Source organism: Segatella copri (genome assembly GCF_949820605.1).
In the GTDB taxonomy this organism is placed as follows: Bacteria; Bacteroidota; Bacteroidia; order Bacteroidales; family Bacteroidaceae; genus Prevotella.
The window spans coordinates 692,058-749,728 of the sequence record NZ_CATKVU010000006.1 but is presented as its reverse complement, the minus strand read 5'-3'; the positions used below and the strand labels follow the sequence as shown (position 1 = coordinate 749,728).

The window sequence follows — 57,671 nt, the reverse complement described above, 5'->3', positions numbered from 1 at the left end:
CTAAAAGAAAATCAGGGCATTCCCCGCAGCATTCTCCTGATGATGGCTATCGTCGCAGGACTCACCGTGGCCAACTGCTACTACAATCAGCCGCTTCTCGAACTCATCCGCCACGACCTGGATATTACCGAGCAGAAGGCTAACCTCATCACCGTCATTACCCAGATAGGTTATGCGCTGGGCTTATTCTTCCTCATCCCCTTGGGCGACATGCTTTCGCGCAAGAAACTCATCCTTGTCAATATGACCATTGCTGCATTGATGGCTATCGTGATGGCTGCAGCGCAAAACGTATGGATGCTCTGGGGAGCTTCACTGCTGATTGGCGCCTGTTCGGTGATTCCGCAGTTCTTCATTCCGATAGCCGGACAGTTTTCGGAACCCAAGAACAAGAGCAGGAATATGGGCATTGTACTCTCCGGACTGCTGACGGGCATTCTTGCCTCACGAGTAATCAGCGGTTACATCGGCGAATGGCTGGGATGGCGGGAGATGTTTATCATAGCTGCTTTCGTGATGGTGGTTTGCATGGGAATCATGCTGCTGATGATGCCTGAAATGAAGCGCAACTATGTTGGAACCTACAGAGGGCTGATGACCACGATAGCAGAAATTTTTGTTTTCCATCCTTCTATCCGCATCTATTCCATCCGTGCAGCCTTCGGGTTCGGCAGTATGATGGCAATATGGTCTTGTCTGGCGTTCCATCTGGCGCAGCCACCTTTCAGCGCAGGAAGTGATATGGTAGGAATGCTCGGACTTTGCGGAATCATGGGAGCCGTTGCTGCCAGTGGTGTGGGAAAACTGATTCCTAGGTTTGGCATTCGAAAATTCAATCTGTTCGGAGCAGGAATGCAGATCATCGCCTGGGCAATAGCCTTGCTTTTCGGCGACACTTACGCCGGACTCATCGCAGCCATCATCCTGGTTGACATCGGTCTGCAATGTCAGCAGCTCAGCAATCAGAGTGGTTGTCTGCAGGAGATTCCGCAGGCTTCCAACCGCGCCAACACCATCTTCATGACCAGCTATTTCATCGGTGGTTCGCTAGGCACTTTCTGTGCCGGTTACGTCTGGACGCAAGCCGACTGGCTAGGCGTCTGCATCGTAGGAATCGCCTTCGCCATGATTTCTCTGCTTATCACGCTAAACTGCAAGAAATAAACATATAAAAAAGAAAAGAGATTATATTCCCGACTTACAGGAACATAATCTCTTTTCTTATTTTGATAAAGACTGAAGCCGGCATTTCTGCCGAAGCTTCAACTACATCTTTTCATCACCATACATTTCCGTCCACCAGGAAGCATCATCCTGCAACCACTTGGCAAACCAGGCAAAGATGGTGTTCTGCCATTTCAGTCGCTTCTCGTAGTCGATGATGTGATGATCCTGACCATCTACCAATACCATCGCCGTAGGACGGCCAAGGAGTTTCAGAGCCGTATAGAGCTGGATACTCTCGCCAACAGGCACATTATTATCTGCCGTACCGTGAACAAACAGCAGCGGAGTATGAATCTTGTCGGCATTATAGAGCGGACTCTGATCTACAAAGAGATGCTTGTTGGTCCAAGGAAATTCGTTCGCCATAGAAACTTCGCTGTAGCTGTAGCCCCAATAGCCCTCACCCCAATAGCTGGTATGGTCGCTGATGCCTGCATGAGAGATGGCGGCTGCAAAGAGGTCGGTCTTGGTCTGAAGATACTGAGTCATGAATCCGCCGTAGCTTGCACCGATGCAGCCAATCTTCTTGCGGTTTACGAAAGCATGCTCATCGCAGAAAGCCTGGGTGCTGGAGATGATGTCTTCAGCCACTCCCTCGCCTGCCGTATCTACATGGCGGGCAGAGAATTTCTGACCGAATCCGGTGGCTCCACTAGGATTCACAACCAGCACTACATAGCCCATTGCCGCATAAACATGATGAGGATAACGGCTCTGGAACATGCGGCTCGTAGGACTGCATCCGCCATAATAATTCACTATCATCGGATACTTCTTGGCAGCATCAAAATGAGGTGGCAGATAGTAACGGCAGCAGAGTGTATCGCCACGAGAGTTCACATAGTTCCATGCCTTGCAGTCGCCCAGCTCGATGTCCTTCAGCAGTCGGGCACTGAGATCATCCACCAGCAGAGCCTTCTGTGCCTTAGTATTCATCTTGTAGAGTCGGTCGGCATTGGATGCACTCTGACCGGAGAAAGCCATTTCTGCTGCAGAAGATGCAAGCGAGAAACTCTTGATGTACTCTTCAGGAGTCTTGAGAAGCGTAAACTTGCCCGATTTCGGATTGAGCTGGAAGAGGTACACGCAGTCTTTATCTTCGGCTGTAAAATAGATGTTTCCATCTGCCTTACTCCAATTCACACTCTGCACGTTCGGATTGAAATCCTTGGTCAGCGGACGAACCTTCTTATCCGACAAGGTCATCAGATATAGCTGGGTATCGATCATGCTAGGTGTCTGTCCTTCTTCCACATTCTTTCCAATGCCGTTGAAAGCTTCCGGCGAAGCGCTCACGAGAATGCTCTTGCCATCTGGCGAGAACTGGGCGCTGTTCAGAAATTCGCCCTTTTCTATCAGGGTTTCTACCTTTGGCGTTGTGGCTCCAGAAGCATTCATACTGCCCAAATCCAGGCGGTAGAATGATGTCAGGGTTGTAGGACGCTTGGTGAGTCGCTCCTCTCCCTTTCCTATCAGCAGATAACGCGAATCGGCAGAAATATCCATCAGATAGATGTTGTGGTAACCGAAGGTAAGCGGCTGGAGAATGCCCGATGCAAGGTCGTATTTAGCCAAATTGCTGCGTTCGCGCCAACCAGGCTGTCTGTCTTCCGGTTCTTTTACATCATATACTTGCGGATCCTTTTTTCTGCCTTCAGTAGTGAGCGTATAGATAAGCGTTTTTTCATCGGGTGTAAACTGGAACCAGCCTTCAGGAAGATTGCTTGCCAGCACTTCGCGCTCCATCGTCAGCGGATTGATGGTGATGAGCTGCAATGTGCCATCCTGCTTTTCTTCTCCAGCAATACTGCTGTCGCTCGCCTTCTGGGTGAAATACAGTTTATTGCTTGAAGGCATCCATTTTACACTCTCCTCAAATGTAGCCATCACTCTGTTAGTCTGAGAGTTGCGCAATTCACTAATGCTATGGTTATTACCTTTTCTATCTACCCAGGTTTTCCGAACAACGATAAACTTTCCGTTTGGTGAGATAGAAACACTCGGATAGTTGGGCGCACAAATCACATCATAGATGTTATAGGCGCGCTTGGCTGTCGCATCGCCTACAGAAAGCGGAGCGCCGTTGGCTGCGGTTACGGTCAACTTAAGAGATTTCTTATCAGAAGATGCATTCTTCCGGGTAAGATATTTGATGACAACCGTATGCTGCGAAGGAGTCAGGATGGTTTCAGCCTTATCGCCGTTCACCTCTACCTGTCCGCCGTCTACAAACAGGCGGTATTGCTCCAATCCTTCTACCGCGATGGTTGCTTTGGTACGCTGGGTGTTAGAAACGCAGAAAGAAGCCAGATGGAGCGCATCCTGCTTGTCGGCAAGGAGTTGGGCTGCACTCACCTCCTTACCCTTGTTTAATAAGGTGAAAGACAGCGGCGAATCGAGCAGCTGCTTAAGGTCGAACACTTCGCCTTTGATGTTCACACTGTCAGCCATCCAAGGCTGTGCTACGGCATAGGGGCCTGCATATTTCAGCGTTTTCACCTCTATGGTTTCGGCACTGGCAGAGATTGAAGCCATCAGGGCAGCTGCCAGCAATCCGCTTTTTGTTGTTTTCAGAATCAGTTTATTCATAAATATCCTTATTTTGAGTTTGGTGCGAAATTACAAATAAAATTCGATATAAACGAATGTTTCTATTACAATTTGCTTTTTTTGCTGCATTTTTTCCATACAAATGTTATCTTTAAGTTAATCGGATGAGACAGTAGGTTATTGTTGGGTTAAACCCCTCTCCCATTCATTGCTGTTTCAAGAAAACACCTTATCTTTGCATCGCCAATCTACAATAGAAAGGCGCATGAACTTAAAAAGAATAAGAAAAAGATAGCATTAACATAAGAAAAAGAAAGGAAAAGAACATGAAACAGAAATCATTGATATTGATGAGCACCCTGCTCGTCTGCTCACTCGAAAGTTTCGCACAGAGCGATGTCGAGAAAAACGACTCGATATGGAAGGACTTCGACCTGGCAAGCGTTACCGTGGTTGCCTCGAAACCGCTGGTAAAAATGGAGACCGACAAGATGACCTACAACGTGCAGCAGGATGCTGACGCCAAGGCCTCTACCGTTCTCGACATGCTGCGCAAGGTGCCGATGGTTACGGTGGATGGACAGGACAATATCACCGTGAACGGTTCATCCAGTTTCAAAGTGTATGTGGATGGAAAGCCGAATCCGATGTTCTCTGCCAACCCTTCGCAGATTTTCAAGGCAATGCCGGCAACTATGGTAAAAAACATAGAAGTAATCACCAACCCGGGAGCCAAATATGATGCTGAAGGTACGGGCGGTGTGCTCAACATCGTACTTAACAAGCAAGCTGTGAATGGAGCCGGAGGCAACGACTTCAGCAATGGCTATAATGGCAATATCAGTGCAGCTGCCGGCAACCAGGCACAGCGCATCTCCGCCTTCATCAGCGGTCAGCAGGGCAAGCTCACCTATAGTGCCAACGGAATGTACAATCATCAGCGCATGAATGGAACCACCATCTCCTTCGACCGAATCCAGAAGGATGGAAGCACGATGAACTACTATCAGAATTCGGATATGAAGCAACCGTTCTCCATGGGCAACATCAGTCTGAGCTACGAACTTGATTCACTGAGCAACATCAGCGCTACTGCAGGACTGACCACCTTCAACCAGAAGATTACAGGTCATCCACTCACAAAGATGACAGGCGGAATCTACGGCAAAGGATTCGAATACGGCAATGAGATGAAACAGAATCTGGGCAATACCTCCTTCAACGGAAGCATCGATTATCAGCGATTTTTCAACAAGGAGCGCACGAACTACCTCATTCTCAGCTATCTATTCAGTACCAACCCATCTCATACAGACAACTATACGTTCTACGACGACATCAGCCATGTGACGGCTCTCCAGCTCAACGATCTGCTCTCCAAAAGTAAGACCCGAGGCACTGAACATACTTTCCAGGCAGATTTTTCCCATTCGCTCAGCGCCACCCAGCGCCTGAATTTCGGAGCCAAATACATAGCCCGCATCAACAGAAGCGATTCACGCTACTACGATGTGGCGGCAGATAAAACTGAGACGCTGAACCCTGCCAACAGTATGGAGTATAAGAACACCCAGAACATTCTTGCAGCCTATGCTGAATGGAAGGGAAACTTCGGAAAGATAGGAACCATGCTGGGAACCCGATACGAACAGACCTGGGAGAAAGTGAAGTTTGAACAGGGTAAGGGTGATGATTTTGATAAAGATTACGGCAATCTCGTACCGAGCGCCAGCATCTCTTACGCCATCGCTCCAGGCATGAATCTCGGTGTGAACTACAGCATGCGCATCACCCGTCCGGGAATTACCTACCTTAACCCTTATGTTGACCGCAGTAATCCTACCGCCATTAGCTATGGTAATACAGACCTCGACGTAGTGAAGTCGCATCAGGTGAACATGGTATTTAATTATTACAATCCACGCTTCATTCTGAGTACAACTCTGGGCTATGAACTCTGCAACAACAAGATAGAGCAGTATTCGTTCATCGATGCAGACAACCTGCTCAACACCACCTACGGCAATGTTTCGAAAACCCACAACGCCAGTTTGAATATCTTTGCCAACTGGCTGGTGTTCAAGAAGACGAGATTGATGCTGAACGAGAGTCTGAGCTACAATGATTTGCGAAGTGAAGTATTGGGATGGAAGAATCATGGCTGGAACAGCAGTACGATGATCAATCTGCAACAGACACTTCCTTGGGAGTTGCAATGGACAGTAGGAAGTATCATTCAGAGCAAACAGCACAACCTGCAAGGCTATCAGAGCGGAATGTCATTCTTCTACTCCACCCTCTCCAAATCCATCGTCAAGGATAAGCTGGACTTGAGTCTGATGTTCCTCACACCAACCGATGACAAGCTCAACATCAAGCAGAAAACCGTGGGTTCAGACTATGTACAGAATATGACGGTAAAGGTGCCTCTGCGCCAGTTCAGCCTCACACTCACCTGGAAATTCGGCAACACCAAGAAGCAATTCCAAAAGGTGAAATCCAACATCAAGAATGATTTCCAGGAAGAAAAGCAGGGCATTCAGACAGGTGGAATGAACAGCCAGCAGGAAGACAAATAACAGGACATAATCAATAGGAATCTCTCTCCAACGGGTTGCAGTGCAAAAATATCGCATCTGCAACTCGTTTTTTTATGCGATTTATTGTCTATTTGATTTCTTTTTTGTACTTTTGCACGCAAAAACATCACATAAAATAACAGAATAATGAAGAAACAGACTCAAGCTATTCATTTGGAATATGAGCGCCGCGATGCATACGACTCGCTGAGCGTGCCAGTATATAACACCCTTGCCTACGAATTCGACAATGCTGCCGTCATGGCTGAAGCATTCACCGACAAGATCAAGGCTCCAGATTATTCGCGCGTAGAGAACCCTACGGTGACCAACCTGGAGCGCCGTGTGGCAGCCCTTACCGATGCTGCTCATGCCACCGCCTTCAACTCAGGAATGGCGGCCATCAGCAACACCCTCATGGCGCTGGCAGCACAAGGCAAAAATATTGTTACATCCAAGCATCTCTTCGGCAATACTTATGCCCTGCTTGTAGCCACTCTGCGCCGTTTTGGTGTAAAGGTGCGTTTGCGCGATTTGACCAACATCGAAGCCGTGCGCGAAGCCATTGATGATGACACCTGCTGCGTATTTCTCGAAATCCTGACCAACCCACAGCTGGAGGTTGCCGATCTGAAAGCCATCTCGGAAGTGGCACATGAAAAAAATGTACCTTTGGTGGTGGATTCTACCGTGATTCCTTTCACACAGTTCTCGGCTAAGAGTCTGGGAGTAGATATTGAGGTGGTTTCCAGCTCTAAATATGTAAGCGGCGGTGCTACTTCGCTCGGCGGTCTGGTTATCGACTACGGAACTCCTTACAACGGCGATTTCGCCAAGCGTCTCTATGGAGAAATGCTCTTCAATTTCGGAGCCTATATGACTCCACAGGTGGCTTATATGCAAACCATCGGACTTGAAACGCTCGATGCTCGCTATCGTGTGCAGAGCAGCAATGCCTTGGAGCTTGCCAAGAAGCTGCGCTCTCTGCCTCAGATAAAATATGTAAACTATGTTGGTCTGGAGGATAATCCTTATCACGAGTTGGCGCAGCGCCAGTTTGGAAAAACTGCGGGAGCCATGATCTGCATCGACCTGGAGAGCAAGGAAGCCTGCTTCAGTTTTCTGAACAATCTGAAGCTCATCCATCGCGCCACCAACCTCTTCGACAACCGTTCGCTCGCCATCCATCCGGCAAGCACCATCTTCGGAGCATTCTCTGAGAGCATGCGCAAGTCGATGGACGTGAAAGACACCACTATCCGATTGAGCATCGGCTTGGAAGATATGGATGATCTCTTCGAAGACATCAAGCAGGCGGTTGATAGTTTATAATTGACAGTTTATAGTTAATAGGCTCAAAGTAAAATGTACAATTTCGATAAAGTCATAGACCGTTCGGGCAGCGACGACCTGAAGCATGGCGCCCTGTTGCCTCGTTGGGGGCGAGATGATTTGCTGCCACTCTGGGTAGCAGATATGGATTTCGAGACCCCATCTTTCATTACAGATGCCCTCAAGGCACGTCTGGAGCACTCTCTTTTCGGCTACACGATGGAGCCGGAAGATTACCTTCCTAGCATCATCGATTGGGTTCGCGACCACCACCAGTGGGATGTGAAGCGAGAGTGGATAAGATTCATTCCAGGTATTGTTAAAGGCATCGGACTCGTGGTGAATGTCTTCACCCAGCCTGACGAAAAAGTCATCATCCAGCCACCCGTTTATCACCCATTCCGCCTCACCCCAGAGGGTAATGGCAGAGAGGTGGTCTTCAATCCGCTGAAGATGAGGGAAGACGGATATTACGAGATGGACTTCGAAAATCTCGAGAAGGTTTGCGATGAGAAATGCAAGATTCTCATTCTCTGCAATCCTCATAATCCGGGCGGTATTACCTGGAGCAAGGAAACCCTGCAGCAGCTTGCCGACTTCTGCTATGAGCACCATCTGCTCGTTATCAGCGATGAGATTCACGCGGATATGGCGCTCTTCGGACACAAGCACATCCCGTTTGCTTCGGTTTCAGACAAGGCACGCAATATCAGCATCACCTTCCAGGCTCCTTCCAAAACCTTTAATATTGCAGGAATCGTGAGCAGCTACGCCATTATTCCAAACGAAGATATTCGGAATAAGTTTTATAAATGGTTAAGCGCAAACGAGTTGGATGAACCAACCCTCTTTGCTCCTATCGCCACTATCGCAGCCTTCCGAAAGGGAGAAGAATGGCGCAAAACGATGCTTGCTTATATTGAGGACAATATCCGGTTCGTAGAAGATTACTGCCGTGAACATATTCCGGGCATTCGCCCTTTGCGTCCACAGGCTTCCTTCCTCGTATGGCTCAACTGCCGTGATCTGCATCTTTCTCACGATGCACTTCTCGACCTATTCATCGACAAGGCGCATCTGGCATTGAATGATGGAGAGATGTTCGGTCCTGGCGGAGAAGGATTCATGCGATTGAATGTAGCCGCACCAAGAAGTGTTATCAAACAGGCTTTACAGCAGCTGGAAGAGGCTGTGAGCCAACTCTCTAGATAATTTTAAAAAAAATAGCCGTAACTACTGCAAATATAGTTACGGCTATTATTATAATATGGTGGAAGAAAACCTTTATTCCCCCTCCATCAAATCATGAACCAGTTTGATTTCGTAATAATCAATACCAGCTCCCAAAGCTTCCTTTATTTCGCTAAAATGCTCCAATTCAGGATGAGCCTTCATGAAATCACGGATTTTCTTTTCATGAGCACTTGAAATCAACGCCCGCAGTCCAATCTTTCCTTCTTTCACATAAGGAGTAAGATGACCAATAATGGTACCTTTGGTATAACCCCGCTTAGCAGCAATCTGATCTACCGTCATTCCCTGCATATAGAAATCATAACTTACCTCCTTCGATGCGACTTTCGGCACCTTCGGTTCATTCGGTTTCTTCTGTCTCCTTGACTTTCTGCCCGAACCGCTATCTGATGAGGCATCTGCATCCAACAGCAAGAACTGCGCCTTCTTTTTCAGATAATCTGTTACCGTGAATTCTGCACTACATTCGTACTTCAAAAGCCGTTCTTTTAATTTTACATCCTCTGAGAAAACAGAGAAGCGGTCTTCAAACTGTTTCCTAGCCACCTTGTTGTCTGTATCAAGATTCGACTTTCTGATTAAATCACTCAGAATGCCGATTTTGTCAAGAAAATACATAGCTCCCTTATGAATACGGTCTTGCAGCTCAGCCTGTCTTACATCAGGATTTCGGGCAAGCATACCCGTATACTGCACACGGAATTTATCCGATACGGCTATCAGACTCTTCAGCACCACCTGCAGCTTCTGATACTCGCTTACCACGCGCGGATATTTACCATTAAAAAACTCTACCAGGCAGCGCATCAGATGCTCATAGCTGGCTCTGATGGAATAAAAATCGAAGAGCTCGCTGATGCAATAAATGATGTATTGCAGCTCCAGACTGCTAATTTGCTCCTGACTAGGCGCAGCAAGCTGGCTGGTGAATGCATCCACCGTCTGACTGCTGATAATGGCTCCGCGAGAAAGCGGCTGACTGAGCACCATGCCCTCCAAAGCCTTGCAGCGGCTCAGCGCCACATAGGTCTGACCATGGGTAAAAGAATGAGAAGCATCGATGATGGCATGTTCGAAAGTAAGTCCCTGACTCTTGTGGATAGTTATCGCCCACGCCAGACGCAGAGGATACTGCATGAATTTTCCTTCCACCGTCTCCTCTATCTCCTTGGTTTTCTCGTTCAGCGTATATTTCGCATTGGTCCACTCCATTTTCTCCAGGTCAAACTCCTCGCCCGAATCCTTACTGCGAACGGTAATCTTGCTGCCGTCTTCATCGGTCCTAACCCCTATCACCTCACCTATCATACCATTATAAAAACGGTGCTGCGGGTCGTTCTTGATGAACATCACCTGTGCTCCCGGCTTCAATGTGAGTTTGAAATCGGCCGGATAAGATGTTTCTGGGAAATCGCCCTCTATATCTGCTGTAAAAGAAAATGACTGCGCAGGCAAGGCAGCAAGCTGCTGTTCGTTGATATACTGGGCAGGTGCATTATGGGTGGTAAGCCTGATATAATTGCCCTCCTTTGGTGGTACAAAATTTGGAATATAGCGCTGGTTCAGAGCCTGCAGCGTAGCTTCAGAAGCATTGTTCTCTCTAATCTGGTTGAGCAGCGAGATAAACTGTTCATCCTGCTGCCTGTACACCTTTTTAAGTTCGATGGTGAGATAACCCACCTGCTTCAGAGCATTGCTGCTGAAGAAGAAAGGAGTATCATAATGCTGCCCCAGCAGATGCTCTTCCTGTGGCGTAACCACGGGTGCCAGCTGCTGCAAATCGCCTATCATCAGGAGCTGCACACCACCGAAAGGCAAATCATGGCGCTTGCGATACTGGCGAAGCACAGAATCTACAGCATCGAGCAGATCGCTGCGCACCATACTGATTTCGTCGATAACGAGCAGGTCGATACTGCGGATGATATTGCGCTTGAGCTTGCTGAACTGATAGCGTTTCTGTTCGCCGCTGCCAAAGGTCGTGCCCGGCACGTATGGCGAGAAGGGAAGCTGGAAGAACGAATGGATGGTCATTCCTCCGGCGTTGATGGCTGCAATGCCCGTAGGAGCAAGCACAATCATTCGTTTGGGCGACAGTTCTTTCAATCGCTTGAGGAAGGTCGTCTTACCTGTGCCCGCCTTTCCGGTAAGGAAGAGGTTGGCATTTGTCTTTTCTATGATATTCCATGCCAGGATGGATTCTTCGTTCATTTCCATACAGATTCTTTTTTGTACCAGATTTTATATCAGAACTAGATTTCTTCCGTGATTTCGCTCATCTCCTTACGCTTCTTCTCAGCGCGTGGACAGTCTTCGGCAATATGACCTACAGGGATGACGACCACCGCCTCATAGCCCTCACGCGGAAAGAACTGCTGCATCTTCGCCGTATCGTAATTGCAAACCCAGCAGGTGCCCAGTCCCTTTTCGGTGGCAGCCAGACAGAGATGCTCTGCCGCTATCGCCACATCAATATCGCCATGCGGTTTCTCATCATATCTGCGCATCCAGTTCTCATTCACGTTTTTCATACCTATAATATATATAGGAGCCGTCTTGAACCATTCGCGGTCGTAGCAATCCTGCAGTTTCTTCTTCGCCTCTTCTGAGCGCACAATGAGCCAGCGCCAAGGCTGCCTGTTCACTGCCGATGGTGCCAGGCGCACACACTCCATGATATAATCCAGATCCTCCTGGCTCACCGCCTCCGGAGTAAACTTGCGAGCCGAAAAACGCTCCTGGCTCAATGCCAACATGTTATTCTTATCATTCATATCGTTCAGTTTTATAATGTTTCAATACTAGCTTATGACCACAAAGGTAAGAATAAATCCCGAAACGACAAAAAAACTTGGATGAAAAACTATCGTTTCGGATTATTTTTTGTATTTTTGCACATCATACCAGGATTTCTGGTGATAACAAGAGGTGTTAATGATAAGATATGATAGGACTGGCAGACTGCAACAACTTCTACTGTTCGTGCGAGCGAGTGTTTCGCCCCGACCTGATAGGAAAGCCCGTGATTGTATTGAGCAACAACGACGGGTGCGTCATCGCACGCTCTGAAGAAGCCAAGGCATTGGGCTATAAGATGGGCGACCCCTTCTATCAGGTGAAGGAAAAACTGGAGGCTGAAGGAGTGGCTATCTTCTCGAGCAACTATACGCTCTACGGTTCGCTCTCCAACCGCGTGATGTCGATGCTATCCCATTATTCCCCACGCATCGACCAATACTCTATCGATGAGAGTTTCTTCGAGGCAGACGAATCAATGGCGAAAGTTTTCTTTCGGGAGCATGCGGAAAACCATCCTACTTTGTTCAATAAAATGACAATAGACGAGCTGTCAGAAAAGCCCGACAGCCTGCTCCATCGCTATGGCTCCAAAATATCGGCAGATGTACTTCGGGCTATTGGAATCCCGATATCCGTAGGCATTGCAGAAACGAAGACATTGTCGAAAATCGGCTCTAAATTCGCCAAGAATTACAAGGGCTTCCAAGGCTGCTGCCTCATCGACACGGATGAACGGAGACACAAGGCGCTGTCTCTCTTCCCCATAGAAGATATATGGGGAATAGGCAGACAGATAGCCAGAAAGCTCGATTATATGGGCATCAGGACCGCCGCACAGTTTGCCGACAAGAAAGAAAGTTGGGTCCGCAGCCATTTCAATATCACCACCCTAAGAACATGGAAAGAACTGAATGGCGAAAGCTGCATCAGCATCGAGGAATTGCCGCAGAAGAAGAGCATCTGCACCAGCAGGAGTTTTGCCAACGAGGGCATTACCGACAAAAATGTGATAGAAGAAGCCGTGGCTAATTTCGCTGTACGTTGTACAGAAAAATTAAGGAGACAAGGTAGCGTATGTCAGGGCATCACAGTGTTCGCATGGACTTCCCGTTTTAACGAGCATGTGCCTGAATACACCATCCACGATTCCCTTACCCTGCCCATCGCCACTAATGCGCAGGAAGAAATAGTAGGTGCTGCCCTCAGCATTCTCCGGGCTAAATACCCGAAACCGATGGCAGACAGCAGGCCCGATTGCCCCGACATGTCGTTTCACTTCAAGAAAGCTGGCGTTATCCTGTGGCAAATCTCACCCGACCATCCTCGCCAGCAAGACCTCTTCGATCCCATCGACCGAAGCAAGCAAAAAAAGCTGATGGAGGCTATCGACGCCATCAACCGGAAGAATGGTTATGGCACCATACGCCAGGCCATACAAGGCACAGACTGCCGATTCGACCTGAAACGCGAGTACATGTCGAAGCAGTTTACCACGAACATCCATGATATTCTGAAAGTAAAAACTCAATGAGAGGCAGAATAAGCCCATTCTAAAAATGAGCTCCATAAATTAAGAAATACAAGATGAATAAGAATAACGATAACAAGATAAAACTGACATTTCACCCTGCGGAATTCGGAGCCAAGATGCCTATTCCGCTGGCAGAGCAAAGCGTAAAAGCCGGCTTCCCTTCGCCGGTACAAGACTATATGGAGGGAGAGATAGACCTCAACGATATTCTGGTTCGCCATCGTGAGGCCACCTTCTACGTGCGCATATCTGGCGACAGCATGCAGGATGCAGGCATTCTGGACGGTGATCTCGCTGTAGTTGACCGGCAGATAGAACCCTCAAACGGCAATTTCGTCATCGCCTTCGTAGATGGCGAATTCACCATCAAACAATTCAAGATGGATGAGAGCGGCACCTTCGGCTGGCTCATTCCATGGAACAAGAACTTCTCTCCTATCCGGGTAGATGAAACCAACCGATTCATGATTTGGGGCGTGGTTACCTATGTGATTCATCAAATTGCAGAATAATTCATCTTTTTCTACTCATCTTCCTTTGCCACCTCATAAAAAAGTTGTACCTTTGCAGTCGAATTTTCAGCGAGAACCAGGCATTACGCCTTATAGGGCACAGAATTTTCAGCAAATATATGTAATTAATATGTAAAAACAGCAGTAGTTATGAGCATTAATATCAAGAGAAATCAGTTGAAGAGAGTAGTGATTGTAGGTGGCGGACTCGGTGGCCTTCGCTTGGCTGAAGACCTGAGCAAGGCAAACCTGCAGGTGGTGTTGATTGATAAGAACAATTTCCATCAGTTCCCTCCACTTATCTATCAGATTGCCTCAGCAGGTATCGATCCAAGTTCCATCTCCTTCCCTTTCCGCCAGATTTTCCGCAAGCGCAAGAACTTCTACTTCCGCATGGCAGAGGCGAGAGCCGTATTCCCAGACAAGAAGATTCTGCAGACTTCCATCGGTAAGATAGAGTACGATTACCTGGTGTTCGCAGCAGGAACTACTACCAATTTCTATGGCAATGCCAACATCGAGAAGTGGGCGATTCCGATGAAGACCGTTTCTGAGGCAATGGGATTGCGCAACGCCGTGCTGAGTAACCTGGAGCGTGCGCTGACCTGTGCTACGGAAGCAGAGCGACAGGAACTTCTGAACGTGGTGATTGTAGGCGGTGGTGCCACAGGTGTGGAGATAGCCGGAGCCCTCTCTGAAATGAAGCGCTACGTGATTCCTTACGATTATCCGGATATGGACTCCTCTCTGATGCACATCTATCTCCTGGAAGCGGGCGACAGACTGCTCGCCGGAATGTCAAAGGATTCTTCCAAGAAAGCATACGATTTCCTCACAAGCATGGGTGTGGATGTACAGTTTGGCAAGATGGTAACCGACTATAAAGACCATAAGGTACTGATGAAGGATGGTCAGGAGATTCCTACCCGCACCTTCCTCTGGGTATCCGGTGTAAAGGCACAGCCTATCACGGGTATTGATGGCGACCATCTGGGTCGTGGTTTCCGAATCGTGGTAGATGAGTTCAACCGCATCCCTGGCATGGACGGTCTCTTCGCCATCGGCGACCAGTGTATCCAGACCACAGACCCAGCTTATCCTGGCGGTCATCCACAGTTGGCTCAGGTAGCCATTCAGCAGGCAGCACTCCTGGCTAAGAATATCCAGAAGATTGCGAAGGCAGATGAGGAGAATGAGAAGCATCCTGGTTCTTCAGCCCAAAACATCGACCAGCAGCTCAAGCCATTCCGCTACAAGAACCTGGGTTCTATGGCTACCATCGGAAGACACAAGGCTGTAGTAGAACTTGGCAAGTTCCACAGCCAGGGCTTCTTTGCCTGGGTATTGTGGCTGGTGGTTCACCTCCGCTCCATCCTCGGCGTAAAGAACAAGGTAATGGTATTGCTCAACTGGCTCTGGAAGTACGTGAGCTACAACGATTCTATCCGAATGATTACCTACGCCACCAAGCCAAAAGAGGTGCGCGACCGATTGAAGCGTGAGCAGACCACTCACCTCGGCACCGACTTGCTGGAGAATGAAGAAGAGGAAGAGGAAGCTTAAGATAAGGAGATAGATTAAGTTTAAAAGCTTAAGATAAAGAAATAGAAAGAGGAGGGTGTGTCATAAGTCTGTGACGCACCCTTTTTTTTGTGTGTTTCTATATATTCTAGTTGAATCGTAGTCTTTCTTCACAAAGGGAATCTTATTATATTGTATAGAAACTTTACTTTTCTTGTTTTATCGATAACAAAACAGCCCCAAAGCTCACAAAAGGGCATAATTGTCCCAGACGGTAAAACTGTCCAAATTGAGTTTTATCGTTTTATCCCCAAATATTTCTTCAAATTGAATCCTATACCGAACAACCCTATGTCCATGTAAACTTTATCCTTTCCGAAATGCCTGAATCGCTTATAATGCATATCTGCCTTCATCTGCCCAAATACAGCTTCCGGCTCTATCGGTCGCTGGCTTCTGTGTTTCAAGCCCTCTTCAGACGTTAGTAGCAGGAAGGCTTCCTTTTTATATGCATTCAGTTTATGGTTGACATATATGGTTCTGTTGCCTTTGGATTTCTTGCAGAGACTTCCAAGCGGACATCCATCACATCGTTGTGCTCTATATAATGTAATGACAGACACATAGCCGGAGTCACTTTTCGTTTGCCGTTGTCCACAAGGTTCCATGTGTTGTCCCATGGGGCAGACATAATAGTCATCATCCCTGTTGTAGTAGAAGTTCGCTTGGTTGAAGGCATCCTCCTTGAAAGGCTTATGCTGTTCCTTGTGAAACCAGTTGTACTTTACATAACCCATCATCTCTTCCATCTCTAGGTACTCGTAGTTCTCCTCCGAGCCATACCCTGAGTCTGCGGTGACGCTCTTGGATTGCTTTCCATATCTTTTCTTGTACTTATCCAAAAAAGACTTGAAGGTCAGGGTGTCTGTTGGATTGGGATAAAGGGCGAAATTCGTCCAATATTGATTCTCTGTCGCAATTTGAAGGTTATAGGCAGGCTTTGTCTGCCCATTGTTCATGGCATCTTCCTTGAGGCGCATGAAGGTCGCATCGGGATCAGTCTTGGAGTAACTGTTTCTCTCGCCCAGTATATCCAGTGATTTTTCATACTCGCACAGTTTGTCCGAGGCTTTGAACAAGTGATCTATCTGAGTATTTAGCTTTTGCTTCTCTCTTCCTGTAAGCTTTGCCTTAGGAAGGTTCTTCACTTGCCTCTCACACAAACGTGCACTTCTCTCTACATCCTTGGCGGAAGTGGCTGGCTCGCTGTCTTCTTCCCTAATGTCACTCCCGCCATTCAGGCGAATTTGTTCTTTTATCTGAGCCAATGCAGCAGATGTCTTTTCCAAGAGCTTAGCCCTGTTCTTTTCCACGGTCTTCTTCCATACAAACGTGTACTTGTTTGCTTTCGACTCTATCTTAGTGCCATCAACATATTGTTCCTCCAGACTAATCACGCCCTTTTCAGCCAATATGGAGACGACTGCATCAAAATAGAAGTCGATGCACTTTATCATATGATTGGTTCTAAAGCGGTTGATGGTCGCGAAAGACAGTCGCTTGCCTCCACAAATCCACATATAGCGAACATCGTATTTAAGTGCGTCCGCTATGCCACGACAGGAATAAACGCCATTGATATAGGCAAAAACAACTAAACTTAGAAGCATCTTCGGACTGTAAGGAGGAGCACCAATCCCATCATAGGTATCCATGAGAGGGTTGATGTCCATACTGCGAACAATACGATCCACCATACGAACTTTGCTGTCTTTTGGCACATAATCATCGAAAGAGTTAGGAAAAAAGCTCAATTCGTGCCGAGTTTCAGATTTTATTTGTATCTTTGCCATACTTAAAGAAGTTTTCTGCAAAGATACAAATCTTTTGCGGAAAGGCAAAGCCCGAGCTTGTGAAAGTTTGGGCTTTGTTGTAAATAAAAATGTTTTTTAAAGATTTCGTATCTGTGAAAAGGCAAAAAATAAAAAGGGGTGCGTCACAGACTTATGACACACCCTCCTCTTTTATATTATTTATTGTATAATCCTAGAAGTATCGTAGCCTATTCCAAAAAGGGAATCATATAATATCGTCTGCAAATTTTACTTTTTCCGATCTTCTCTATTATAAACAGGCAGGAAGTTCACAAAAGGGCATAGTTATCCCTGACGATAAAAAAAACAAAATTGAGTTTTATCGTTTTATACCCAAATATTTCTTCAAATTGAATCCCATTCCGAACAATCCTAAATCCATGTAAACCTTGTCCATTCCAAAATGCCTGAATCGCTTATAATGCATATCTGCCTTCATCTGCCCAAATACAGCTTCCGACTCTATCGGTCGCTGTCTTCTGTGTGTTTCAAGCCCTCTTCAGACGTTAGTAGCAGGAAGGCTTCCTTTTTATATGCATTCAGTTTATGGTTGACATATATGGTTCTGTTGCCTTTGGATTTCTTGCAGAGACTTCCAAGCGGACATCCATCACATCGTTGTGCTCTATATAATGTAATGACAGACACATAGCCGGAGTCACTTTTCGTTTGCCGTTGTCCACAAGGTTCCATGTGTTGTCCCATGGGGCAGACATAATAGTCATCATCCCTGTTGTAGTAGAAGTTCGCTTGGTTGAAGGCATCCTCCTTGAAAGGCTTATGCTGTTCCTTGTGAAACCAGTTGTACTTTACATAACCCATCATTTCTTCCATCTCCAGGTACTCGTAGTTCTCCTCCGAGCCATACCCTGAGTCTGCGGTGACGCTCTTGGATTGCTTTCCATATCTTTTCTTGTACTTATCCAAAAAAGGCTTGAAGGTCAGGGTGTCTGTTGGATTGGGATAAAGGGCGAAATTCGTCCAATATTGATTCTCTGTCGCTATTTGAAGGTTATAGGCAGGCTTTGTCTGCCCATTGTTCATGGCATCTTCCTTGAGGCGCATGAAGGTCGCATCGGGATCAGTCTTGGAGTAACTGTTTCTCTCGCCCAGTATATCCAGTGATTTTTCATACTCGCACAGTTTGTCCGAGGCTTTGAACAAGTGATCTATCTGAGTATTTAGCTTTTGCTTCTCTCTTCCTGTAAGTTTTGCCTTAGGAAGGTTCTTCGCTTGCCTCTCACACAAACGTGCACTTCTCTCTACATCCTTGGCGGAAGTGGCTGGCTCGCTGTCTTCTTCCTTAATGTCACTCCCGCCATTCAGGCGAATTTGTTCTTTTATCTGAGCCAATGCAGCAGATGTCTTTTCCAAGAGCTTAGCCTTGTTCTTTTCCACGGTCTTCTTCCATACAAACGTGTACTTGTTTGCTTTCGACTCTATCTTAGTGCCATCAACATATTGTTCCTCCAGACTAATCACGCCCTTTTCAACCAATATGGAGACGACTGCATCAAAATAAAAGTCGATGCATTTAATCATATGATGGGATCTAAAGCGGTTGATTGTTGCGAAAGATAATTTAATCATCGAAAGAGTTAGGAAAAAAGCTCAATTCGTGCCGAGTTTCAGATTTTATTTGTATCTTTGCCATACTTAAAGAAGTTTTCTGCAAAGATACAAATCTTTTGCGGAAAGGCAAAGCCCGAGCTTGTGAAAGTTTGGGCTTTGTTGTAAATAAAAATGTTTTTAAAAGATTTCGTATCTGTGAAAAGGCAAAAAATAAAAAGGGGTGCGTCACAGACTTATGACACACCCTCTTCTTTTATACTGTCTTCCAAAACAGTTTCTTTTATGCAGGTTCCAGAAGCCGATACCTCTATTAAGTAGATTCTCTTATCACGGTTTCACCTCTCAATGCAATTTCCTCTATCCTTCTATAACCATCGGCAATATGCTCCAGCAGCAGTCGGCAACTTTCCTGCGCCATTTTCTCAATAGGCTGCTCCACTACCGTCAACTGAGGATGAACCAAGGTAGCCAAGGCTGTACCCGACATGCAGCAAAGCGCCACATCCTCCGGAATGCGCAAGCCACGCTTCTGGATAGCACTCTTGGCTCCCAACACAGCAGTCTCCGTAAAGCCAAAGATCGCATCAAAAGGTACATCCTTCTCCAGGAAACGCTCCATCACCCAACTACCCTCTTCAGCCGACAAGGCTGGCGACAAGACATCCTGCGCCTGATACTCTATATGAAACTTTTCCAGCGCATCCCGATAGCCCCTCAATCGTTCATAGCTGTTTCGGATATAAGCAGGTCCCGGGATATGAATAATATGCTTATACCCCTTGCGCAACAAAGTCTCCACCATGAAAAACGACATGATGTAATCGTCCATGTGCACCTGTGAAGCCTTTACCTTCTCCACCGTTCTATCGAAAAACACAATGGGAATGCCCCTTTTTATCACCTTATTATATAGGTCCACATTATGCTCCTTATCGCATGCACTCATCAGGATGCCATCCACACGCAGCTGCTCCATCATCAGGATGTTCTCTCTCTCCTGCTCAGGATTCTCGTTAGAGATGGCAATCATCACCTTATACCCCTGCTTGCGCAAGATGGCTTGAGCATCATTGATAAAGGTCATATAGAACGTTGTTACGATTTCGGGGATGATGATGCCGATGTTATGAGTACTCTGCTGGCGAAAGTTCACAGCCAGTTCGTTGCGATGATAGCCCATCCGCTCGGCAGTTGCCAATATCTTCTGCAAGGTTTCCGCCTTCACATTACCCGTATCTCCCGAAAGAGCACGCGAAACGGTAGACTTGGAAATCCCCAACTCCCTTGCAATATCCATGATGGTTACATATTTTGCCATATCCCTTTTTCTTTCTTGTTAAATGCGCCTGCAAAGATACTTATTTTCTATGAAAGCAACAACAAAAAACTGAGAAATCTTTTTGGGAACGGTTGCGAAAAATGGGAACGGTTGCGGGAACGGTTGCGAAAAAACAGCCGTTTTTTTTCTTGTTTTTCCAGCAAAATCGTTCTATCTTTGCAGCGTGAAAAGGAAAAACGATTTCTCAAATCGCTCTATTCCTACACAAAACAAAGAATAAACAACATTAAGTATCACAATCAAACCTAAGAAAAAGGATATGGAACAAGATTCTAAATTTCAAGCGAACAGTTCGCTAGAGAACAATTCACAGGGAAAGGTTCCCTTCATCAGTAAGCTCGCCTACGGCATGGGCGATGTGGGCTGCAACTTCAGTTGGATGTTCGTGGGCAATTTCCTCATGATTTTCTACACCGATGTGTTTGGAATCAGCATGAGTGCCGTAGCAACCCTGATGCTTGTGTCCCGATTCTGGGACGCCATCAACGACCCCATCATCGGCACACTTACCGATAAGACCCACACCCGATGGGGACGATTCCGCCCATGGCTGCTCTTCGGAGCTCCTATCACGGCACTGGTACTGATACTCACCTTCTGGGCTCATCCGGAATGGAGCCAGACCGCCAAGATTATCTATATGGCAGTAACCTACTGCATCCTGGTGCTGGGATATACCTGCGTGAACCTGCCTTACGGCACACTCTGCGGAGCCATGACGCAAGACATCGATGAGAGAGCCAAGCTCAACACCAGCCGTTCGGTGAGTGCCATGATGGCCATCGGAGTAATCAACATCGTAACCGTTCCGCTCATCAGCTGGTTTGGCGCAGGCGATACCAAATATGGTTATCTGGCTGTGGCTGTACTCTACGGCATCATCTTCGCTGCCTGCCATCTGTTCTGCTTCCATAAGACCAAGGAAGTGGTAGAAGTTCCTGTGGGACAGAAGCTCCCATTAAAGGTGCAGCTTCGCTCCGTGATGAAGAACAAGCCCTATCTGCTCGCCCTCTTAGGACAGTTACTCTTCGGTTTCATCCATTACGGACGCAACGCCGACATGCTCTACTATTTCACTTATGTAGAAGGTTCGGCAACGCTCTTCTCCTACTATTCCATGGCCATCATCGTGCCAAGCATCATAGGTGCCGCCTGCTTCCCTCTGGTATTCAGAAAAACGGGCAACAAGGGTTTCACGGCAGCCATCTTCGCTTTCCTCACCGGTATTACGATGATAGGTCTGTACTTCTTCAGCCCTAACGGCAGCGCCATCATGTTCTATCTGTTCTCAGCTTTGTCGTGGTTCTTCTTCTCAGGCTTCAATACAGCCATCTATGCCATCATCCCCGACTGTGTGGAGTATGGCGAGTGGAAGACGGGCATCAGAAACGACGGATTCCAATACGCCTTCATTTCGCTGGGCAACAAGATAGGAATGGCACTCGGCACATCGCTTCTCGCCATTGCCCTGGGCAGCGCAGGATATGTAAGCAACGCTGTGCAGAATCCAGAAGTATTGAGCATCATGCACCACGCCTTCAGCACCATTCCGGGAGTTTTGTGGATCATCACCGCAGGATGCCTCTGCTTCTACAAGCTCAACAAGAAGCAATACAAGCAGATCATGACCGATCTGGAGAATAAGAAGAAATAAAAAAGAGCCCACTTAAAAAGTGGGTTCAGCAAAGAATACAAAGATAAAACGGGATCTTTCATCCCACCAACATAACAATAACAATTTCAAAACATTATAATTATGAGACAGGCAATATTGGTAGAACCAAAGCATATCGAATTCAAGGAAGTAGCAGAACCAAAGGCAGCAGACTTAACTGCTCATCAGGTTCTCGTCAACATCAAGCGCATCGGCATCTGCGGTAGCGAGATTCACTCTTACCACGGTCTTCACCCAGCCACCTTCTACCCAGTGGTTCAGGGACATGAGTACTCTGGAGTGGTTATGGCTGTAGGCAGCGAAGTTACCGTCTGCAAGCCTGGCGACCACATCACCGCTCGCCCACAGTTGGTTTGCGGCAAGTGCAACCCTTGCAAGCGCGGACAGTATAACGTTTGTGAGCACCTGCGTGTTCAGGCTTTCCAGGCAGATGGTGCAGCACAGGATTTCTTTGTAGTAGATGACGACCGCGTGGCTAAGTTGCCAGAAGGCATGAGCCTCGACTATGGTGCCATGATTGAGCCTTCAGCCGTTGGTGCCCATGCCAGCAACCGCACCGACGTAAAGGGTAAGAATGTAGTAGTGAGCGGTGCAGGAACCATCGGCAACCTCATAGCCCAGTTCTGCATTGCCCGTGGCGCCAAGAATGTACTCATTACCGATGTAAGCGACCTTCGCCTGGCTAAGGCTCGCGAATGCGGCATCAAGCACACCCTCAACATCACCAAGAAGACTTTGAAGGAGGCAGCCCAGGAACTCTTCGGTGAGGAAGGCTATCAGGTAGGTTTCGAGGTAGCAGGTGTAGAAGTTTCCATCCGTTCACTGATGGAGACCATCGAGAAAGGTAGCGACATCGTGGTTGTGGCAGTCTTTGCCAAGGACCCAGCCCTCAGCATGTTCTATCTGGGCGAACACGAGTTGAGACTCATCGGTTCAATGATGTATCGCCACGAAGATTATCTCACAGCCATCGATTACGTAAGCAAGGGCATCGTCAACCTCAAGCCACTCGTAAGCAACCGTTTTGCCTTCGAAGAATACGATGATGCCTACAAGTTTATCGACACTCATCGCGAAACCAGCATGAAGGTTCTCATCGATTTCGAACAGAAACCTGGAGAGAAGAAGTAAAGAGATAGAAGAGAAGAAATATACTGCAAACGATTGCAGAAATTGGAAACGATTGCGGGAACGTTTGCAGAAAGTTTAGATGATTTTTCTTTGCGAAGGTAGCTGAAAAATGCTACCTTTGCAACAGAAATCAAATAACATCTCTAACATTCTTACAGTAAAAATGACAATGGAAAAGAAACAATCAGTGATAGGTATCGGCGAGGCACTCTTCGATGTGCTTCTAGAAGGGAAAAAGCTAGGTGGTGCTCCAGCCAACTTTGCTTACCACGTTTCGCAGTTCGGACTCGAGAGCTGTGCAGTTAGTGCAATGGGCGATGATGAGCTGGGCAAGGAGCTGGAGAAGGAACTCAACGATCACCATCTCAACTATCAGATAGACAAGGTAGCCTACCCTACAGGCACCGTTCAGGTTTCACTCGATGCCAACGGCATTCCTTGCTACGACATCAAGGAGGGAGCAGCCTGGGACAACATCCCCTACACGCCAGCTCTGGAGAAGTTGGCAAAGAATTGCACCGCAGCCTGCTTCGGCTCGCTGGCCCAGCGCAACGAGGTTTCACGCAACACCATCTACCGCTTCCTCGATAACATGCCAAAGGAAGAAGGAATCCTCAAAATCTTCGACATCAATCTCCGTCAGGAATTCTATACCAAGGAGATTATCACCGATAGCATCAAGCGATGCAACATCCTCAAGATCAACGATGAAGAACTGATTACCGTAAGCCGCATCTTCGGTTATCCGGGTATCGACCTGGAGAACAAATGCTGGCTTCTCTTGGGCAAGTACAATCTGAAGATGCTCATTCTTACCTGCGGTGTAAACGGCAGTTATGTGTTCACCCCTGGCGAAGTTTCGTTTATCGAGACACCGAAAGTGGAAGTGGCAGACACTGTGGGTGCCGGTGATTCATTCACAGGCGCATTCGTGGCAAGCATCTTGAAGGGTAAGAGCGTAAAGGAAGCTCATGAATTGGCAGTAAAGGTTTCGGCATTCGTCTGTACACAGAACGGAGCCATGCCAGTCTTGCCTAAGGAATTTACAAGATAAGCCCTTATTTGCCCAAATTATATGCAAATTATAATTATCTGTAATATATGGTTTAAGTAATTAGTTAACGTTTATAAGGTTCATAGTTAATTAGGTTTATAAGTTTATTTTGTAGTAAAACCATGAAAAGAATTGTAGTTATTGTTTTGATGATGGCAGCGTGTCTGGGAAATGCCCAGGCACAGCTCCATCTGAAAGCCAACGTGCAGAACAATCATCTGTGGCGTGGCATGGAAGTTTCCGACGGCATCGTCCTCCTCACAGACCTGAGCTATACGATGGCCAATGACCACGTTACCGTGGGACTTTGGTGTGGCTGCAACTCGGAAGGCTCCTACAAGGAGTTTAACCATTATCTGAATCTGAAGGCTGGCGGATGGGGATTCGCCCTGTGGGACACCTACAACTTCTCCCCTGGTGCCACCTATAATAATAAGGAATACTGGAACTACTCTGCCCATACCACGGGCCGATTCCTCGATGCTACATTAAGCTACCGGTTTCAGAACGAGAAGTTTCCACTGCTCCTGAGCTGGTCAACGGTAGTCTTCGGACGCGACCGCAACAGCGACAATACCGAGCAGAAATATTCCACCTTCGCCTATGCGGAATATCCTATCTATCAGAAGGATGGCTGGAAGGTATATGCAGGAGTTGGTGGAGCCTTCGCCCTGAACAGAGCTGGCGAGGATGCCCACTTCTTTGGAACCACGGCAGGCATCGTTCACGTATCGCTGCAAGCCTCCCACAATCTCAAACTCGGCAACTACACCATTCCGGTTTATGCCAAGGGCATGTGGAATCCTCAGAGCAACGAGAGCTATTTCCAGATTGGAGCAGAAATCATCCGCTTCTAAATCTTCAAAAAAACACAGAAAGTTTTATCATAACAATCATCTAAACACAGATTCATTATGAAAATCAAAGATTTTACAACAGGTGTGCAGCACATTGGTATTTCTACCAACGACATCAACAAGACCATTGAGTTTTATCATGCCTTGGGCTTCGAGACAGCCCTCCGCACAGTAAACGGCACCGAGGAAGTAGCCTTCCTCCAGCTCCACAATCTCATCATCGAGACCTATCAGAACCATCAGGCAAAGATGGAATATGGAGCCATCGACCACATCGCCATCGATGTAAAGAACATAGAGGATCTCTTCCTGGTAGTGAAGGAAGCAGGAACCTTCAAGATGCTGGATCAGCAGGTAAATGGTCTTCCATTCTGGGAGAACGGCGTAAAGTTCTTCACCATCGAGGGGCCAAACAAGGAGAAAATCGAGTTCTGCGAAAAACTATAATCAGCAGCATATTCTTTTAGATAAAAAACAGATGACTATAGCAATATAAGAGAGAGAGAAGAATGACAAAAGTCCAGCTTGGAGCCTTTTTATAAGAGAGGTATCCGAGTTGGACTTTCTATTTTTTCGTTTTCCTAGAGGAATATGATGTGTTTTTCCCTGATACTCCAGGGATATTAATGATGCTCAGGCACAATGGCGAGATACACCAGATCATGATCTGTGAGATTCTCCATATAATGAGCATGATTCATAGGACAATAATGCACCTGTCCCTGTCGAACCTCTTCTACGATATCATCATAATGGAAAGTAGCAGTGCCGCTTACCACATAGATAATCTCGCAGTTGCCCTCGTGAGTATGAAGACCAGTTGATGCACCCGGACGCAAGGTAGAATACATAATCTTCACCTTGTCATCCACATAGTTACGGGTGTCGAGTTTACCCTGTCCACCCTTGAAGCCCTCCAAATGAGCCTCAGCAATCTTTTCGAAATCTATTACCATCTTTATAATGTTTATTGTTTAATGTCTAATATTTACTTGGCTTTTATAGATGAAGCCATGCAGCTTACTTTGCTTTCGCAAAATACTTCCAGAGCGGAGCCGCCATCAGGCTTTGCCAGATTTCTCCCTTCTCCAGCATTTCCATCACTTCATCTCTTGAGAAGAGGCGAACCTCGATATCCTCAGCCTGGTCAAGATGCTGAACATCCATACGCTCCACATCCGTAGCCAAATAGCAATGGGTAAGATTGGTATGCGTGCTCGGATTAGCCGAAATCGTCATCCACTTCTGCCAGTTTCCGCCACCGAACCCAGTCTCTTCCATCAGCTCTCGCTTGGCAGCCGCCATCGGGTCCTCACCCTTCTCTATCACTCCTGCACAGAGTTCATTCACCGTCTTACCTATCGCATAGCGATACTGGCGCACAAATACGAACTCTCCCTCCTTCGTGATGGCGATGGTGTTCACCCAATCGGGATATTCCAGCACGTAATATTCATCGATGATGGCCCCCGTAGGCAATTCCACCTTATCCACTCGTGCCGTGAGCCATGGCTTCTCTATCAGATACTTCTGCGAGAGCGTCTTCCATTTCATATCTTTATCAGCCATTTTCTTACTTCATTTAAAAAACTGGATTTTCTTTATCTTGATTGATGGTGCAAAAGTACGAAAAAAGATTGAAAAACAAATAACTTACTTGTTATTTCTTTCGAAAACTTTATCCTTTGATGTAACCTGGGTAGGAGTTCCCACCTTGCCGCCAATGCTGCATTCACCCATGTTTACCCCCATTACATTCTCGAAGCTGATGCCAGTCTTGGCATTCTTCACCTCAATATTATCGAAAGAAACATTAGTAACAGGCTTAGCCTCTGTACCCTGCAAAACCAAGGCTGCAGCGCTCACGTTGTTACACTTCAAACCATCCACAAAGATATTCTTCACGGTAGAGAAATGATGATTGGCCAACCCCTCGCCAGCATAACGGCTGGTTACATAGAAGAGATCTTCCACATCGCCAAAACTGCAGTTCTTTACGAAAACATTCTCCACAAAACCGCCACGGTCGGGATTGGTCTTGATAAAGATGCCACGCTTGCAATAACCAGCATAATCGCAGTTCTCTACGATGACGTTTCTTACTCCCGAAGACATTTCGCTACCGATAACTACAGCATGCAAGCCCTTGAAATGGCAGTTTCGGATGATGATGTTCTCTGATGGCATCTTGGCATTCCAGCCATCATTATCACGACCACTCTTGATGGCAACGTTGTCATCGCCATTATCAAAAGCCACCTCCTCTATCAGGATGTTTCTGGAATACTCCGGGTCAATACCATCGTTATTGACAAGTTTGGCATCATATCGCAAATTACGACAGATGATATTCTCACTCTTTAAGAGATGGATGCACCAGAATGGAGAATTGGTGATCTTCACGCCTTCCAGGGTAATTCCCTGGCAGTTGTAGAGCTGAACGAGCTGAGGACGAAGCCAGTAGCCATCTCCAAACTTGCGCTCACTTACAGGCACTTCCTCGTGATTCATCTTGCGGCTCAACTGCTGCGCTTTCTTCTGATTAGGCTTCCACTTGGCAAAGGTAGTCATGGCGTTGCCGTCGATGGTTCCCTCGCCAATGATAGAAACATTCTTACAGCCATAGGCATAGATGAGAGGAGAATAGTTGTAGAGGAAAGTTCCCTCCCAACTGGTATTAACGATAGGATAGTACTTCTCTTCTGGCGCAAACTTCAGGGTAGCTCCCTTCTGCAGTTCCAGACAGATATTGCTTGCCAGTACGATAGGGCCCTTAATATAATAGGTACCCGCAGGCACCACGATTTTTGCACCCTTCATCGCCGAAGCCTTCTTGATGGCCTTGGCAAAGGCTGTGCGACAATCGGTCTTACCATCGTTCTTGGCTCCGAAATTCTTAATCTGTAATGATTTCTCAGCAATCCTTGCACCGGAAATAAGGTTCAAGATACTGTCACGAAGAGTGACTCTTCGCTGCTCAATCGCAGTAGCAACCAAAGTATTCCCTCCTGCTACCTGAGCATTTCCTTGAAGGCTGTTGAATGCACAAAGGCAAGTCATAGCCATTAAAATAGTTTTTGTATTCATTATAGTTTGTTTTTATGATTTCGATTGCAAAATTAATAAAAAAACGCCAGATAACATAGAAAAAGACCTGAAAAATATCTTGTTTAAGTCAGGCTAACCTATTCTTAGCCCCTAATTTTAGAAGGTTTGACCCATTCTTAGCCCCTAATTTTAGAAGATTTAACCCATTCTAAGTCCCTAATTTTAGAAAAAACAGTATCTTTGCAAGGCATAAAATTCATTCACATAAAGGGATTTAATCAAATAAAAAGGCATCATGGCAGAACATCTTATTATAAAAGGAGAAACGAAGGAGGAACTTTACGCCACGCTCCTCCCTCAGCTCAAGTCGCTCGTAGAGGGCGAAAGCGACATCATCGCCAATATGGCGAATATTTCAGCATGCATCATGGACACCTTCCACTTCTGGTGGGTGGGCTTCTACCGGGTCATCGACGGAACCCTTGTGCTGGGTCCTTTCCAGGGACAGCTGGCCTGCACCCGCATCAAAAGGGGCAAGGGAGTTTGCGGCACAGCTTGGGACAAGGCGGAAACCATCGTGGTAGAAGATGTTGAGAAATTTCCGGGGCATATTGCCTGCAGCAGCGCCTCCCGTTCGGAGATTGTAGTGCCTGTTATCAGGAATGGTGAGGTAATCGCCGTACTGGATATTGACAGCGAACACCTCAGCACCTTCAATGATATTGATAAGAATTGGCTGGAGAAGGTAGCAGAACTGTTCACCTGATTCCTTAATATTCATTTCCCTCTTGCTTGATCACACTCGGACCATCGATGAGTTCAGGCTGAGGGGCATTTCTGTTCACATCACCATATGCTCTGCCCAAATCGCTCATCGTAATACTGATGTTGCGGTTCACGGGTCTGTCCTTATCTGAAAGGCTGTGAGAGAAGAGCCACTGATAGGTTTTCTTCAGATAAAACACGCGAGCAGGAGTACCGTGATTGGCACCCTTCCACCAGTCGTATATCAATCGGGTATCCTTGCCATCCTTCACAAGTTTATCTACCACAACCTTCGATTGCTTGACTGGTACTGCCCTATCTGCTGTGCCATGGATAATCCAGAAAGGCAAATTGCCCAATCCACTCACATCCTTATACGAACAGCCGCCACACAGCGCCATGCCGGCAGCTATCCTGTCGGGATAAGTAGCACAGACATCCATGGTGCCATAACCGCCCAAGCTCATACCCAAGACATAAACCCTAGTAGAATCGCATGGGTAATTCTTTTTCACCCAGTCGAGCATATCCATGATTTTCTTCGGATTCCAAGCTCCTCCCGGATTCTGCGGAACAATGGTCAGCGCATCGATATCGCGCCCCTTGACGATGGCATCAAGCGGTCCGTATCTTCTCACCTTATCCAGATTCTTGCCGCAAAGACTGGCACCATGCAGAAAGATGACGACAGGAGTCTGTTCTTGCGAATAGAAATAATCTACCGGCGTATAAACCCAGAAGTTGTAACCTCCCGGAATCTCATCTTTCACAGCTCGCAAAAAGTCGTAAGCCGACATTCTGCATACGGAAAGACAGAATAATATAAACAAAAATATCTTTTTCATTTTCTTCCTTTTTTACCTGTTTAGTATCACGCTCCCTGTTTCATACCATGAACGTTCATCACACAAAAGTAAGTAAATATCAGCATATTACCAAATATCCTCCCTATATTTTTCTTTTTTTATCCAAAAGAAAGATTCGTTTAAACTTCCAGGTAGAAAGGCAAACAACGATAACTTGTGTTAAAAATCATAAAAACCACATCGGTTCGCATTATTTTTATTATCTTTGCATTTAACAAGACATATAATAAATAAATATAGAATTATGAATGTAGGAGATAAAATACCAGAGATTCTTGGCATTGACCAGGACGGGCGTGAGATAAAGGCAAGCGACTACCGTGGTCGCAAGATTGTGCTCTACAGTTATCCGAAGGCTAACACCAGCGGATGTACTGCTGAGGCCTGCTCACTGCAGGCACATAAGGAGGAGCTGGCTGCAGCCGGTTATGAGATTATCGGCGTGAGCAAGGACAAGCAGGCTTTGCAGAAGAAGTTTGCCGAAACCAAGGGTTTGCAGTTCCCTCTTATCGCAGATACCGAAACCACCCTACTGCAGGAACTCGGCTGCTGGGGCGAGAAGGTAACCTGCGGCAGAAAGACCATCGGAATACTCCGCACCACCTATCTTGTAAACGAAGAAGGTGTCATTGAGAAGATCTTCACTCCAAAGGAGATCAAGACCAAGATTCATGCAGAGCAGATTTTGGATTATATCCATCAATAAAAAACAATCATGACAGAATCAGATAAAATGATGACAAACAAGGAATTGATACTCGCCCAACTGATGAGGGCGATGATAAAATATGATGGTGGCGATGCGCCACGCATCCAGCATTTCGTGAAGGTACACGACTTTGCCCGTATGATAGCGATAGCAGAGGGAATGAACCAGGAAGATCTCTTCGTGCTCGAAGCAGCAGCCATTCTTCACGATGTAGGCATTCACGTTTCAGAAGCCAGATACGGCAACTGCAATGGCAAGCATCAGGAAGAACTGGGTCCTGACGAGGCAAGAAAAGTACTGTCAGAAGTAGATGGATTCACAGCCGCACAGATAGAAAGAATCTGCTGGCTCATTGCCCATCATCATACTTATAAAGATGTTACCAGCCTTGACCACCGCATTCTGCTCGAAGCTGATTTCCTGGTTAATTCCTTCGAAGACCACCTTGCTCCCGAAGGCATCATCACCTTCCGCGACCATGTATTCCGCTCGGAATCAGCTATCGGTATGCTGAATGATATGTGGGGGCTGTAACGAAAGTTACTTTCTTGGAAAGAGCATCATAGAGGGAAGGTGAAAGTACAACAAACTGCTGTTATGTGTTTTAATTAAAATAATACCTTTATTCTATTTCACTTCTGTCAGTTTGCCCGTCTGTGAGTCAATGATATAGCCATGAAGATTGACGTCTTTTGGTACGAGAGGGTGTGTACGGATCGTATTGATGGTATTCCTTACAGAATCCTCTGTGTCGTGGAATCCCTCCAGCCAATGGTCGAGGTCGATGCCGCAAAGTCCGATGGTATCGATGACATTCTGATGGATGCCACGTTTGAGCATCAATTTCTTCATCTGCTGTCCGTTCATGTGGCATGCACCGCAGTTGGAGTGGGCAATGACCATGATTTCCTCTACACCCAATTCGTAGATGGCTACAAGGAGACTACGCATAGCTGAGTCGAAAGGACTGATAATCAGTCCACCGGCGTTCTTGATGAGCTTGGCATCTCCGTTCTTCAGGCCCAAAGCTGCTGGCAGAAGCTCAGTGAGGCGGGTGTCCATACAGGAAAGAATGGCAAGTTTCTTGTCTGGATATTTACTCGTAATATACTTTTCGTAAGCCTTACTGGCTACGAAGTTTTCATTATACTTGATGATTTCTTCTATAATCATAGTCGTGTAAATTGAAATGTGAAACTAAATTTTCCTATTTCTCAGGGGTTGGCTTGAGGTAAGCCATGAATTTCTCTGGCTGATAGTTGAGAACCAGCTCATCCGGGAACTCTGCTTTTTCTACCAGTGGCATAATGTTGCTGTAGTCGGCAATCATCGCAGAGAAGTGGGCATCACTTCCGAAGATGACTGGAGTTTCATACTTCTTGGCAAGTTCCAGCAGTTCCAGATTATTGGGAGCAGCCACAGTCTTGTGGCGGATGGGAGCCATGGAATGGTTGTTGATTTCAAGCAAGGTATGCGTCTCCCTGGAAACTTTCATGAGTTCCTCGAAATCCAGTTCTGCCGTACCATCGCCGGGATGAGAGATAATCTGCACGAAGGGATTGCGCATGGCATTGATGACACCCTGCGTATTCTCCTCCTTACTTCCTCCCTGCCAGCAAAGGCTATGGATGCCTGCTATTCGGATATCCAGCATACGCCAGTAATCCTCGTCGAGATCGATATCTCCCATCGTATTGAGGATGTTGAGTTCTGCTCCAAGCATCAGTTTGATTCCATAGAGCTGGCGTGGAACACAATGAAGGTTTCTGAAATAGATAGGATCACAGGTACCCGGGATATTGGGACCGTGCTCTGTGATTCCCAAGATATCCAACCCTTTCTCCTTTGCTGTCAAGGTCATTTCCTGCAAACTACTGAAGGCATGACCTGATGCTATTGTATGTGTATGAACGTCTAATAATGTTTTCATGGTGCAAAGGTAATGATATTTACTAAGAATGTAAGAGAAACAACTATTAATTAATCAAAATTTGTTTTTACGGATATTTAAATTAATAATAAATCACCATTTTATGTTGGTTTTATTCAGCTTCAAGCTCCAATAACTTTCTCTTTGCGTCCAATCCTCCGGCAAAACCTGTAAGGGAATGATTGCTTCCGATAACTCGATGGCAGGGAACGAAAATGCTGATGCCATTAGCTCCGATGGCACTTGCCACGGCTCTGATGCCGTTAGGTTTGCCTATACTTATAGCTATTTCCTTATAGCTTCTTGTCTCTCCATAGGGTATTTCGAGCAATGCATGCCATACTTTTTTCTGAAAATCAGTTCCTACAGGATGCAACGGAATATCAAATATCTTGCGGTTACCGACAAAATATTCATCCAATTGCTTTTTGGTCTGATCCAGGATTGGGGATGTTCCTATCTTGAAATCAGCCTTCATATACCGCAAAAGCCGATGCTTATTGCGCTCTGCACATGGCATTTCATTCCAATCACAAAGGCACAGCTCGTCACCCATCGATGCCAAGATGATTTCTCCGCAAGGCGAATTGTAATATTGAATGTTTACTTGCTTCATTGTCTTAAACTGATATTTTTTGTTCATAAATCATATAGGTAAAAGAGGTATGAGAAAACTGTTTAACGAATCTCATAGGGGGTGTAATTTAAACTGTGTCAAGGCTTGTTCTTAACTTTCATTCCCACTCCCTGCTGGGGGCATGCCCCCAGCAGGGAAGCCTTTTCGGCTGCAAAGTTACATAATTTTAAATCTATCTCCAAATTTTATTGCCAATTGTTGAGAAATTTGTCCCCAATTTGCCAGTGACATAGTCCATTTCTTACGGATGTTGCGATAAGCTAAGTACACAAGCTTCTCCAAAGAATTATCCGTAGGAAAGACCCCTTTAGTCTTTGTGACCTTTCTTACCTGTCTGTGATACCCCTCAACCGTATTGGTCGTATAAATGAGTTTACGGATGGCTGGAGTATATTGGAAATATTCTGTCAGACGTTCCCAATTGTCACGCCATGACTTGATGACAATTGGGTACATCTCTCCCCACTTAGACTCTAACAGGTCTAAATTAGCAGCAGCGGAGTCTTTGTTTACTGCACCATATACTGTTCTTAAATCCTTGATAAACTCCTTTTGATGCTTACTGCCAACATACTTGATAGAATTGCGTATCTGATGGACAATACAGAGCTGCACAGAACTCTCAGGAAATACGCTTTGGATGGCATCCGGGAAGCCTTTGAGACCATCAATACAACAAATCAAGATGTCTCGAACACCACGGTTCTGAAGATCCGTAAGAACTTCTAGCCAGAAGTTAGCTCCTTCACTCTTAGACACATACATACCTAACAGTTCTTTTTGGCCTTCCTTGTTGATGCCAAGAATGTTGTAAATGGCTCGTGTGACAGCTCTGCCATTCTCATCCTTTACCTTATAATGGATAGCATCAAGCCAGCAAATGGCATATACAGGATCGAGCATGCGAGACTTCCAGGCGGTGATTTCGGGTAATACACGGTCTGTTATAGAGCTGATAGTATCGGCTGATAGAGTTGTGTTGAACTCACGCTCAAAGTAGCTGCTGATGTCACGTGTGCTGGTGCCCATGGCGTACATCTCAATAATCTGGTCTGCCATGCCATTGGCAAGAATAGTCTCACGCTTCTTTACGGTCTCAGGTTGGAAAGTTCCGTCTCGGTCACGAGGAGTCTCTATAGTGACCTCACCATATTTTGTTTGAACCTTCTTACTCATCTTACCATTACGACGATTGCCGGAAGAGCGTTCCTCGTCACTTAAATGAGCGTCCATCTCACCTTCGAGAGCTGAGTTGAGAATACGCTCTAACAATGGAGCTAATGCTCCGTCCTTGCCAAATAAGGCTTCACCACTACGCAACTGCTGAGCTGCTTTCTTGTAATCAATTTCTAAGTTGTCCATAATATAAAAACTGTGTTAAACTACTTTTATTGTAGCTTGACACAGTTTAGTTTACACTCTCATCTCATATTTAACCGCCATACTAAGTAGTGTATTGTATTGTTCTTTTCACGCAAAGGTAACAAATATTTATAGATTACACAAGACGTTTGTTGAAATAGAACAAAAGCAAACGAACGTTATAAAAGGAAGATGCTGTATGTTTGGATTGAATGAGAGCACCCAATATATCATAGAAGTATCATCATTTTACGATTGTACAACTAAAAAGTGTATAGTTGTACAACTAAAGAGGGTATAGTTGTACAACTATAGGGTATACAGTTGTACAACTAAACAGGTTATAGCTGTACGACTAAAAGGTGTTGTCACTAGGCTCAGCAGAGGTGCTGACTGCAGTCAGCAGACCTGCTGACTAGGCTCGGCAGAGCTGCTGAGCCTAGTGGCAATGTCTGAGAAGGTATATGCTTGTACTCTAAAAGATGCTTGTTCTGACTCCTGGAAACGCTTCTTTTAACTCTCGGATACGCATCCTTCAACGAGAAGAGACGATTCATTCAAGATAAGGAAACGATTCATTCAAGATAAGGAAACGATTCATTCAAGATAAGGAAACGATTCCGTCAACCTAAAGAGCCGTTTCAACAACTACGTCTTAGTTACTCCTTCTTCCACAAACGATAGAGCGTTATTGGACCTTCCTTGGTAGCATACATTCTGGCAGCCGGTTCCTCACAGAGGTCATTCAACACCTTATTGGCGTGATAGCGGGTAACACCGAATTCGAGAGTGTAAACTAAACTGTGTCAAGCTACAATAAAAGTAGTTTAACACAGTTTTTATATTATGGACAACTTAGAAATTGATTACAAGAAAGCAGCTCAGCAGTTGCGTAGTGGTGAAGCCTTATTTGGCAAGGACGGAGCATTAGCTCCATTGTTAGAGCGTATTCTCAACTCAGCTCTCGAAGGTGAGATGGACGCTCATTTAAGTGAAGAGGAACGCTCTTCCGGCAATCGTCGTAATGGTAAGATGAGTAAGAAGGTTCAAACAAAATATGGTGAGGTCACTATAGAGACTCCTCGTGACCGAGACGGAACTTTCCAACCTGAGACCGTAAAGAAGCGTGAGACTATTCTTGCCAATGGCATGGCAGACCAGATTATTGAGATGTACGCCATGGGCACCAGCACACGTGACATCAGCAGCTACTTTGAGCGTGAGTTCAACACAACTCTATCAGCCGATACTATCAGCTCTATAACAGACCGTGTATTACCCGAAATCACCGCCTGGAAGTCTCGCATGCTCGATCCTGTATATGCCATTTGCTGGCTTGATGCTATCCATTATAAGGTAAAGGATGAGAATGGCAGAGCTGTCACACGAGCCATTTACAACATTCTTGGCATCAACAAGGAAGGCCAAAAAGAACTGTTAGGTATGTATGTGTCTAAGAGTGAAGGAGCTAACTTCTGGCTAGAAGTTCTTACGGATCTTCAGAACCGTGGTGTTCGAGACATCTTGATTTGTTGTATTGATGGTCTCAAAGGCTTCCCGGATGCCATCCAAAGCGTATTTCCTGAGAGTTCTGTGCAGCTCTGTATTGTCCATCAGATACGCAATTCTATCAAGTATGTTGGCAGTAAGCATCAAAAGGAGTTTATCAAGGATTTAAGAACAGTATATGGTGCAGTAAACAAAGACTCCGCTGCTGCTAATTTAGACCTGTTAGAGTCTAAGTGGGGAGAGATGTACCCAATTGTCATCAAGTCATGGCGTGACAATTGGGAACGTCTGACAGAGTATTTCCAATATACTCCAGCCATCCGTAAACTCATTTATACGACCAATACGGTTGAGGGGTATCACAGACAGGTAAGAAAGGTCACAAAGACTAAAGGGGTCTTTCCTACGGATAATTCTTTGGAGAAGCTTGTGTACTTAGCTTACCGCAACATCCGTAAGAAATGGACTATGTCACTGGCAAATTGGGGACAAATTTCTCAACAATTGGCAATAAAATTTGGAGATAGATTTAAAATTATGTAACTTTGCAGCCGAAAAGGCTTCCCTGCTGGGGGCATGCCCCCAGCAGGGAGTGGGAATGAAAGTTAAGAACAAGCCTTGACACAGTTTAAATTACACCCCCCGAATTCACGAATCATATCCTTCACCGTAATATAACCCTGCTGCTGACAAATCTCTACAATATCAGCAAACTCCTTATCCGCCTCTTTTGGAGTAGATTTCACACTCCAATACTGTCGGCTGCAACCATTAGAGTGGCGCTTCAGCCTTTCCAGAAACTCCTTCGTGGGCTGAATTTCCAAGCCGCAGATATCCACCTCATTGGCTGGAATCAGATCACCCTCATGATAAGTCCTTTTCCATTCGATTCCATTCTTGTCCTTATGCTTCACCATCCCCAGCTTAGGCTTGACGATAAACATATCGCCTACCCTCACCTCGTTGCCTTCAGCCAAGGCGTAAAGCGTTTCATCCTCCAGCGTTTCCAATGCGGAGATAAAGGACGAAACGTTCATCGCACAATGATCGCGAACACGCTTCTCCATCTTCTCCCTATCAACGATATCCCGTTTTACGAACATCGGATGTATCTGATACTTACCGCTTTCGTCCTTCAAGGGCGTGCGATGCTCCAAATAATTGATTGAACCTGTTGCTCTAGCCATATTCTTAGTTGTTTTGATTCTTTAAAAGATTATGCGCAAAAATACTGATTATTAGTGAGATAAGCAATTATTTTATGTTAACTTTGCTAAAAGATAGAGTTATAAAGACATGTTTTGTGATAAAAGATAGAGTTATAAATGGGTGTTTTATGATAAAAGATAGAGTTATCAGACTCTTTACATTATGATTATCTGTGTAAAAAATCAAATCAGCAAGTATACCAGAAGTCTTAAGACGTTGATATACTTGCTGATTATATTATCCCAAGCAACAAGACAAGTAGCCAATGCAACAAGTTACAAAATCTATATTATCACTATTCATATCTTCTGTTTTTACAAGGCTGCAGCCACCCTTCTTACTTTTGCCAATCTCGTCATAAAAGTAGAATCACTTTTAGTAGATTGCAGATTATATCTCATCTGCATTTTCAACAAAGGCTCAGCATTCACTCCAAGTGCAGCTTCAAAGAGCAGGGCCGTTTTTTCCGTTACTGGGCGACGAGCATTCAGAATTTCGTTCAGGGCAGAATAAGCAATCCCCATTTCCTCCGCCAACTGGCGCTGAGAGATTCCACGGTATTCTATCTCATCCTTCAGAACATCCCCTGGATGCGTAGGAAAAGCTGGAGTCATCTCGTTTGCTCGCATTTCCTTTGTTGTTTTATTATCGTTGCTCATAACTATATTATTTATAATGGTTTGACAATTCAGTTATATTACATATGGTTGCAATAGTTTAACCATCCTCAAATTCTTCTTCAAATTCTATTCGATATTGGTCATTCACTCTTACCGAGGACAAACCTTCTTTATTTCCTTCTAACCGTTCATAATTGAGAGAATTATATTTCCATAGACCTTGAACGTTATCTTCCGATATCATAAGGTCTATCACTCGAATATACTTTCTAACTATTTGCGGTTGAAAGCGATGCTTTTTATCAGATTTGCCAGATCTATATAGATCACGCAGATAATCCTCGTTGAAATTTACTATCATAACCTTAATGTTTTGATGCTGCAAAGATAATATTTTAATTCGATATTCACAAATTTTGTGAAGGAAACTTTTGCTTAACAACTATAATTGTGATTATCTGTGTTAAAATTCATAAGAATCACCTCATTTCTCATTATTTTTTATTATCTTTGCCATCAAATAACAATTAAAAACAAAGGATATGAGCACATCAACTAATGCGATTACTCCCGATTTGCAAGCGAAGCTTGACAAAGCGAGAGAAGAAATTCATAGTGGACAATGTATCACATTGAAGTCGCATGATGATATTGACAATTACTTTGCGAGTTTATGATTTATACAATCATTACTTCCAAGAGTGCTGAAGATGTCATCACGAAATGGAAGAAATCCAATCCAAAGCTATTCAAAAAATACCAAAAAATCTATCATGAACTGGTAGATCACCCAGGAACAGTACCTGGTAAATTCCTTGCAAGGATGTAGGATGCTGGCCTATCCACAAATTACCGAAGAGTTTTTCGAAACTCTCCTTCTGATTACAATCATGGTAAGAGTAGAGCATACTGAGAAACAGGCTTTTTCCAAAACGACGGGGACGAACGAAGAAGAGATTGCGAGGCTGCTTCTCCAGCTCTGGCAAAAACATCGTCTTATCGACATAATATAGATTCTGACTCATCACCGTAGCGAAATCAGATACTCCGTATGGTACTTGTTTTACTTGCTGTTTCATCATGCAATGAAATTTAACCAGTTTACATGTGCAAAGTTACGGCTTTATTTTTGAAACAACCAAAGTTTTCACAGCTTTTTTGTAAAAATCGAGTAGCAGGAAAACGAAGTAGTTTTCTTCCTACTCTCGTTTTCCGAACTCTTACACCACCGTACGTGCCGTTCGGCATACGGCTGTTCCTATTTTTGGTGCCACTCAAGATATATCCTCATTACAGTAGATTTCTCTTGGCATATGTCCTGCTAGTTTGACCAAGTATCTCCACAAGCCAACTTATTCTTGCAGTCTGCTACTTATGGCTTTACATTGATAAACTTTTGGTAGTCAGCTTCACTTATTTCAAAATATTGTTTGTCAATGTTCGCATCATGCGAGTTCTTTATGAACTTAAATCTGATAGAACAACCATCTGTTGCTTTATAAATAATGAAAGACAGTTTCAGTGGATACAACTTACTCATAGAAGTCTGGATGATGTCTTCGTCTATTATATTTCTTTCTAATTCACTTTTCATTGGAGCTGTAAGATTCAATATAATTGGTGAATTGGAAAGGTTTCGAAGTTTCTTCATATCTTCCTCGGTAAACATTAAGAAAATCTTTTCTTTCCAATATTGCCAATCTTCACGAATATTAGGATATCTATATGCTCCGTTATATTTTTCCCATACCAAAACATAATAAGGAATATTATTTAGTTTTATAGTTTTAAATTGAAGAACCTGTTGGCGGAATTAAAAAACCGCCTGAAAATTAGTATATTTTTATGGAGAAAAAGTTGTGCATCTCGTTGATTTTTAGTAACTTTGTAGTGTCCAATTATAAAGTTATATATTTCACGCTATGCACAACTTGTATGCAAATTTCGTAAAAATTCTTGAGATATGCAAGGATTTCTCCAAAAATTTAGTTAATGAGCTAGGAAATATTCCTCGCCCTGGAGTCGTACCACGTTTTTCAGACCTCGAAGTTGTTGCTTTGAGCTTGACAGCCGAGCATCTTAGCATCGACAGTGAAAACAACTTGTTCGATAGGCTGAAGGAGTATAAGGCAGATATGCCAAATCTGATTTCTCGACGCCAGTTCAATGACAGGCGAAAGTTCACTGCGGAACTATGTGAGAAGATTCGTAAGCGCATAGCGTCAAAGATGGATGGCGCAGAAGAATATTTCTGCATAGATTCCAAACCAATAGAGGTGTGTCGCTTGTCCAGAGGCTTGCGTTGCAAGATGAAAGGAACAGACGTAACAAACTCTCCTGCATTTGGCTATTGCGCTACTCAGAAGATATACTACTTTGGGTATAAGCTCCACGCTGTCTGTGGGTTAAGTGGAGTTATCCACTCGTATGACCTGAGTCCAGCTAATGTTCATGACATTCATTTTCTTAAAGATGTAAAGTTTCAATTCTATGACTGTTGCATCCTTGGCGATCGTGCTTACCTCAGTGCGGAACTACAGCAAGACTTGTTTTCTTCTGTAGGCATCAAGTTGGAAGTTCCATATCGCTTGAACATGAAGAATTGGCGACCAACATTTAAGCCTTATGCTAAGGCGAGGAAGAGAATCGAGACAAATTTCTCTCAACTTTGTGATCACTTCATGCTCTTCCGAAACTATGCTAAGCAAACACCAGGACTGTTTACCCGAATCATCGGGAAAATTAGCGCATTTACAGTCTTGCAATATATTAATTATGTAAACAACAGACCGATTGGCAGGGTTAAATATGCGCTAAATTAATTCCGCCAACGGGTATTGAAGACTAATAATATTGTTAAAACAATCTGACAAGAAGATGGCATTTTGTTTTGTCTGAGTTCTGATTTTTTTGCTAAGTTTTTTAACTTTTATGCAGTTAACCCAGTCTATCCATTCACCTGTATTGTGGTCATAAGCCCAACCAATAACTTTGTTAAGTATTACCCCTTCATTGTTAAAATAAACTTTAGGCCGGTTCACTCTTTTTTGTCCTAAGCATGTTATAGAAAATACAATGCAAAGTGAAAGAATTAAATAACGTTTCATCTTATCCTAATTTCCGCAACACTATAATTTAATACTTTTTATAAGCACCCTAGCAACAAAAAGTTGCACAGATTTTTGCCATATCAGAAATTTCACTTATTTTAGTGTTGCATTTAAAAACAAATAAAACTCTGAATGACATGGCAAAAGTACAAATAAAATCTGAGAAAATCACTTCTTTTGAAGTTTTTTTCGATTATAGAGTTATTTGATGCTGCAAAGTTACGACTTCATTTTGACATACCTAAAGTTACCACTGCTTTTTTGGTGCACCCTTATCATTTGACTATAAATCACAAAAATCACTAGAAAAGTTTGGTAGTTTCGAATATTCAGCGTATCTTTGCTACAATAATAAAAGAAAGGAAAGCTATATGGAAACAAAAGACAAGAAGATACAAGTTCATACTATAGACAACAAAGACATCGACAAGTTTTTTCCTGCTCATAGCGAGATATCCAGCAAAGGCAGAAAGCATACTGTCAAGTTATTTTCAAGATAAAGGTGTTCGACATGTTTTGCTATGGTGAGTTTGATGCGCATTGAAAAAAGCAAGGACTTATGCGAATAGTAATTATGCCATTTTTTAATCAACCAAAAAAAAATCATCATGAAATTAAATCAAAATTTCTTTTGGGACAAGTTCCTGCTCATTTGGGGAATTATAGGAATGTTGTTTCCCGTGGTAGTCGTAATGAGATTTGAAGTAAAAGGACTATTTGAATTGCTACTTCTAGGAGGAATGAGTGTTTCTTGCGCCCTCTTGACTGCCACTATTGGGTGGAAGTGCTGTTCAAAGCTGCATTGGATTCCCCTGTCAATAAGCATGGCAGTGGCATTTTGTACTGTCGTAGTGATAATGACTTTAATTGTAACCGCAGGTGATTATTTAGGGACTATCATGTTACTTGCATGTTTATTTCCCATATTGTTATTGCCCTGTATCTTACTGATTCTCGTAGTCAATTATCTGATGTTGAGAAAACAACATTCTTCGTGAAACCATAATTGCATAATCAAAATATTGGTTGTATTTTTGCAAACAGAAAGGAGTTGTTTGACAAGTAAACCTATATATGTTTCTTTACAAAAAAATCCCTGCCATAGGAAGCCTTTCCTACAGCAGGGATTTTTCTATTGGGAATCATCAAGAATGACGAAACCGGGATTTTAATTATGCTGCCTTTCACTCATAAATACTGTCGCTGACTAGATCTATCTTGTCGTTCCAATATACACAAGTTCGGCTGGTGTCCAACTGAGCTTGTTTAAAAAGGCCATATACATCCACTAATGCACGAAACGAAGGAAGCGTCTTGATGTCATCCTTCACATCGTACAACACTTTATATCCATCATCGAATTCAACGAAAAGGATATAGTCATCGAGAACTGACATTTTCTTAATTCTTGGTATCATAATGGTGGAAGTTTTGTTATTATTTGTTTGTCCCACATGTCCTTTGAAGCCATTTCGAGATACCAACGAATGGCAATAGAGTCTTCCACACGAAGAACTTTTGTTATATGTGTCCAAGTAAGATTTTGCAATCGCGATTGCAAAATTCGTATATCACTGATTGTCAAGTAGAATTGGCGAAAATAAGCCAAATTTCTTTTGCTAAATTCTTTACCATATTGATGTGTCAATTGCTCAGATAATTGCGCAATGATCTGAACCCCATACTCTGCACGTGCCTCACCTTTCTGTTCTTCTTCCACGATGCGTCGCCCTATGTTCCAATAGGTTTCTATCATCTTATGATTGACGGAGGCATAAGCTTCCTTCCTACCTTGCTCTATGATGGAACAGACATCGGTATATAGTCTTGTATTTGTCAAATCGTTCGCCAATGGCGAACGATTTACAGAAAGCAGTACATCTGCTTGCAGTTCATCTGCTTGCAATACATCTTGTTTTTCAGACGATTGCAAAAATAACGTCCAAGTTTTTTTGATTTTTCATAAAAAAAAGCTTGTCTATAGCATCACTTACTACAGACAAGCTTTTTTGTTGATGAAAAGTTTTCATTGACCACCATAAGAAGATCAGCTGTAAAACGGTTGACTTCTTTTGGCGAGAATTATTTAAATAAAGAGCTATTTATACTCTCCCCAAGCCTTGATGTCGATATCCTCGAGCTTGGTGGTGCAGAATGCATAGATGAATGCACTCGCCAAACGGCTGTTGGTAATCAATGGCACGTTCAGGTCGATGGCGGCACGGCGAATCTTGTAACCATTGCTCAACTCGCTGCTGGTCAAGTTCTTCGGAATATTCACTACCATATCTATCTCGTGGTTGTGGAGCATCTCCAAAGCCTTAGGTGCACCGCCTTCTGCCTCCTCTGATGGCCAGAGCACACGGGTGTTCTCAATGCCGTTCTCGGTGAGGAACTTGCTACTACCACCAGTTGCATACAGCTTGTAGCCATGCTTAACCAGCATCTGGGCTGCATCGAGCAAATCTACCTTCTGCTTGGCAGAACCTGTAGAAAGCAGGATGTTCTTGGCAGGAATACGATGACCCACAGAAAGCATACTCTTCAAGAGGGCGGTAGATGTATCGTCGCCCAAGCAACCTACCTCACCCGTACTGCTCATGTCCACGCCCAATACAGGGTCTGCCTTCTGCAAACGGTTGAAGCTGAACTGAGATGCCTTGATACCAACATAGTCGAGATCGAAGAGGTTCTTGTGCGGCTTCTCTACCGGCAAACCGAGCATCACGCGGGTAGCCAACTCGATGAGGTTGATCTTCAATACCTTGCTTACGAATGGGAACGAACGGCTGGCACGAAGGTTACACTCGATAACGAGAATATCATTGTCACGAGCCATGAACTGGATGTTGAACGGACCATTGATGTGCAACTCCTTAGCAATCTGACGACCTACTCGCTTCACACGACGAACCGTCTCAACATACAACTTCTGAGGTGGGAACTGGATGGTAGCATCGCCTGAGTGAACACCGGCAAACTCGATGTGCTCGGAAATCGCATAGGCTATCACCTCGCCATTCTTTGCCACAGCATCCATCTCAATCTCCTTGGCATGTTCGATAAACTTACTTACTACCACTGGGTGATCCTCACTCACGTTGGCAGCCAACTGCAGGAATCGCTTCAGCTCATCCTCGTTAGAACATACGTTCATCGCAGCACCAGAAAGCACGTAGCTAGGACGAACCAATACAGGGAAACCTACACGCTCGATGAAGTTGTCGATATCCTCCATAGAGGTCAGGGCGCTCCACTCTGGCTGGTTGATACCATTGTTGGTCAACATCTGAGAGAACTTGGCACGGTCCTCAGCGTTATCGATGTCCTTGGCAGCAGTACCCAGGATTGGCACGTTCTGTGCATCCAGATGCATAGCCAGGTTGTTTGGAATCTGACCACCGGTAGATACGATAACGCCATGAGGCTGCTCCATCTCGATGATATCCATCACACGCTCAAAGGTCAACTCGTCGAAGTAGAGACGGTCGCACATATCGTAGTCGGTAGATACGGTCTCTGGGTTGTAGTTGATCATCACTGAGCGCCAGCCTTCCTTGCGGATGGTGTTCAATGCCTGAACGCCACACCAGTCGAACTCTACGGAAGAACCAATGCGGTAAGCACCTGAACCGAGTACAATGATAGAACGGTGGTCGTTCTCGAAGGTGATGTCGCTCTTCACGCCTGCGTAGGTTACATAGAGGTAGTTGGTCTGAGCAGGATACTCTGCTGCCAGGGTATCAATCTGCTTCACTACAGGCAGGATGCCATAGCTCTTGCGCTTGTTGCGAACCAGAAGGGCAGCCTTGTGCATGTTGCCCAACTCCTGCTCCAAGCCCACGGCACGGGCTATCTGGAAGTCGGTAAAACCGTAAACCTTAGCGGTACGGAGCAGATCCTGGTCAAGAGTATTGATGTTGCACTTCTTCATCGCCTCGTCGATGTCGATGATGTGCTTCAACTTCTCCAGGAACCACCTGTCAATCTTGGTCAAGTCGTGAATCTGATCTACTGTATAGCCCTTGTGCATTGCCTTTGAAATCACGAACACACGCTTATCTGTTGGCTCACGCAAAGCTGCATCGATGTCATCGATTTCAAGCTCCTTGTTCTCTACGAAACCGTGCATGCCCTGACCAATCATACGAAGACCCTTCTGGATGGCCTCCTCGAAGTTGCGGCCGATGGCCATTACCTCACCTACTGACTTCATAGATGAACCCAACTCCTTATCTACACCACGGAACTTAGACAAGTCCCAACGAGGAATCTTACATACCACGTAGTCCAATGCTGGCTCGAAGAAGGCTGATGTGGTCTTGGTTACAGAGTTCTTCAACTCGAACAGACCGTAACCCATACCGAGCTTGGCTGCAACGAAGGCAAGAGGATAACCGGTAGCCTTAGATGCCAAGGCAGATGAACGGCTCAAGCGGGCATTCACCTCAATTACGCGATAGTCCTCGCTCTTAGGGTCGAAGGCATACTGCACGTTACACTCACCCACGATTCCGATGTGACGGATAATCTTGATGGCGAGGGCACGGAGCTTATGATACTCAGCATTGCTCAGGGTCTGAGATGGAGCAATGACGATACTCTCACCAGTATGGATTCCCAGTGGGTCGAAGTTCTCCATGTTACAAACTGTGATACAGTTGTCGTAACGGTCGCGAACTACCTCATACTCAATCTCCTTCCAGCCCTTCAAGCTCTTCTCCACCAATACCTGTGGAGAGAATGAGAAGGCCTTCTCAGCGAGCTTGTTCAGCTCCTCCTCGTTGTCTGCGAAACCAGAACCGAGTCCACCCAGTGCGTAAGCAGCACGGATGATGACAGGATAACCGAGCTCGGCAGCAGCCTTGCGGGCCTGCTCGATGTTCTCGCAAGCCTCGCTCTTGATAGTCTTCACGTTGATTTCATCCAGCTTCTCTACGAAGAGCTCACGGTCCTCAGTATCCATGATAGCCTGAACAGGAGTACCCAATACCTTGACATTATATTTCTCCAGGATGCCCTGGCGATAGAGTTCTACACCACAGTTGAGGGCAGTCTGACCACCGAAGCTGAGGAGGATACCGTCTGGCTTCTCCTTCTGGATGACACGCTCTACGAAGTAAGGCTGCACTGGCAGGAAGTAAATCTGGTCGGCAACACCTTCTGATGTCTGTACGGTTGCGATATTCGGGTTGATGAGCACAGTCTCGATACCTTCCTCGCGCAATGCCTTCAGGGCCTGCGAACCTGAGTAGTCGAACTCACCTGCTTCACCGATCTTCAAGGCTCCAGAACCTAAGAGGAGCACCTTCTTTATATTTTCGTCTTTCATTATTTTCCTAAATTACAATAAAATCATTCGAATTCTTCACTCTTCGTTCTTCACTCTTCACTTACTTGAGTGTTTCTACAAACTTATCAAACATGAACTCTGTATCCACAGGGCCTGAGCAAGCCTCTGGGTGGAACTGGCTTGAGAACCAAGGGTTCACCTTGTGGCGGATACCCTCGTTAGAGCCATCATTCATATTTACAAAGAGCTCCTCCCAATCGTTGCCCAATGTCTTGGCATCAACGGCATAACCATGGTTCTGAGAGGTGATGTAGCAATTGTTGGTTCCTACCATGCGCACTGGCTGGTTGTGTGAACGGTGACCATACTTCAACTTGTAGATAGTAGCACCGGCTGCCTTGGAAAGCAACTGGTTACCCATACAGATACCGCAGATAGGCTTGCGACTCTGGCTAATCTGCTTGCGAATAATGTTTACTGCATCCTCGCACATATCCGGGTCACCAGGACCATTGGCCAGGAACAATCCGTCGAAGTCCATATCGGTGTAATCGTAATTCCAAGGCACACGGATAACCTCAACGCCTCTATTGATGAGACAACGGATGATGTTTGCCTTCACACCGCAGTCAACGAGAACCACCTTCTTGCCGGCACCCTCGTTATAACGGATAATTTTCTTGCAGCTCACCTGGTCAACGAAGTTTACACCCTCGTAGTTAGCCTCAGGAATGTTGTCAGGCTCATCATCAAAGAGAATCTTACCCATCATCACACCATGTTCACGAAGCACCTTAGTCAACTCACGGGTATCGATGCCTGTGATTCCTGGCACCTTTTCACGCTTCAACCAGTCGGCAAGACTCTCTACAGCATTCCAGTGGCTGTACTGCTCGCTGTAATCATTCACGATGATGGCAGAAGCATAAATCTTGTCACTCTCCATGAAGGTTGGCAAACCGTTCTCCTCGAAAGTAAATGGTGGCACACCATAGTTGCCCACGAGAGGGAATGTAAGTGTCATCAACTGACCGGCATAAGAAGGGTCGGTCAAACTCTCCGGATATCCCATCATGGCTGTGTTGAACACAACCTCACCCGCTACAGGAGCGTCATATCCAAAAGATTTGCCATGGAACTGGGTTCCATCGCTCAAAACTAAGGTTACTTTTTTCATATCTGACATTTGATTCTTTTATTTCATACTTATAAGAGCAAATGAATTCTTCACTCTTCGTTCTTCTCTCTTCAATTATTTATGATAAACGTTTTCGATATAGTTCACAAATGACTGGTTGCAGAGTTTCGTGCCTCCTGGGGTTGGATAATGACCGGTGAAATACCAGTCGCCCTTGTGGTTTGGAATCGCCTCGCGCAAGCCCTCGATGCTTTGGAACACGAGCTGGATAGGAGTGGTCATGCCTTCCGGACGGAGCATCTCTACTATCTTTTCGTTGATTTCCTCGATGGTGAATGGCTTGTAGATGGCACGAACCGGGTTCACTTGCTCCTCCTTCGGCTTGGCAAGTTCTGCCTTGCATGCCTCGTAGGTCTGCTCGATGAGGTCCTCCATCTTGCGCTCTTTCAGCAGTTGGATGGCAGCACGGAACACGCAGAACTCTTCCAGTCTTGCCATATCGATGCCGTAGTAATCCGGATATCGGATCTGAGGGGCACTGGAAACCACTACAATCTTCTTAGGATGCAGACGGTCGAGGATGCGGAGAATACTCTCCTTCAGGGTAGTACCACGCACGATACTATCATCGATAATGACAAGATTATCCACATTCGGCTCGATGCTTCCGTAGGTTACATCATACACGTGGCTCGCCAGGTCGTTACGACTGTTGCCCTCGGTGATGAAGGTACGGAGTTTGATATCCTTCCATGCTATCTTTTCTGAGCGGACGAAGTCGCCGAGGATTTCGTATAATTCTTCTTTTGATGGAACATGGTCGAGGTTGGCAATCTGCTCAATCTTGGTCTCATTAAGATACTTCTTGAAACCGCTCAACATGCCATAGTAAGCCACCTCAGCAGTGTTCGGGATATAGCTGAACACGGTGTGGTCTACATCGTAATCCACAGCCTTCAGGATAGGCTGGGTCAACTGCTCGCCCAACTGCTTACGCTCCTGATAGATATCCTTGTCGGAACCACGACTGAAGTAGATGCGCTCGAATGAGCAGGCAGAATCACCCTTCTGCTCCATGATGCGCTCGATGCTGCACTCTCCGTTCTTCTTCACGAGAAGCGCCATGCCCGGCATCAGTTCCTGCACTTCCTCTGCCTCCAGGTCGAAGGTGGTCTGGAGTACAGGGCGCTCGCTGGCTACTACCACGATTTCATCGTTCTTGTAATAGAACGCAGGACGGATGCCCCAAGGGTCGCGCATAGAGAACATCTCGCCCGAACCGGTGATACCGCAAACCACATAACCGCCATCAAAGTTCTTCATCGTGGTCTTGAGTACATTGCTCATCTTCACGTGGTCTTCTATATAGTTGGTGATATCGGTATTCTGCATCTCCATCGCCTTTGCAGCTACGAAGTTGCGCTCCACCTCTCTGTCCAGACGGTGGCCCATCAGTTCAAGCATGATGTAGGTGTCGCTGTAGATGCGAGGACTCTGGCCCTGCTTGGTAAGTTCCTCGAAGATTTCATCTACGTTGGTCATGTTGAAGTTACCACAAAGGCAGAGGTTCTTCGCCTTCCAGTTGTTACGTCGCAGGAATGGGTGCACATACTGAATGCCACTCTTTCCGGTGGTACTGTAGCGCAGGTGTCCCATATAAAGTTCGCCTGCAAAAGGCAGTTCCTCTTTAGCGAACTTTGCATCAGCAAGCTGCTCGGGAGTCAGGCTCTTGAAGTTGGCATTCGCCTTGCCGAAGATTTCGGTCACGGCATTCTTGCCCTCTGCACGCTCACGGAACATATACTCATGACCAGGCTTACCGCCCAGTTTGACACAAGCCATACCAGCACCCTCCTGGCCACGGTTGTGCTGCTTCTCCATCATCAGATAGAGTTTGTTGAGTGCGTACATCCAAGTACCATACTTCTGCTGGTAATACTCCAGTGGCTTGAGCAATCTGATCATTGCTACGCCACACTCATGTTTCAATGGTTCCATCTCTCTATTATCCTTATCTTAATTAGTTAAATCTTAATTAGTTAAATTTGAATATACCTATCCGAGGGATACCCCTCCAAAAAAAGGGAAACGTCAAGAAATGACGAATCCCTTTATATATTATTCTACAGTAACAGACTTGGCCAAGTTTCTAGGTTGGTCAACGTCCTTGCCCTTACATACAGCTACATGGTAAGCCAAAAGCTGCAAAGGAATAGTAGCCAATAATGGCTCCAGGCACTCCAAGGTCTCAGGGAGTTCAATCACTTCGTCGGCAATCTTAGAGATGGTTTCGTCGCCCTTGCTGACAATGGCTATAACGCGCCCCTGACGGGCTTTGATCTCCTGTATATTAGACAAGACCTTCTCGTACATGAAATTGTGGGTAGCAATAACAACCACTGGCATATCGCTGTCAATCAACGCAATAGGTCCATGCTTCATTTCCGCTGCAGGATAACCTTCAGCGTGGATGTAGCTAATCTCCTTCAACTTCAATGCACCTTCCAGAGCCACTGGATACTGGAATCCACGGCCCAGATAGATGAAATTGCGAGCGTACGTAAAGGTACGGCTCAAGTCAGCTATCTTATTGTTGAGCTTCAATACTTCCTTCATCTTGGCAGGAATGTTCCAAAGCTGTTCTGTAATCTTCTGATATTCGCTCTCGCTGATGGTTCCTTTCTCCTTTCCGATAGCAAGCGCCAGAAGGATAAGAACGGTAACCTGACCGGTGAACGCCTTGGTAGAGGCTACACCGATCTCAGGACCTACGTGAATATAGGTACCTGTATCTGTTTCTCGGGCAATGGAAGAACCTATCGAGTTACAGATACCATAGATAAACGCACCACTCTCCTTGGCAAGTTTGATGGCTGCCAGGGTATCAGCAGTTTCACCACTTTGGGAAATGGCGATGACCACATCATCCTTCGTTACCACAGGATTACGGTAACGGAATTCAGATGCATATTCCACTTCCACAGGGATGCGGCAATAGTTCTCTATCATCTGCTTGCCGATAAGTCCGGCATGCCATGATGTACCACAAGCCACGATAATGATTCGCTTGGCATTGAGAAGCTGCTGGCGATGGTCGGTAATGGAGCTGAGCACGACACCCATCTCAGTCTCCTTCTTACTGGTTGTATCGTCGCCATCAGTCATTACGCGAGTTTCCACTGTGCGGCTAACTACACGGCCACGCATACAGTTACGAAGGCACTCTGGCTGCTCAAAAATTTCCTTCAACATAAAGTGAGGGAAACCGCCCTTCTCTATCTGACCGAGATCAATGTCTACGGTCTGTACCTCAGGGTTGAGTTTAACGTTCTGGATGTTCACCACCTGCAATTCCTCACCGAGGCGCATCACAGCGATGTTACCATCCTCCAGATAAACCACCTTATCTGTATATTCGATGATAGGACTGGCATCAGAACCGAGATAAAACTCACCATCCTTTCCGATACCTACAACCAACGGACTCTGCTTACGGGCAGCAATGATCTGATTAGGGCTACGCTTATCAAGAATAGCGATAGCGTAGGCTCCGATTACCTGACGGAGAGCCACCTGAACGGCAGTCAGCAAGTCGAGATTTTTCTTTATCTGAATATATTCAATCAGCTGAACGAGAACCTCAGTATCCGTCTCGCTCTTAAACTCTACTCCCTTAGCAATGAGATTCTTCTTGATACCGGCATAGTTTTCTATGATTCCATTATGAATCATGGCAAGGTTCTTGCTAGAGGAATAATGCGGGTGAGCATTTACAGCTGAAGGCTCTCCATGGGTAGCCCAACGAGTATGAGCAATACCCACATGTCCCGAAATATCCTTATCAGAGCAGAACGCTTCAAGATCTGCCACCTTACCCTTTGCTTTGTAAACGTTCAAAGCACCATCATTACTGATAAGAGCAACGCCTGCACTATCGTATCCACGATATTCCAAACGCTTTAAACCTTTGATAAGGGCAGGATAAGCCTCACCCTTACCTAAATATCCTACAATGCCACACATATATTATTATTTTTGTAGTATTCTTATTTTACTCTCTTCTATTACCTGCTATCGCAAGATATTGACAATCAATGATGCGATAGAAATCAATGTACCAACGGCAGAGAACCACAATGTAGTAGATGAACCGATAGATGAGTTTTGAGCTTTCACCTTATTTGGTTCTACATAGATAATATCATTCTGCTGCAGATAATAGAATGGTGAATTAATAATATTTGCATCATTCAAGTTCATACGATAAGTATGCTTCTCTCCTGCTGCATCCTGACGAATCAATAATACATTGTCACGCTTACCATAGATGGTTAAGTCGCCACACTGTGCCAAAGCTTCAAGAATACTCATCTTCTCCTGTGGAGCATAAATAATTCCTGGCTTTTCGACTTCACCTAATACAGATACATGGTAACTGCCCATGCGAACCGTAACAATTGGATTTTCTTTTTCTGCCAGATAAGGCTTCACCTTATTCTTGATGAGATCTTCAGCCTGTTTCTTGGTCAAACCACCGACATGCAAGGTACCAACAACAGGAAACTCAATATTACCATCATTATCAACCAGATATCCTTGCAGGGAACCACTACCATAACTCAGCTGTCCGCTTGTACCCAATGTTTGAGAGACAGAGAGGTTGAAAGGCATGGCAGCCTTTGGATCTGTTGTAATTACTGTAATTGTAAGTTCGTCCTTAGGCATAATCTTGGCTTCATAAAGCATTCTTGAAGCAGCCAAGCTGATAGAATCTGCATTTTGGAAATAAGCTACATTCTTAGTACTTCCACAACTGCCAAGTACTAAGAGTATAGTCAAAGCGACTAAAACTGAACTAACGAGTTTTTTCATTTTCTAAAATTTTCGTTTTAAAATATTGGTGCAAAATTACGGTATTTTTTTGAATACTGCAAATTTTTGCACCAATAATTCTATTTACGTCTATTTTTTTTTGAAATAATAGCCTTTTTTACTTATCTTCGATGCCATTTGATGGCAAATTAAAGCTATAACTGTTATCGAAAATCTTCTTCACCTTATTAATTTCTACGAAGGTAGTACCTCCACCCTCTCCAAAGCTACCGCTCAGATAAGCAATCTTATCCTCCTCACCTAAGTAGCCTTTCTGGCGAAGCATACGTACCGCAGCAGTAAACATAGCTTTGGTAGAAACCTGATCCTTCTGATGGATTGGAATAATACCATAGCTCAGATTCAACCAGCGCTGAAGTTTCTCCTTGTAGCAGATAGCCAAGACCGGACTAGGACCACGGAAGGCTGCCAGGTCGCGTGCAGTCTGACCGGTTTCACCATCAGTGATGATACCGGCAACACCCAACTTCTTTGTAGCCTCAATGGCAGCATGAGCCAGGAAGAGTTTCTGGTCAATCTTGCCCCCTTCCATTGGATCAATATCATTCAGTGGAGACTTATCCTTCTCTGCCTGCTCAGCAATACGTGCCATGGTCTGCACTGCTTCTACAGGATACTTTCCGCTTGCTGTTTCACCAGAAAGCATCAGCGCATCGGTTCGATAGAAGATAGCATTGGCAATATCGGTTACCTCAGCACGGGTAGGACGTGGATTTTTAATCATGGTATGCAACATCTGTGTTGCTACGATTACCGGTTTCTGCGCCTTCACACACTTAGAGATGATGCGGCGCTGGATGCCAGGAATTCTCTCGATTGGCACCTCGATACCCAGGTCACCACGGGCAATCATGATACCATAGCAGGCATCAATAATCTCGTCAATATTATCTACACCTTCCTGATTTTCAATCTTAGAGATAATCTTGATATCACTGTTGTGAGCGTCCAAGATATTCTGAACGGCCTTCACATCGGCTGCATTGCGCACAAAAGAGTGAGCGATGAAATCAATATCCAACTCGATAGCAAGTTCAATATTCCGGCGGTCTTTCTCTGTCAGTGCAGGCAGGTCGATATGCTCTCCCGGCACATTCACGCTCTTGTGAGCCCCGAGCACTCCCTCGTTCTGAACCTCGGCAACCAGCATAGGACCCTGGCTGTCGATAATCTTCATATCGAGTTCACCATCATCGAAGAGCAAATCATCACCTACCTTAACATCGGCTGCGATGTCAGGATAGCTCACATTCACAATATCATGAGAAGACTCCATTTCCGGACGTCCAAAGATTTTCACTACATCACCAACATTGTAGTGGATAGGTTCCTTCACACCTGTAGTTCGCACCTCAGGACCTTTAGTATCAATCATAATACCAATATGTGGAGACACGGCTCTTACATTCTTTACGATGGTGCGTATACCCTCTTCTGTGGCATGAGCAGTATTCATACGAACAACGTTCATACCGGCGAAAAACAGTTTTCGGATAAAATCCTGATCACATTTACGATCACTGATGGAAGCGACAATCTTTGTTTGTTTCATATTTGTAATTTACCTTATTGAAATTTCAATGTTTGCGGTATTTCTACCATAATTCTTAAATTGCGTGCAAAGATACAAAGAATTTCTGAAATAAAAAACATCTGAAATACAAAATATATATAAAATATTGAGTTACTTTCAATTTGAAAGAGCATGAAACAAAAAATCTAGCCAACGAAACACTTCTCGTTCCCATTGGCTAGATGACAAACTTATTAATTCCGTAGAAAAACAGGATTCTTAATGATCAATTCTAAATTAGATATCCAAATCTGGCGCCTTCTCAGCACCTGCTGCTGCCTCAAACTTAGGCATCACATTGAAATTGAAGAGGCCAGCGATAAGGGCACTAGGCATTTTCCTAACCGTCTGGTTATAGTTCTGGACGGCTTCGTTATATTTGCGACGTGCCTCGCTGATGCGGTTTTCCGTACCCTCTTCCTGAACCTGAAGAGCCTTGAAGTTCTCGCTGGCTTTCAACTCAGGATATTTCTCGGCTACTACCATCAGTTTGGAGAATGCATTCGCCAACTCACCCTGTGCAGCAGCATACTTCTTCAGGCTAGCCTCAGTAAGATTGTTGGCATCCAGCTTTACCTGACCAACAGCAGCACGAGCCTTGGTTACCTCGGCAAAGGTTTCTTTCTCATGCTTGGCATAAGCCTTTACTATCTTTGCCAACTGTGGCATCATGTCTGCACGACGCTGATACTGAGTCTGAACATTAGCCAACTCTGTGGTAGCCAACTCCTGTTTCTCTATCAATCCGTTATAACCACTGAACATCCATAGTACCAGCACAACTATGATGCCCAGGATAATCCAACTTTTCTTTATACCTCTCTTTGCCGGTTGCATGTTTGAATTCATTGTCTGTTCCATTGTCATTATTATTAATTAATTATTTACTATAAACTATTAACTATAATCAGTCATCACCATCCTCCGCCAGAGCCGCCTCCGCTAAAGGTACCTCCGCCAAAAGAACCGCCCGAGAAACCGCCACCGGAAGAACCGCCACCTCCCATAAAGAAAGGAGGTATCCAGTCATCGTCATTGTTTCTCCTACGAGACTGGTTTCGCTGATTGCTCTTCGATCTTGGCTTCACAATACCGAGCATCTCCAGAATATACCGGATAAACAGATAGATAGGAATACCGAAGAAGATAAGGAACAGGATAATGACCAGGAACCAGTCCTCTTCGTCATTAACCGAACCTTCATCAACATTCGCAATTCCCGTCCGTCCACTTTTCACCTTATTATATATAGCACGGCTCACAGATGCTACTGCCTCGCCCGGATTGTCTTCGCGCATATACTTCACGATGCAAGCTCGGGCAATATCATCACAGTCCACATCAGTCAACTCACCCTCCAGTCCACTTCCTGGAGCAATAAAGTATTTATGATCCTCCACCGCAATGACGATAACCAGTCCTCTCCGGCTCTTCTTGTAACCGATACCATATTGATTGCCCACATCCTGTGCCATTCGGAAGGCATCCTGGTTGTCAACCTTTCCCACAATGATGAGCACATTCTGTACGCCACACTCCAACTTCAGTTTCTGAAGATAGAAATTGGCAGAATCCTTCTGAGCCTTATCAACATATCCATCCGGGTCGGAAACATATTGCGTAGAATCCCTGAGGAAAGGAATCGGTACATTTTTCGCCGTCCAGACCTCCCCAGCCGTCAACGCCAATGCATGAAAGGCAACCATCATCAAAGCAAAAAAATATCTCTTAAATCTCATAATTTCTCTATTTTGGTGCAAAAATACGCAATAAAAACCTTATATGCAAATACTTAGAGCATTATTTTTGCAAAAAAAGCCTTAAGTATTTTGTTATATCATAAAAAACTTGTATCTTTGCACACCGAAATAAAGATTAACAAGTAAAATTAGTAAAAAATAAAGAAATGACCAAAGCAGATATCATTAATGAGGTAGCTATCGCTACTGGTATGCCTAAGAAAGAAGTAGGTACTGTAGTAGAGGCTTTTATGGAAGAGGTTAAGAAGTGCCTCATCGAAAAGAAGGACAATGTATACTTGCGTGGCTTCGGCAGCTTCAACATCAAGCATCGTGCTGCTAAGACTGCCCGTAACATCTCTAAGAATACAACCATCACGATTCCAGCTCACGACTTGCCAAGCTTCAAGCCATCAAAGAGCTTCATTGAGGAGATGCAGAACGCTCAGTAATACTGCTGGACAGGAAGAGAGAAATATCATTTTTTATAATAACAATATTTTAAAATTTTAAAATCATGCCAAACGGAAAGAAAAAGAAGGGCCACAAGATGGCTACTCACAAGCGTAAAAAGAGATTACGTAAGAACAGACATAAGAGCAAGTAAGCTAGCAGTGTAGCTAGTCTACTATAGCTCTCGGTCAGTTCGTGACTGAGGGGGTGTGTCAGTTCTGATATGGAATGACATACCCTTTTTTTGTATTAATTTAAAGTTAAAAGATTATTGAAGATATGACAAGCGAAGTTGTAATTGATGTCCAACAGAAAGACATCTCTATCGCACTCATGGAGGACAAGCAGCTGGTGGAATACCAGAACGAACCTCGTGAGGCATCATTCTCTGTGGGCAACATCTACATCGCAAAGGTAAAAAAACTGATGCCGGGTCTTAACGCCTGCTTCGTGGATGTAGGTTATGAACGCGACGCCTTTCTTCATTATCTTGACCTAGGAAGTCATTTTAATTCCTACCAGAAGTACCTTAAACAAGTACAGAGCGACAGAAAGAAACTTTTCCCATTCTCTAAAGCCAGCAAAATGCCTGAATTGGAAAAAGACGGCAGCATACAGAATGTACTCAAAGCAGGACAGGAAGTGCTGGTACAAATCGTAAAGGAACCAATCTCTACCAAGGGACCTCGACTCACAGGCGAAATCTCATTCGCGGGCCGATACCTGGTACTCATGCCATTCGGTGATAAAGTTTCTGTCTCGTCGAAAATTAAAAGCGGTGAAGAACGCTCCCGACTCAAACAACTCATTCACAGCATCAAACCAAAGAATTGCGGCGTTATCGTCCGCACTGTGGCTGAGGGTAAGAAGGTCGCTGAGCTCGATGCTGAACTGAAAGTCCTGGTGAAGCGATGGGAGGATGCTATCGCCAAGGTACAGAAGACCCAGCAGCGCCCGCAACTTGCATTCGAGGAGACCGGAAGAGCCGTTGCTCTCTTGCGTGACTTGTTTAACCCATCTTACGAGAACATCTACGTGAACAACGAAGATGTGATGAACGAGGTGAAGAACTATGTTTCTCTAATAGCCCCTGAAAAGGCGGGCATAGTTAAGCTCTACACCGGTAAGGTGCCTATCTTCGACAATTTCAGCATTACCAAGCAGATTAAAGCTGGCTTTGGTCGTGTTGTTAACTACAAGCATGGTGCTTATCTTATCATCGAGCACACCGAGGCCTTGCATGTTGTCGATGTAAACAGTGGTAACAGAACTCGTGAGAAAGGTCAGGAAGCAAATGCACTGGACGTTAACCTCGGCGCTGCTGATGAGTTGGCTAGACAATTGCGCCTCCGAGATATGGGAGGCATCATTGTTGTCGACTTCATCGACATGAACCTTGCCGAAGACCGACAGTTGCTCTATGAACGCATGTGCAAGAACATGCAGAAGGACCGTGCCAAGCACAACATCCTGCCATTGAGCAAGTTCGGACTGATGCAGATTACACGCCAGCGTGTACGTCCGGCTATGGATGTGAATGTAGATGAAACCTGCCCTACCTGTTTCGGTACGGGCAAGATCAAGTCTAGCATCCTCTTCACCGACCAGTTGGAAAGAAAAATCGACCGCCTAGTCAACAAGATCGGCGTCAAGAAATTCACTTTGTATGTGAATCCTTACGTGGCTGCCTTCATCAACAAGGGCTTCATTTCCCTGAAGCGCAGATGGCAGTTTAAGTATGGTTTCGGCTTCAATGTGATTCCTTCACAGAAACTGGCATTCCTCCAGTACGAATTCTACGACAAGGACAACCAGTATCTGGACATGCAGGAAGAACAGGAAACAAAGTAAGTTTTAATTATCAGAAAAAAGCTCCATTCGTATCAGTTTGCGAATGGAGCTTTTTTATTTTGTTTTTCTACACCTTATTATATATAGGGCATCTTAGTAATCTATCTCATTATTCACCATTTTCTCTGTGTCCCAAGGTGCAGGAGCACCGCCAAGATA

At 45.1% G+C, this 57,671-nt stretch carries 45 protein-coding genes and 4 pseudogenes (2 of these 49 cut by a window edge); 19 read left to right on the top strand and 30 right to left on the bottom strand.

The genetic code is table 11. The features are described 5' to 3' along the window. Positions 1–1,164: the 3' portion of an MFS transporter gene (locus RCO84_RS04095; RefSeq protein ID WP_317584013.1), read on the top strand. 9 nt of this gene lie to the left of the window's left edge; the window shows 1,164 of its 1,173 coding nt (coding positions 10–1,173); the start codon falls outside the window, past its left edge; it ends in the stop codon at positions 1,162–1,164. Between the two features lie 102 nt (positions 1,165–1,266). Here the strand turns inward: RCO84_RS04095 and RCO84_RS04090 are convergent, their stop codons facing one another. Further along, complete coding sequence (locus RCO84_RS04090) at positions 1,267–3,816, bottom strand: S9 family peptidase (RefSeq protein WP_317584012.1); 2,550 nt, start codon at positions 3,814–3,816, stop codon at positions 1,267–1,269. Between the two features lie 287 nt (positions 3,817–4,103). Here RCO84_RS04090 and RCO84_RS04085 point away from each other — a divergent pair, with 287 nt between their 5' ends. The 3 genes from RCO84_RS04085 to RCO84_RS04075 all read left to right on the top strand — a co-directional run bounded on the left by RCO84_RS04085 (position 4,104) and on the right by RCO84_RS04075 (position 8,900). Further along, positions 4,104–6,356 carry an outer membrane beta-barrel family protein gene (locus RCO84_RS04085; protein WP_317584010.1) on the top strand — a complete coding sequence of 751 codons (2,253 nt, stop codon included), beginning with the start codon at positions 4,104–4,106 and terminating at the stop codon, positions 6,354–6,356. 147 nt (positions 6,357–6,503) lie between these two features. Beyond that, positions 6,504–7,688, top strand: a complete 1,185-nt coding sequence (locus tag RCO84_RS04080; protein WP_287862270.1) for a PLP-dependent aspartate aminotransferase family protein — start codon at positions 6,504–6,506, stop codon at positions 7,686–7,688. A gap of 33 nt (positions 7,689–7,721) precedes the next feature. Further along, the gene (locus RCO84_RS04075; RefSeq protein WP_317584008.1) at positions 7,722–8,900 is read left to right on the top strand and encodes a MalY/PatB family protein; all 1,179 of its coding nucleotides are present in this window, start codon (positions 7,722–7,724) and stop codon (positions 8,898–8,900) included. Positions 8,901–8,972: 72 nt separating this feature from the next. Here RCO84_RS04075 and RCO84_RS04070 read toward each other — a convergent pair whose 3' ends face one another. Together RCO84_RS04070 and RCO84_RS04065 are read right to left on the bottom strand one after the other, a co-directional pair. Then, positions 8,973–11,159, bottom strand: coding sequence for a helix-turn-helix domain-containing protein (locus tag RCO84_RS04070; protein ID WP_317584005.1), 2,187 nt, complete (start codon positions 11,157–11,159; stop codon positions 8,973–8,975). A gap of 35 nt (positions 11,160–11,194) precedes the next feature. Beyond that, positions 11,195–11,716, bottom strand: a complete 522-nt coding sequence (locus RCO84_RS04065) for a nitroreductase family protein (RefSeq protein ID WP_287838454.1) — start codon at positions 11,714–11,716, stop codon at positions 11,195–11,197. A gap of 170 nt (positions 11,717–11,886) precedes the next feature. Between RCO84_RS04065 and RCO84_RS04060 the strand changes: the two genes are divergently transcribed. From RCO84_RS04060 to RCO84_RS04050, 3 genes are all read left to right on the top strand, one after another. Continuing rightward, positions 11,887–13,272, top strand: a complete 1,386-nt coding sequence (locus RCO84_RS04060) for a Y-family DNA polymerase (RefSeq protein WP_317584000.1) — start codon at positions 11,887–11,889, stop codon at positions 13,270–13,272. Positions 13,273–13,325: 53 nt separating this feature from the next. Continuing rightward, positions 13,326–13,784, top strand: coding sequence for a LexA family protein (locus tag RCO84_RS04055; protein WP_264900391.1), 459 nt, complete (start codon positions 13,326–13,328; stop codon positions 13,782–13,784). Positions 13,785–13,934: 150 nt separating this feature from the next. Further along, positions 13,935–15,347 (top strand): NAD(P)/FAD-dependent oxidoreductase, encoded by a 1,413-nt coding sequence (locus tag RCO84_RS04050; protein WP_287819862.1) that lies wholly within the window; start codon positions 13,935–13,937, stop codon positions 15,345–15,347. Between the two features lie 254 nt (positions 15,348–15,601). Here RCO84_RS04050 and RCO84_RS04045 read toward each other — a convergent pair whose 3' ends face one another. The 4 genes from RCO84_RS04045 to RCO84_RS04030 form a co-directional block, all read right to left on the bottom strand. Then, positions 15,602–17,158 carry an IS1182 family transposase gene (locus tag RCO84_RS04045; RefSeq protein ID WP_317583998.1) on the bottom strand — a complete coding sequence of 519 codons (1,557 nt, stop codon included), beginning with the start codon at positions 17,156–17,158 and terminating at the stop codon, positions 15,602–15,604. A 340-nt stretch (positions 17,159–17,498) separates the two neighbouring features. Next, positions 17,499–17,618: a transposase gene (locus RCO84_RS04040; RefSeq protein ID WP_317583602.1), complete on the bottom strand. Its 120-nt coding sequence runs from the start codon at positions 17,616–17,618 to the stop codon at positions 17,499–17,501. 23 nt (positions 17,619–17,641) lie between these two features. Beyond that, positions 17,642–18,769 carry a transposase gene (locus RCO84_RS04035; RefSeq protein ID WP_317583604.1) on the bottom strand — a complete coding sequence of 376 codons (1,128 nt, stop codon included), beginning with the start codon at positions 18,767–18,769 and terminating at the stop codon, positions 17,642–17,644. 292 nt (positions 18,770–19,061) lie between these two features. Beyond that, entirely contained in the window at positions 19,062–20,069 is a 1,008-nt protein-coding gene (locus RCO84_RS04030) for a LacI family DNA-binding transcriptional regulator (protein ID WP_264910193.1), read from the bottom strand. 280 nt (positions 20,070–20,349) lie between these two features. Here RCO84_RS04030 and RCO84_RS04025 point away from each other — a divergent pair, with 280 nt between their 5' ends. The 5 genes from RCO84_RS04025 to RCO84_RS04005 all read left to right on the top strand — a co-directional run bounded on the left by RCO84_RS04025 (position 20,350) and on the right by RCO84_RS04005 (position 25,254). Next, positions 20,350–21,744 (top strand): MFS transporter, encoded by a 1,395-nt coding sequence (locus RCO84_RS04025; protein WP_287798621.1) that lies wholly within the window; start codon positions 20,350–20,352, stop codon positions 21,742–21,744. 102 nt (positions 21,745–21,846) lie between these two features. Further along, entirely contained in the window at positions 21,847–22,896 is a 1,050-nt protein-coding gene (locus RCO84_RS04020) for a zinc-dependent alcohol dehydrogenase (protein ID WP_117692312.1), read from the top strand. A 169-nt stretch (positions 22,897–23,065) separates the two neighbouring features. Further along, entirely contained in the window at positions 23,066–23,950 is an 885-nt protein-coding gene (locus RCO84_RS04015) for a carbohydrate kinase family protein (RefSeq protein ID WP_317573646.1), read from the top strand. 122 nt (positions 23,951–24,072) lie between these two features. Next, entirely contained in the window at positions 24,073–24,807 is a 735-nt protein-coding gene (locus RCO84_RS04010) for a hypothetical protein (protein WP_317573643.1), read from the top strand. Between the two features lie 57 nt (positions 24,808–24,864). After that, the gene (locus RCO84_RS04005; protein ID WP_264900404.1) at positions 24,865–25,254 is read left to right on the top strand and encodes a VOC family protein; all 390 of its coding nucleotides are present in this window, start codon (positions 24,865–24,867) and stop codon (positions 25,252–25,254) included. A gap of 176 nt (positions 25,255–25,430) precedes the next feature. Here the strand turns inward: RCO84_RS04005 and RCO84_RS04000 are convergent, their stop codons facing one another. The 3 genes from RCO84_RS04000 to RCO84_RS03990 form a co-directional block, all read right to left on the bottom strand. Next, on the bottom strand, positions 25,431–25,763 hold the full coding sequence (locus RCO84_RS04000) for a cupin domain-containing protein (protein WP_264900406.1): 333 nt from the start codon (positions 25,761–25,763) through the stop codon (positions 25,431–25,433). 64 nt (positions 25,764–25,827) lie between these two features. Further along, positions 25,828–26,376 carry an NUDIX hydrolase gene (locus RCO84_RS03995; protein WP_264900408.1) on the bottom strand — a complete coding sequence of 183 codons (549 nt, stop codon included), beginning with the start codon at positions 26,374–26,376 and terminating at the stop codon, positions 25,828–25,830. A gap of 84 nt (positions 26,377–26,460) precedes the next feature. Next, positions 26,461–27,894, bottom strand: a complete 1,434-nt coding sequence (locus RCO84_RS03990; protein WP_317583995.1) for a glycoside hydrolase family 28 protein — start codon at positions 27,892–27,894, stop codon at positions 26,461–26,463. Positions 27,895–28,150: 256 nt separating this feature from the next. Here RCO84_RS03990 and RCO84_RS03985 point away from each other — a divergent pair, with 256 nt between their 5' ends. Continuing rightward, positions 28,151–28,621, top strand: coding sequence for a GAF domain-containing protein (locus RCO84_RS03985; protein ID WP_144151676.1), 471 nt, complete (start codon positions 28,151–28,153; stop codon positions 28,619–28,621). Positions 28,622–28,625: 4 nt separating this feature from the next. Here RCO84_RS03985 and RCO84_RS03980 read toward each other — a convergent pair whose 3' ends face one another. Beyond that, positions 28,626–29,465, bottom strand: a complete 840-nt coding sequence (locus RCO84_RS03980; RefSeq protein ID WP_260849597.1) for a carboxylesterase family protein — start codon at positions 29,463–29,465, stop codon at positions 28,626–28,628. Between the two features lie 265 nt (positions 29,466–29,730). Between RCO84_RS03980 and RCO84_RS03975 the strand changes: the two genes are divergently transcribed. After that, positions 29,731–30,192, top strand: a complete 462-nt coding sequence (locus RCO84_RS03975; RefSeq protein WP_117727864.1) for a peroxiredoxin — start codon at positions 29,731–29,733, stop codon at positions 30,190–30,192. 9 nt (positions 30,193–30,201) lie between these two features. Then, positions 30,202–30,729, top strand: a complete 528-nt coding sequence (locus RCO84_RS03970) for an HD domain-containing protein (protein ID WP_317573639.1) — start codon at positions 30,202–30,204, stop codon at positions 30,727–30,729. 93 nt (positions 30,730–30,822) lie between these two features. Here the strand turns inward: RCO84_RS03970 and RCO84_RS03965 are convergent, their stop codons facing one another. The 4 genes from RCO84_RS03965 to RCO84_RS03950 form a co-directional block, all read right to left on the bottom strand. After that, a complete protein-coding gene (locus tag RCO84_RS03965) occupies positions 30,823–31,365 on the bottom strand; it encodes a beta-class carbonic anhydrase (RefSeq protein ID WP_144151736.1) in 543 nt (180 codons plus the stop codon). Between the two features lie 37 nt (positions 31,366–31,402). Further along, entirely contained in the window at positions 31,403–32,125 is a 723-nt protein-coding gene (locus RCO84_RS03960; RefSeq protein ID WP_317573638.1) for a phosphatase, read from the bottom strand. Between the two features lie 112 nt (positions 32,126–32,237). Continuing rightward, positions 32,238–32,741 (bottom strand): methylated-DNA--[protein]-cysteine S-methyltransferase, encoded by a 504-nt coding sequence (locus tag RCO84_RS03955; RefSeq protein WP_317573637.1) that lies wholly within the window; start codon positions 32,739–32,741, stop codon positions 32,238–32,240. A 177-nt stretch (positions 32,742–32,918) separates the two neighbouring features. Further along, entirely contained in the window at positions 32,919–34,124 is a 1,206-nt protein-coding gene (locus RCO84_RS03950) for an IS256 family transposase (protein WP_287854567.1), read from the bottom strand. An 846-nt stretch (positions 34,125–34,970) separates the two neighbouring features. Between RCO84_RS03950 and RCO84_RS03945 the strand changes: the two genes are divergently transcribed. Next, on the top strand, positions 34,971–36,176 hold the full coding sequence (locus RCO84_RS03945) for an IS256 family transposase (RefSeq protein WP_287870909.1): 1,206 nt from the start codon (positions 34,971–34,973) through the stop codon (positions 36,174–36,176). 62 nt (positions 36,177–36,238) lie between these two features. On the opposite strand, the gene RCO84_RS03940 is transcribed toward RCO84_RS03945, so the two are convergent. The 4 genes and pseudogenes from RCO84_RS03940 to RCO84_RS03925 all read right to left on the bottom strand — a co-directional run. Beyond that, the gene (locus RCO84_RS03940) at positions 36,239–36,820 is read right to left on the bottom strand and encodes an HU family DNA-binding protein (RefSeq protein WP_317583992.1); all 582 of its coding nucleotides are present in this window, start codon (positions 36,818–36,820) and stop codon (positions 36,239–36,241) included. A gap of 336 nt (positions 36,821–37,156) precedes the next feature. After that, positions 37,157–37,501 carry a HigA family addiction module antitoxin gene (locus RCO84_RS03935; protein ID WP_117587730.1) on the bottom strand — a complete coding sequence of 115 codons (345 nt, stop codon included), beginning with the start codon at positions 37,499–37,501 and terminating at the stop codon, positions 37,157–37,159. A gap of 58 nt (positions 37,502–37,559) precedes the next feature. Next, positions 37,560–37,823 (bottom strand): type II toxin-antitoxin system RelE/ParE family toxin, encoded by a 264-nt coding sequence (locus tag RCO84_RS03930; RefSeq protein WP_317583990.1) that lies wholly within the window; start codon positions 37,821–37,823, stop codon positions 37,560–37,562. Positions 37,824–38,253: 430 nt separating this feature from the next. Continuing rightward, positions 38,254–38,541, bottom strand: a pseudogene (locus RCO84_RS03925) (AAA family ATPase); the annotation flags it as partial. 766 nt (positions 38,542–39,307) lie between these two features. Between RCO84_RS03925 and RCO84_RS03920 the strand changes: the two are divergent. Next, positions 39,308–40,284: pseudogene (locus RCO84_RS03920) on the top strand (IS982 family transposase). 1,472 nt (positions 40,285–41,756) lie between these two features. Here RCO84_RS03920 and RCO84_RS03915 read toward each other — a convergent pair. The 10 genes from RCO84_RS03915 to RCO84_RS03870 form a co-directional block, all read right to left on the bottom strand. Then, positions 41,757–41,990: a DUF2442 domain-containing protein gene (locus tag RCO84_RS03915; protein ID WP_317583989.1), complete on the bottom strand. Its 234-nt coding sequence runs from the start codon at positions 41,988–41,990 to the stop codon at positions 41,757–41,759. Then, positions 41,987–42,478, bottom strand: coding sequence for a DUF1016 N-terminal domain-containing protein (locus RCO84_RS03910; protein WP_317583988.1), 492 nt, complete (start codon positions 42,476–42,478; stop codon positions 41,987–41,989). Before RCO84_RS03910 ends, RCO84_RS03915 begins: the two co-directional genes overlap by 4 nt. Positions 42,479–42,670: 192 nt before the next feature. Further along, the gene (carB, locus tag RCO84_RS03905) at positions 42,671–45,904 is read right to left on the bottom strand and encodes a carbamoyl-phosphate synthase (glutamine-hydrolyzing) large subunit (RefSeq protein ID WP_317583987.1); all 3,234 of its coding nucleotides are present in this window, start codon (positions 45,902–45,904) and stop codon (positions 42,671–42,673) included. Positions 45,905–45,965: 61 nt separating this feature from the next. Next, positions 45,966–47,042, bottom strand: a complete 1,077-nt coding sequence (gene carA / locus RCO84_RS03900) for a glutamine-hydrolyzing carbamoyl-phosphate synthase small subunit (protein WP_317583985.1) — start codon at positions 47,040–47,042, stop codon at positions 45,966–45,968. Between the two features lie 75 nt (positions 47,043–47,117). Further along, on the bottom strand, positions 47,118–49,001 hold the full coding sequence (locus tag RCO84_RS03895) for an amidophosphoribosyltransferase (protein WP_144151706.1): 1,884 nt from the start codon (positions 48,999–49,001) through the stop codon (positions 47,118–47,120). 120 nt (positions 49,002–49,121) lie between these two features. After that, on the bottom strand, positions 49,122–51,026 hold the full coding sequence (gene glmS / locus RCO84_RS03890; protein ID WP_264900437.1) for a glutamine--fructose-6-phosphate transaminase (isomerizing): 1,905 nt from the start codon (positions 51,024–51,026) through the stop codon (positions 49,122–49,124). Positions 51,027–51,074: 48 nt separating this feature from the next. Next, positions 51,075–51,875 carry a polysaccharide biosynthesis/export family protein gene (locus tag RCO84_RS03885; RefSeq protein ID WP_144151712.1) on the bottom strand — a complete coding sequence of 267 codons (801 nt, stop codon included), beginning with the start codon at positions 51,873–51,875 and terminating at the stop codon, positions 51,075–51,077. Between the two features lie 118 nt (positions 51,876–51,993). After that, positions 51,994–53,448, bottom strand: a complete 1,455-nt coding sequence (gene pyk / locus RCO84_RS03880) for a pyruvate kinase (protein ID WP_144151715.1) — start codon at positions 53,446–53,448, stop codon at positions 51,994–51,996. Between the two features lie 258 nt (positions 53,449–53,706). Beyond that, entirely contained in the window at positions 53,707–54,330 is a 624-nt protein-coding gene (locus tag RCO84_RS03875; RefSeq protein ID WP_287548653.1) for a LemA family protein, read from the bottom strand. 53 nt (positions 54,331–54,383) lie between these two features. Then, on the bottom strand, positions 54,384–55,208 hold the full coding sequence (locus RCO84_RS03870; protein ID WP_317583983.1) for a TPM domain-containing protein: 825 nt from the start codon (positions 55,206–55,208) through the stop codon (positions 54,384–54,386). Positions 55,209–55,363: 155 nt separating this feature from the next. On the opposite strand from RCO84_RS03870, the pseudogene RCO84_RS03865 reads away from it, so the two are divergent. Both RCO84_RS03865 and RCO84_RS03860 read left to right on the top strand, forming a co-directional pair. Further along, positions 55,364–55,660, top strand: a pseudogene (locus RCO84_RS03865) (HU family DNA-binding protein); the annotation flags it as partial. A 280-nt stretch (positions 55,661–55,940) separates the two neighbouring features. Then, positions 55,941–57,512: an Rne/Rng family ribonuclease gene (locus tag RCO84_RS03860; RefSeq protein ID WP_117692278.1), complete on the top strand. Its 1,572-nt coding sequence runs from the start codon at positions 55,941–55,943 to the stop codon at positions 57,510–57,512. Between the two features lie 93 nt (positions 57,513–57,605). Here the strand turns inward: RCO84_RS03860 and RCO84_RS03855 are convergent. Beyond that, positions 57,606–57,671, bottom strand: a pseudogene (locus RCO84_RS03855) (S9 family peptidase) (it continues 1,538 nt past the right edge of the window).

What these genes read in the sequence shown, in the direction of transcription:
- RCO84_RS03995 (WP_264900408.1), bottom strand. Translation starts at nt 26,376, where the DNA reads ATGGCTGATAAAGATATGAAATGGAAGACGCTCTCGCAGAAGTATCTG.
- RCO84_RS04025 (WP_287798621.1), top strand. Translation starts at nt 20,350, where the DNA reads ATGGAACAAGATTCTAAATTTCAAGCGAACAGTTCGCTAGAGAACAAT.
- RCO84_RS04060 (WP_317584000.1), top strand. Translation starts at nt 11,887, where the DNA reads ATGATAGGACTGGCAGACTGCAACAACTTCTACTGTTCGTGCGAGCGA.
- RCO84_RS03945 (WP_287870909.1), top strand. Translation starts at nt 34,971, where the DNA reads ATGGACAACTTAGAAATTGATTACAAGAAAGCAGCTCAGCAGTTGCGT.
- carA (WP_317583985.1), bottom strand. Translation starts at nt 47,042, where the DNA reads ATGAAAAAAGTAACCTTAGTTTTGAGCGATGGAACCCAGTTCCATGGC.
- carB (WP_317583987.1), bottom strand. Translation starts at nt 45,904, where the DNA reads ATGAAAGACGAAAATATAAAGAAGGTGCTCCTCTTAGGTTCTGGAGCC.
- RCO84_RS03895 (WP_144151706.1), bottom strand. Translation starts at nt 49,001, where the DNA reads ATGGAACCATTGAAACATGAGTGTGGCGTAGCAATGATCAGATTGCTC.
- RCO84_RS04020 (WP_117692312.1), top strand. Translation starts at nt 21,847, where the DNA reads ATGAGACAGGCAATATTGGTAGAACCAAAGCATATCGAATTCAAGGAA.
- RCO84_RS04075 (WP_317584008.1), top strand. Translation starts at nt 7,722, where the DNA reads ATGTACAATTTCGATAAAGTCATAGACCGTTCGGGCAGCGACGACCTG.
- RCO84_RS04005 (WP_264900404.1), top strand. Translation starts at nt 24,865, where the DNA reads ATGAAAATCAAAGATTTTACAACAGGTGTGCAGCACATTGGTATTTCT.
- RCO84_RS03990 (WP_317583995.1), bottom strand. Translation starts at nt 27,894, where the DNA reads ATGAATACAAAAACTATTTTAATGGCTATGACTTGCCTTTGTGCATTC.
- RCO84_RS04090 (WP_317584012.1), bottom strand. Translation starts at nt 3,816, where the DNA reads ATGAATAAACTGATTCTGAAAACAACAAAAAGCGGATTGCTGGCAGCT.
- RCO84_RS04000 (WP_264900406.1), bottom strand. Translation starts at nt 25,763, where the DNA reads ATGGTAATAGATTTCGAAAAGATTGCTGAGGCTCATTTGGAGGGCTTC.
- RCO84_RS04080 (WP_287862270.1), top strand. Translation starts at nt 6,504, where the DNA reads ATGAAGAAACAGACTCAAGCTATTCATTTGGAATATGAGCGCCGCGAT.
- RCO84_RS04050 (WP_287819862.1), top strand. Translation starts at nt 13,935, where the DNA reads ATGAGCATTAATATCAAGAGAAATCAGTTGAAGAGAGTAGTGATTGTA.
- RCO84_RS04055 (WP_264900391.1), top strand. Translation starts at nt 13,326, where the DNA reads ATGAATAAGAATAACGATAACAAGATAAAACTGACATTTCACCCTGCG.
- glmS (WP_264900437.1), bottom strand. Translation starts at nt 51,026, where the DNA reads ATGTGTGGCATTGTAGGATATTTAGGTAAGGGTGAGGCTTATCCTGCC.
- RCO84_RS03870 (WP_317583983.1), bottom strand. Translation starts at nt 55,208, where the DNA reads ATGAGATTTAAGAGATATTTTTTTGCTTTGATGATGGTTGCCTTTCAT.
- pyk (WP_144151715.1), bottom strand. Translation starts at nt 53,448, where the DNA reads ATGAAACAAACAAAGATTGTCGCTTCCATCAGTGATCGTAAATGTGAT.
- RCO84_RS04045 (WP_317583998.1), bottom strand. Translation starts at nt 17,158, where the DNA reads ATGGCAAAGATACAAATAAAATCTGAAACTCGGCACGAATTGAGCTTT.
- RCO84_RS04010 (WP_317573643.1), top strand. Translation starts at nt 24,073, where the DNA reads ATGAAAAGAATTGTAGTTATTGTTTTGATGATGGCAGCGTGTCTGGGA.
- RCO84_RS04085 (WP_317584010.1), top strand. Translation starts at nt 4,104, where the DNA reads ATGAAACAGAAATCATTGATATTGATGAGCACCCTGCTCGTCTGCTCA.
- RCO84_RS03975 (WP_117727864.1), top strand. Translation starts at nt 29,731, where the DNA reads ATGAATGTAGGAGATAAAATACCAGAGATTCTTGGCATTGACCAGGAC.
- RCO84_RS03875 (WP_287548653.1), bottom strand. Translation starts at nt 54,330, where the DNA reads ATGGAACAGACAATGAATTCAAACATGCAACCGGCAAAGAGAGGTATA.
- RCO84_RS03940 (WP_317583992.1), bottom strand. Translation starts at nt 36,820, where the DNA reads ATGGCTAGAGCAACAGGTTCAATCAATTATTTGGAGCATCGCACGCCC.
- RCO84_RS04035 (WP_317583604.1), bottom strand. Translation starts at nt 18,769, where the DNA reads ATGATTAAATTATCTTTCGCAACAATCAACCGCTTTAGATCCCATCAT.
- RCO84_RS04030 (WP_264910193.1), bottom strand. Translation starts at nt 20,069, where the DNA reads ATGGCAAAATATGTAACCATCATGGATATTGCAAGGGAGTTGGGGATT.
- RCO84_RS03950 (WP_287854567.1), bottom strand. Translation starts at nt 34,124, where the DNA reads ATGGACAACTTAGAAATTGATTACAAGAAAGCAGCTCAGCAGTTGCGT.
- RCO84_RS03860 (WP_117692278.1), top strand. Translation starts at nt 55,941, where the DNA reads ATGACAAGCGAAGTTGTAATTGATGTCCAACAGAAAGACATCTCTATC.
- RCO84_RS03935 (WP_117587730.1), bottom strand. Translation starts at nt 37,501, where the DNA reads ATGAGCAACGATAATAAAACAACAAAGGAAATGCGAGCAAACGAGATG.
- RCO84_RS03980 (WP_260849597.1), bottom strand. Translation starts at nt 29,465, where the DNA reads ATGAAAAAGATATTTTTGTTTATATTATTCTGTCTTTCCGTATGCAGA.
- RCO84_RS04015 (WP_317573646.1), top strand. Translation starts at nt 23,066, where the DNA reads ATGGAAAAGAAACAATCAGTGATAGGTATCGGCGAGGCACTCTTCGAT.
- RCO84_RS03970 (WP_317573639.1), top strand. Translation starts at nt 30,202, where the DNA reads ATGACAGAATCAGATAAAATGATGACAAACAAGGAATTGATACTCGCC.
- RCO84_RS04065 (WP_287838454.1), bottom strand. Translation starts at nt 11,716, where the DNA reads ATGAATGATAAGAATAACATGTTGGCATTGAGCCAGGAGCGTTTTTCG.
- RCO84_RS04040 (WP_317583602.1), bottom strand. Translation starts at nt 17,618, where the DNA reads ATGAAGGCAGATATGCATTATAAGCGATTCAGGCATTTTGGAATGGAC.
- RCO84_RS04070 (WP_317584005.1), bottom strand. Translation starts at nt 11,159, where the DNA reads ATGGAAATGAACGAAGAATCCATCCTGGCATGGAATATCATAGAAAAG.
- RCO84_RS03960 (WP_317573638.1), bottom strand. Translation starts at nt 32,125, where the DNA reads ATGAAAACATTATTAGACGTTCATACACATACAATAGCATCAGGTCAT.
- RCO84_RS03930 (WP_317583990.1), bottom strand. Translation starts at nt 37,823, where the DNA reads ATGATAGTAAATTTCAACGAGGATTATCTGCGTGATCTATATAGATCT.
- RCO84_RS03985 (WP_144151676.1), top strand. Translation starts at nt 28,151, where the DNA reads ATGGCAGAACATCTTATTATAAAAGGAGAAACGAAGGAGGAACTTTAC.
- RCO84_RS03915 (WP_317583989.1), bottom strand. Translation starts at nt 41,990, where the DNA reads ATGATACCAAGAATTAAGAAAATGTCAGTTCTCGATGACTATATCCTT.
- RCO84_RS03955 (WP_317573637.1), bottom strand. Translation starts at nt 32,741, where the DNA reads ATGAAGCAAGTAAACATTCAATATTACAATTCGCCTTGCGGAGAAATC.
- RCO84_RS03885 (WP_144151712.1), bottom strand. Translation starts at nt 51,875, where the DNA reads ATGAAAAAACTCGTTAGTTCAGTTTTAGTCGCTTTGACTATACTCTTA.